This window comes from Microcella sp., from assembly GCF_046296455.1.
In the GTDB taxonomy this organism is placed as follows: Bacteria; Actinomycetota; Actinomycetes; order Actinomycetales; family Microbacteriaceae; genus Microcella.
The window spans coordinates 1-53,802 of record NZ_JBKBLF010000007.1; the positions used below are offsets into that span (position 1 = coordinate 1).

The window sequence follows — 53,802 nt, forward strand, 5'->3', positions numbered from 1 at the left end:
GTTGGACGAACCTCTGGTGTGTCAGTTGTTCCGCCAGGAGCACCGCTGATTAGCTACGTTCGGGATGGATAACCGCTGAAAGCATCTAAGCGGGAAGCCGGCCTCAAGATGAGACTTCCATGCCTTCGGGCGAGAGGCTCCCAGCCAGATTACTGGGTTGATAGGCAGGATGTGGAAGAGGGGACTAAAGACCCTTGCAGCTGACCTGTACTAATAAGCCGATAACTTGACAACACCTCTTCTGAGGAATGAGATTTGTGTTGCTCGCGTCCACTTTGTGGTTCTCGATTTACGGTCGAGAACTACGCACAGACTCAACACTGTGAGAACAGTGCTTGGCTTGTCTGTCCGTAAACGATTGATAAATCAATAGTGTTTCGGCGGCCATAGCGAAGGGGAAACGCCCGGTTACATTCCGAACCCGGAAGCTAAGACCTTCTGCGCCGATGGTACTGCGAGGGCGACCTCGTGGGAGAGTAGGACACCGCCGGACTTCTTTGTGAGATGGCCACCCAGCAATGGGTGGCCATTTCGCGTTAACGCAGTACATTCTTGAGCTCAAGGAGTCACCATGGCCGAACGGCCCGATCGCCCCTCGCGCGACGACCGCGCCCCTCGCAGCGGGGGCCCGAAGCGCGACGCCTCGCCGCGTCGAGATGGTGCTGCGAAGCGCGATGGTGCTGCGAAGCGGGATAGTGCGCCGAAGCGAGATGGTGCGCCCACGCGTGATGGTGCGCCGCGTCGGGATGGCGCGGCGAAGCGCGATGGCGCGCCGCGCGGCGACGGTGCACCGAAGCGGGAGGGCGGCGCGAAGCGCGAGGGTACGGGGTACCGCGGTCCCCGCCCCGCCGGCGCGGGTCGCCCCGAGCGACCGAACCGGCCCGAGGGCGACAACGATCGTCCGCGGCACGATGACCCGGTCATCCGCGAGGGTGTGACGGGCGCCGAGCTCGACCGCATCGCGCGCAACGAGCTCAAGACCTTAGCCAAAGAGAACGCCGATCGCGTTGCGCAGCACCTCGTGATGGCGGGCCTGCTGATCGACGAGGATGCGCCGCTCGCGCACCGGCACGCTCAGGCGGCCGCGCGCCGTGCAGGCCGGATCGCGCTCACGCGCGAAACCCTCGCGATCACGGCCTACGCCACGGGCGACTTCGCGCTCGCCTTGCGCGAACTGCGCACCTACCGTCGCATCTCGGGTTCGAACGAGCAGCTGCCGCTCATGGTCGACTGCGAGCGAGGCCTCGGCCGCGCCGAGAAGGCGCTCGAGCTCGGTCGCTCGGTCGACCGCCGCACGCTCAGCGTGCCGACGCGGGTCGAGCTCGCGATCGCGATGTCGGGCGCTCGCCTCGACCTCGGGCAGACCGAGGCGGCCTTGACCGAGCTCGAGATCCCGCAGCTCGACCCCTCCACGGCGTTCAGCTATAGCCCGGCGTTGTTCGACGCGTATGCGATCGTGCTCGACGAGCTCGGTCGCACCGATGAGGCAGAGACCTGGGCGCGCCGCGCTGACGTCGCGGCCACCGCGCTCGCTTCGGCAGGGGCCGACGACGGCGACGAGACGATCGAGATCATCGAGCTCGACGACGACGAAGGCGATGAGGCGAGCAACGCGGAGCCCGCGTCGGGGCGGTCGGAGTCCGACGGTGACCGGTAGCGAGCATCCCACCCCCCTCGCGGGACGCGATGCGCTGCTGCTCGACCTGGACGGTGTCGTCTACACCGGGCCGGGGGCGATCCCGCATGCCGTCGAGAGCATCGTGCGCGCCGCGGGCACCGTGCGCGTCGGGTACATCACCAACAACGCCTCGCGCACCGACGAGTCGGTCGCCGCGCATCTGCGGGAGTTCGGGCTCGCGGTCGAGGCGGCCGATGTCGTCACGAGCCCGCAAGCGGCGGTGCGCATCCTGGCGACGCTCGTCGACCCGGGCGCTCGTGTGCTCGTCGTGGGGGGAGACGGCCTCGTGAGCGAGGTCGAGGCCGCCGGCTTTCGAGTGACGCGCTCGGCCGACGACGGGCCCGCGGCCGTCATCCAGGGATTCGCGCCGCACGTGGGCTGGGAGCACCTGGCCGAGGCGTCGTTCGCGCTGCACACGGGCATCCCCTGGGTCGCGACGAACACCGACTGGACGATCCCCGTTGCGCGCGGGATCGCCCCGGGCAACGGAACGCTCGTCTCGGCCGTGCACCTCGCGGTCGGGCGCCTGCCGGTCTTCGCCGGAAAGCCGGAGACCGCGATCTTCGAGGTCGCGCGCGAGCGCTTCGGTGCGAGCAACCCCCTCGTCGTGGGCGACCGCCTCGACACCGACATCATGGGCGGCAAGCGGGCCGGGCTCGCGACGGCGCTCGTACTGACGGGCATCGACCGCGCCAAGCAGGTGCTCGCGGCCCCGCCGACGATGCAGCCCGATTACATCCTGGGCGACCTGCGCGAGCTCTTCGAGCCCTACCCGGCGATCGCGATCGAGGTGGATGCCGACGGCGTGCGCACGGCGGAGGTCGGGCAGGCGGTCGTGCGCATGAAGCAGCACGTCGTGCGGGTCGCACGCGCGGGCGATGATGCCCTCGACCTGCTTCGCGCGGCTGCCGCGGTGATCTATGCCTCGGGATTGCAGATCTACGGTCTCGATGTCGATGAGCAGCTCATGCAGCTCGCGGTATCGTCGTGACCATGACCGACGGCGAGTTCGCGCCCGAGCCCGACGAGGCCCTGCTCTCGCGGCTGGCGCTCATCGACGAGCGCCCCATCGAGAGCCGTGCTGCCGCGTACCGCCAGTTGCACGACGAGCTGCGGCAGCAGCTCGAGGCGAGCGACGGCGACTCCGCCCGATCGGCGTGATGACCGACGTGCCCGAGCCGGCCGACGACGTCGAGCCCGGGCCCGCCGAGCGGCAGGCGCCCCCGAGCGCGCGGCGGCTCGACCTCGAGCTCGTGTATCGCCGACTCGCGCGGTCGCGAACCGCGGCGCGTGCGGCCATCGAGGCCGGGCGCGTGACGGTCGACGGGCGCGCGATCGTGAAGCCTGCGCATCCCGTGCCCGAAGCGGCGGTGATCGCCGTCGATGGCGACGACCGGTACGTGAGCCGTGCTGCCCTCAAGCTCGTCGCCGCCCTCGATGCGAGCGGCATCGATGTGCGCGGGATGCTCGCTCTCGATCTGGGTGCCTCGACGGGCGGCTTCACCCAGGTGCTGCTCGAGCGCGGCGCCCGCCAGGTGATCGCGCTCGATGTCGGGCACGGACAACTGGCGCCCGAGCTGCGCGCCGACCCCCGCGTGGTGGTCGTCGAGGGTGAGAACGCGCGCGCACTCACCGCCGAGCGCCTCGCCGCGGTGAGCGGCGTCGCCGAGCGACCCGACATCGTCGTGGGCGACCTGAGCTTCATCTCGCTCACGCTCGTGCTGCCGGCGGTGGTCGCGACCGTCGGAACCGGGGTGCCCGTCGTGCTGCTCATCAAGCCGCAGTTCGAGGCGGGCCGGCTGGGTATTCGCGAGGGCATTGTGCGCGACGCCGCGGTGCGCGACGACGCCATCATGGCGGTGCTCTGGGCGGCGAGCGATGCGGGGCTGAACGCGAGCCATCTGCTCTCCTCCCCGATCGTCGGCACGGGAGGCAACCACGAGTATCTCGTCGTCTTCGGGGCGGGTGTCGGGGTGCATCCGACAGAATGGAGGGCGCGAGCCGCCGAGCTGGCGCTGGCGCACGTTCCCGACCGCACCGTTCCCGACCGTACCGTTGTTGATCACCCGCAGAAGGGGTCATCGTGACCGACCGCCGCATCCTCGTCGTCGCCCACACCGGGCGGCCCGAGTCGCTGGGCGCCGCCGTCGATGTCGTGCGACTGCTGCGGGCAGCGGGCGTGCATCCCGTCGTCGACGCGGAATCGCGCGACGACCTCGCCGCCGCCACGGGCGAGGGCGAGCTGCTCGTGCTGGGCGACACGGCCGAGGTCGGCGAGCTCGAGCTCGTGATCGTGCTCGGTGGCGACGGCACCATCTTGCGCGCGGCCGAGCTCGCCCGCGGCGGGTCGGCGCCCCTGCTGGGCATCAACCTCGGGCACGTGGGGTTCCTCGCCGAGAGCGAGCGCGACGACCTCGCCTCGGCGGTGGGCCGGGCGCTCGAGCGGGACTACCTCGTGGAAGAGCGCATGACGCTCGCCGTACGGGTCAAGCTCGGCGCCGAGGTCATCTACGAGACCTGGGCGCTCAACGAGGCCACGGTCGAGAAGGCGAGTCGCGAGCGCATGCTCGAGGTCGTCATCGAGGTCGACGGTCGGCCGCTGTCGAGCTTCGGCTGTGACGGCGTCGTCATGTCGACGCCGACCGGGTCGACGGCCTACGCGTTCTCGGCGGGCGGCCCTATCGTCTGGCCGAGCCTCGATGCCCTGCTGCTCGTGCCCCTCAGCGCGCACGCCCTCTTCTCTCGGCCGCTCGTGGTCGGCCCCAACAGCTCGCTCGCGGTTGAAGTGCTCGATCGCACGCAGGGGGTCGGGGTGCTGTGGTGCGACGGGCGCCGTGCCGTCGACCTGCCGCGCGGCGCCCGTGTCGTCGCACGACGATCGTCGACGCCCGTGCGCCTCGCCCGCCTGCACCCCGGCCCGTTCACCGACCGGCTGGTCAACAAGTTCGCCCTCCCGGTGCACGGCTGGCGGGGTCCCATCGACGAGGAGGGCCGCGGCGCGTGATCGAAGAGATCTCCATCCGCCATCTCGGGGTCATCGGCGAGGCGCGCCTGCCGCTCGGGCCGGGCTTCACCGCGCTCACGGGCGAGACGGGCGCGGGCAAGACCATGGTCGTCACGGCGCTCGGACTGCTTCTGGGAGACCGTGCCGACACCGGGGCGATCCGCTCGGGCTCGGGCCAGGCGCTCGTCGAGGGCCACTGGCACGTCGACGAGCACGGGCCCGTGGCCGAGCGCGTGCGCGACGCCGGGGGAGACCTCGACGGCGGCGCGCTCATCCTCAGCCGCTCCATCTCGCAAGAGGGCCGCTCGCGCGCGGTCGTCGGCGGGCGCTCGACGCCCGTCGGCGTGCTCAACGAGATCGGCCAGCAGCTCGTCGTCGTGCACGGGCAGAGCGACCAGATCCGGCTCAAGTCGGCGACGGCGCAGCGCGAGGCGCTCGACCGCTTCGCCGGGCCCGAGCTCTCGACCGTGCTCGGGGACTACCAGGAGGTCTTCCGGCGCTGGAACGACGCCCAGGCCGAGCTCGACGCGCTGGTCGCGGAGCGCGACCGCCGCGCACGCGAGGCGGAGGACCTTCGTCTGGCGATGACCGAGATCGAGGCGGCCGCCCCGCGTCGAGCAGAAGACGTGGAGCTCGCCGAGCGTGCCGACCGGCTTACTAACATCGAAGACCTGCGGCTCGCCGCCGCGCAGGCGCACGAACTGATCTCGAGCGAGAGCCTCGATGAGGCGCGGGATGCGCTCTCGCTGCTCGACAGCGCCCGACGCACGATCGACCGCGTGTCGGGGCACGACCCCGAGCTCGTGCCGATCGCCGAGGCCATCGCCAATGCCGGCTTCGTCGTGGGCGAGCTCGCCACGCAGCTCTCGTCGTACCTCGCCTCGCTCGACAGCGACGGCGGGCGTGAGCTCGAGACCGTGCAAGAGCGTCGCGCCGAGCTCGCCGTGCTCATGCGCAAGTACGGCCCCTCGCTCGACGAGGTCATCGACTACCTCGACTCGGGTAGCGGTCGGCTCATGGAGCTCGACCACGACACCGACCGCATCGAGTCGTTGCGCGCCGAGGTCGACGCCGATCGAGCCCGCGTCATGATGCTCGCCGACCGACTGAGCGACCTGCGGCGGGTGGCGGGCATCCGGCTGTCGGAGCGCGTGACGGGCGAGCTCGCCGCGCTCGCCATGGGCTCGGCGCGCATCACGGTCGAGGTCACCCATCGCGAGGAGTACACGGCGAGCGGCCGTGATGTCGTCGCCATCCTGCTGCAGCCGCACCCGGGCGCCGAGCCGCGCCCGCTCGGCCGCGGTGCGTCGGGCGGCGAGCTCTCGCGCGTCATGCTCGCGCTCGAGGTCGTCATCGCGGCGACCGACCCCGTGCCGACCTTCATCTTCGACGAGGTGGATGCCGGCGTCGGCGGCGCGAGCGCCATCGAGATCGGGCGGCGTCTCGCGCGCCTCGCGCAGACCGCGCAGGTCATCGTCGTCACGCACCTCGCGCAGGTGGCCGCGTTCGCGACGAACCACTTGCGGGTCGTGAAAGACAGCGACGGGCACGTAACCGCGTCGAGCGTGCAGCAGCTGCAGGGCGATGAGCGCATCGCCGAGATGGCGCGCCTGCTGAGCGGCCTGCCCGACAGCGAGTCGGGGCTCACGCATGCGCGCGAGCTCATCGAGACAGCGCGCGAGCTCGTCGGCTGAGCGGGAACGCGCGCCCCGATCGGCTGAGGCGACCGCGGACGAGCGCCGCGTCGGCGACGCGCGCCTGAGGATCGTCGCCGGGGCGCTCAGTCGCCGATCGGGATGCTGGTCTGCTGCGCGGAGCCGTCGCGCTCCTCGAACCGCACCGCCAGGGTCACCGCCCCCGAGCCGACGCCGTCGGGCACGCCAAGCACGTGCGTCGTGGGTCCGAAGTCGGCGGTGCACACCCGCCCGGCCGGCAGCGGCCCGAAGACGAGCGACAGCTGGGCCTCATCGACGAGGGTGAGGGAGGTCGCCGGCGGCGGGCAGCTCGAGCTTCCCCACGTGATGACCCGCAACGATTGCCGCTCGGGCCCCCAGAACGCGAGCGGCTCGCCGCTCTCGAGCGCGTCGGGCGGCAGCGTGATGTCATCCGGCGCACCGCGCAGCGTCTGCACGGCGATCGTCGCCGGTTCAGTCCAGGGCCAGAGCTCTGCCGTGCTCAGGGTGGGGTCGGCGGCGCCGAAGGCGTCGAGAAAACGCGTGATCTCAGCGGTGTACGGGCCATCACCCTGCCCCCACCCCTCGGGGGTGGGGAGCACGTGGGTACGCGGCGCGAGGTCGTCGGTGCAGGCATACGCGGCTCCTTGCCGCAGCTCGATACCGACGGTTGCGTCGTCGAGCACCGTGACCGCGGTGGCGATGAAGGGGCAGGCCGAGCTGCCGTAGCTCACGATCGTGATCGTCGCGCGATCGTCGGCGAGCCAGCCGATCGGCTCGCCGCGCCATCCCTCGTCCCAGAGCGGCTCGGCGATCGGCGCATCGGCGGGGAACCCATGCTGCTCGGTGAGCGCAACCGAGACGGGCGCGCCGCTGAGGCCCGCGCATCCACCCAGCACGACGGCCACGATCGCGACCGCGGCGATGCCGGATGCCCGGCGCAGCATCCTCAGACCCGATCGGGGCGCGCGCACGCTCATGGCCGCCACTGTACGCTCACGGCGTTGCGCGCGTCGAGACCGAGCGGGCCTCGCGTCGGATACGATAGAACCCCGTGGCGGACACTTCAGATTCTGGTTCAACCGGTCGCATCACCAAGCACATCTTCGTGACCGGAGGTGTCGTCTCGTCTCTGGGCAAGGGCCTCACCGCCGCGAGCCTCGGCAACCTGCTGACCGCGCGCGGCTTGCGCGTCGTCATGCAGAAGCTCGACCCGTACCTCAACGTCGACCCGGGCACGATGAACCCGTTCCAGCACGGCGAGGTCTTCGTGACCGACGACGGCGCCGAGACCGACCTCGACATCGGGCACTACGAGCGCTTTCTCGACATCAACCTCGACCAGGCCGCCAACGTCACGACCGGCCAGATCTACTCGCAGGTGATCGCGCGCGAACGCCGCGGCGAGTACCTCGGCGACACCGTGCAGGTGATTCCGCACATCACCGACGAGATCAAGCGCCGCATGCGGCTGCAGGCGCAAGACGAGCAGCAGCCCGACGTGATCATCACCGAGATCGGCGGCACGGTCGGCGACATCGAGTCGCAGCCGTTCATCGAGGCCGCGCGCCAGGTGCGCCACGAGCTCAGCCGCCGCAACGTCTTCTTCGTGCACGTGAGCCTCGTGCCGTTCATGGGCGCGAGCGGCGAGCAGAAGACCAAGCCGACGCAGCACTCGGTCGCGGCGCTGCGGTCGATCGGTATTCAGCCCGACGCCCTCGTGCTGCGCAGCGACCGGCCCGTATCGAGCGCCAACCGCCGCAAGATCGCGCTCATGTGCGACGTCGACGAGGCCGCCGTCGTCAACGCGGTGGATGTTCCCTCGATCTACGACATCCCCTCGATGCTGCACAGCCAGGGCCTCGACAGCTACATCATGGACCAGCTCGACCTGCACGCCGGCGAGGTGCAGTGGGATCGTTGGAAAGACCTGCTCACGGCCGTGCACGAGCCCAAGCGCGAGGTCACGATCGGCCTCGTGGGCAAGTACATCGACCTGCCCGACGCCTACCTGAGCGTGACCGAGGCGCTGCGCGCCGGCGGCTTCGCCCACCAGGCGAAGGTGCTCATCCGCTGGATCGCGAGCGACGAGTGCGAGACGCCCGAGGGCGCCGCCAAGAACCTGGCCGACCTCGACGGCATCTGCGTGCCCGGCGGCTTCGGCGTGCGCGGTATCGAGGGCAAGCTCGGCGCTCTGCGCTTCGCGCGCGAGAACCGCATCCCCGTGCTCGGCCTGTGCCTCGGGCTGCAGTGCATGGTCATCGAGTACGCGCGCGACGTCGCGGGCCTGCCCACAGCATCCAGCACCGAGTTCGACCCGGAGACCGAGTTCCCCGTCATCGCGACGATGGCAGAGCAGGTCGAGATCATCGCCGGGGGAGACCTGGGTGGCACGATGCGCCTCGGGCTGTACGAAGCCGCGCTCGCGCCGGGCTCGATCGTCGAAGAGCTCTACGGCGCGCCCGTCTCGCACGAGCGCCACCGCCACCGCTACGAGGTCAACAACGCCTACCGCGAGCAGATCGCGGCGGCGGGCCTCGTCTTCTCGGGCACGAGCCCCGACGGCACGCTCGTCGAGTACGTCGAGCTGCCGCGCGACGTGCACCCGTTCTACGTTGCCACGCAGGCGCACCCCGAGCTGCGGTCGCGGCCGACGAACGCGCACCCGCTGTTCCGCGGGCTCGTGGATGCGGCGATCGAGCGCCAGCGCGCCTCGAAGCTGTTCGACGACGAGACGGGCGAGGTCGGGCTGGTCGCCGCTGCGTCCGCCGGCACCGAGGCGGGCGCGCCCGAGTGACCGAGGCGGCGGCGGGGCCCGACGGCACGGACCGCCCGGCCGAGTCTGTCACGGCGCCGTCGCTGCGCGACGAGGCCTTCGGCGTCGAGGTGCTGCAGAGCGACGTGGCCTTCGCGGGCGTGGTGTGGGATATCCGCCGCGAGCGCTTCGCCTACGGCGAGGGCGCCCTCACGCGCGAGTTCATGGAGCACCCCGGCGCGGTGGCCGTGCTGGCCGTCGACGCCGCCGATCGGGTGCTGAGCATCCAGCAGTACCGCCACCCCATTCAGATGCGCAACTGGGAGCTGCCCGCGGGGCTGCTCGACGTCGAGGGTGAGCCGCCGCTCGAGGCCGCGCAGCGCGAGCTGGCCGAAGAGGCCGATCTCGTCGCTGCCGACTGGCAGCCACTCATCACGATGCACACCTCGCCGGGCGGGTCGGACGAAGTGATCCACGTCTTTCGCGCGACGGGCCTCTCGGCGGCGCCCGAGGTCTTCGATCGAGGGGCGGAGGAGGCCGACATCGTGCTGCGCTGGGTCGCGCTCGACGAGGCAGTGGATGCTGTGCTCGCCGGTCGCGTGCACAACGGCATCTTCCAGGCCGCCGTGCTGGCCGAGCACGCCCGGCGTTCGCGGGGCTGAGCAGTGTCGGCACTCGAGCGCGCAGCGCCCACGGCGCTCGAGCGGGAGGTCGAGCGCTATCTGCGGCACATCGCGCTCGAGCGCGGGCGCTCGGTCAACACTGTCGCCGCCTACCGCCGTGACCTCGCGCGCTACCGCGAGCACCTCGCCGCGCGCGGCGTCGACGAGGTGCGGGCGATCGGCGAGGCCGACGTCGCGGCGTTCGTCGCCGCCGTGCGCGACCCCGGGCAGCCCGTCGAGGGGGAACGCCCCGCGGGCGTGAGCGCCTCGAGCGCCGCGCGCATGCTCTCGAGTGTGCGCGGGTGGCACCGGTTCCTCGCCGAGGAGGGGCTCGTCGACCGCGATGTCGCGGCCGAGCAGCGTCCGCCGAAGCAACCCAAGCGCCTGCCGAAGGCGATCACGATCGACGAGGTCGAGCGCCTGCTCGAGGCCTGCGGCGGCGACGACCCTCTCGCGCTGCGTGATCGGGCCCTGCTCGAGCTGCTGTACGCGACGGGTGCGCGCGTGAGTGAGGCTGTCGACCTTGACGTGGACGACGTCATGGGCGACGGTTCGGCCGCGGCCGGTGGCATCGCGGTCGGCGATGCCGTGCGGCTGTTCGGCAAGGGCCGCAAGCAGCGCATCGTGCCGCTGGGCCGCTACGCGCGCGAGGCGCTCGAGGCCTACCTCGTGCGGGCGCGGCCGCTACTCGCGCCGCGGGGGGCGGCGACGCCCGCGCTGTTCCTCGGGGCCCGCGGCGCCCGCGTATCGCGGCAGAGCGCCTGGCTGATCATTCGGGATGCCGCGGCGCGCGCATCCCTCACCGCCGAGCTCTCGCCGCACACCCTGCGGCACTCGTTCGCAACCCACCTGCTCGAGGGCGGTGCCGACGTGCGCGTCGTGCAAGAGCTGCTGGGGCACGCGAGCGTCGCGACGACCCAGCTCTACACGCTCGTGACGGCGGATGCGGTGCGCGAGGCCTGGGCGACCGCCCACCCGCGCGCGCTCTAGCCGGTTCGGGTCAGGCCCGCAGCGCCGATCACTCGGTCGAGGCGGTCTGCGCCGAGATCTCGCCCGTCGTCGACCACGAGACGAGGTTCGTGCGCCCCTCGCGCTCGAACTCGAGCAGCATGCCGCGACTGCCGAGGTCGGCGAACGCGACGCATCGGCTCTCGCGCTGCACGCCGTCGGCCACGATCGCCAGGCAGGCCACGCGATCGGGAGCATCGGCAGCCCCGCTGCTCTCGCCCTGCTCGATGGGGCGCACGGGCACCGCGGTGTAGGCGGCGACCCACTCGGTCTGCGGCGTGACGGTGGGCCCGCCGACCTCGGCCGTGTCGCGGATCAACGCCGGCACGGGGAAGATGCGGCGCAACTGCTCGACGGCCAGGCCCGTCTGCTCGATGAGCGGCTGCTCGGTGAGGTAGCGCAGGTCGTCAGCGGTCTCGGTGATGTCGAGGAACACGCCCTCGATGCCGGGATCCATGGCGCGCCGCTGCGCGTCGGTCATGAGCACGTCGAGTTGCGCGCGACCGTGCGGGCCCCAGTCGACGTCGTACTGGCCGCCGATCCCGAAGAGCGTCATCGAGGCCCCGGCGGCCTCGAACTCGCCGCGATCGAGGCACTGCCGGTCGGCGATGACCGGCGTCTGGGCGGCGCGGTCGAACTCGGCGATCGCGAGGCAGACCAGGTCGCTCGCGGGCTCGTCGCGGATGACGCGGTACGCGATGACGGTGCCGTACTCGATCGTGCCGAGCACGCGCGGACCGAGAGACACGGTCTGGCCCTGCCGCAGCAGCAGCGTCAGGTACTCGCGCTCTTCGGCCGAGTCGTCGCGATCGAAGACCGCGAGCGAGCTCGCCGTCGCGGGCTGTGTGTCGAGCAAGGGCGGCAGGGCCACGCCGGCGATCACGGCGAGCAGGGCTCCGGCGCCGACGATCGCGGCGACGCGCCGGCCGCGAGGGCGCGGCTCATGGTCGGCCGGCCCCGTGGGGTCGGTCGAGGACTGCGCATCGACGATCGGTGCCGTCGAGGTGATCGCGCCGTGCCCCAACGGGGAGGCCCGTGCCGCAGGTGTCAGCACGGCCCCGGCGCCCGCGACCGCTCGGGCCGCCGCGTCGCGCTCGATCGCACGCCGCTCGAGCTCTTCGGCGGCGCTCTGGGCGCGCGCCGCCTCGGCGTCGGTGCCTGGTCGCCCGTAGGCCCACCGGGCCAGTCGCGCATCGTCGGCCGTCGAGAGATCCTCGCTCATGACCCTCAGTCAAGCACCCCGAAGCCGCCGCCGGCAGCCGACTCCTGCAGCGCGACCGTGTCGTCGGGTCGCCACTCGAGGCCGAGGCTCGAGGCGGGGGTGCGCGACTGCGCTACGAGACCCGCGCGTTCGAAGGCCTCGCGGCCTGCGCACGTGACGCTCGCGCCGAGCTGGCTGGCGGCATCGGCCTCGCGCGCGAACAGGTGCCCGCAGTACGACCAGAGCCCGGTGATGGGAGAGGCGACGAGCGCACCCACGGCATCCCAGCTCGGCGTGGTCGACAGCACGCGCACGAGCAGCCGGTCGTCGGGATATAGGGTGCGCAGCAGTGCGGCGAAGGCGAGATCGTCGTCGCGCAGGGCATCCGTGAAGAAGGCATCGGCGGCGATCGAGCGCGGAGCAGCCGTCGCAGCGGAGTCGGCCGCGACGACCGAGACCGTCGGGGCACCGGTCGGCCCCCACCGCACGATGTAGCGGCCCGAGCGCCCCGTGAGGCTCGCCTGCAAGCCCGACCGCTCGACGCTCTCGCGCTCGCGGCAGAACGGCGCTCCGAGGGCGCGGTCGGCGACGGCGATGAGGCACACCTCGTTGCGGGGGCGTTCGTTCGGCGCCGTTCTGACCACCCGGTACGCGACGATGCGGGCGCCGTCGCGTTCGGCGATGACGCGCGGTGCCACGCTCAGGCGCAACCCCTCTCGCTGCAGCTGCTCGCCGAGGGCGACCTCGCCCGCGGTCGCCGCGGGGGCGAACACGTCGAGCGACGAGGGGGCCGGCGCGACGGGCGCGGTCGGCAGACCCGTCGTCACGACCGTGAGAGCCAGGATGCCCGCCGCGCCGATCGCGATCCCGCGACCCCATCGCGGCCCGGTCGCCCGGTCGAGGCGGGGCCGATCATCGGCACCGCGCGCGCGATCGCGGGCCGCGAGCTGCGGGGCGGTCGCCGCCGGCTCTCCGCTGCGGGCCGGCAGCTCGGCCGCACGCCGCGCGAGCTCGCGAACGGCGGCGGCCGCGCGTGCCCGATCGGCGGGCGTGTCGGTGCGGCCGAACGCGAGCCGCTCGAGCTCGCTGTCGAACAGGTGCGTCACGACGTGCTCGAGCGCCGCATCCTGGCGGGATGGCGGGCGGTGCTCGTCGGGCGACATCGACACGAGTACCAGTAAACCCCGTGGGGCTCGTCAGTCGGCGGGCCGCAGCGTGTCGGACCGCTGCGGTCCGTCGGCACCGATGCTGACCTGCCAGGCCCGCCCCTCGGCCGTGACGGTGTACTGCAGTCCGTCGCGGCGAACCGTGTCGAGCGGGGCGCACACCTGGGTCGGCCCCTCATCGGGCAGGGTCGAGGTGACGCAGAACACCGGCCCGGCATCCTCGGTGCCGCCCTGTACGACGAACGCCACCGTCGTGACGTTCGGGGCGTCGTCGGCCGGGGTGAAGATCGGCACAATGGCGGGGCCGAGCAGCAGCTGCTCGGGGTCGTCGATCAGCGGCGCGGCATCGGCCTGCGAGGTCGGCGACACCATCCAGTCGAGCACGCTCTCGGCTGCGCCGACACCGTCGGGCGACGCGACCTGCTCGATGCGGGGCCCGCCCTGCGGCCCCCACGTGACCACCTCGAAGCCCTCACCGCCCTCGATCGGGCCCAGGGGCAGCGTGAGCCCCTGGCTCGTCATGCGCTCGGGCAGGGCGCAGCCCGCGTTGATGATGCCGCGGCTCAGATCGACCGACTCGCCGCTCACGACGATGCAGTAGGGGTCGTAGGCCGTGCTGCGACCGTCGGCCACGGCCGCCGAGCGAAAGACGATCGCCACGAGGCCGTCGCCCAGCTCGACCACGCGCGGGCTCTCGGTGATGACCGAACGCAGACCGCTCTCGAGTCGCTCTTGCCACTCGAGCTCGTCGCTCGTCGGCGCGCGATCGAACATCGCGAACGGGCCGGGCTCGGGCAGGGTGAGCGCGACGGCGCCGGCTCCCACGGCGAGCAGGGCGGCGATGAGGCCCGCCTGGCCCGTGCGCAGCATCCGGTGCCGGTGCCTCGCGGCGAGATCCGGATCTTCCACGCTCGATTCCGCATCGGCATCGCCGGGGCGTGCACCGGGGCCGTCACCCGCGCCGTCACCGGGGTCGGCGCCGGGATGGGCGGCGGCCTCGTTCGCGGCGCGGGCGAGCTCGGCGCGACGGGCCAACTCGCGCAAGGCGGAGTCGGCCCGCTCGCGATCGGTGGCGTCGCTCTGCCGGCCGAAAGCCCAGATCTCGAGCTGCCGGTCGTCGGCGTCAGCGAGCCCGGCGTCAGCGAGCCCGGCGTCAGCGAGCCCGGCGTTCGTGACCTCGGCCTTCGCGACCGCGGCATTCGTGACCGTGGCGCGCGATCGCTCTGGCGTCGGCGGGTCGTCGGTCATGAGCGTCAGTCAAGCACGCACCCCAGCGCCTCAGCGGTAGGACGCGAGTGTCATCGCGATGGCCTCGTCGATGGGGGTGGCGTGAACGTCGAGTTCTGCGGCGATCGCGGTGCTGTCGACGATGAAGTCGGTCTCGAACTCGTAGGCCATCTCGACGACCTCGCGGATGGTGCGGTCGCGCAGGCCAAGAAGGCGGAAGATCCAGGTCGGCGTTCCCGCGATCTTTCCCGTCGTACCGGCGAGGCGGAACGCCGTCTGCGCCATCTGCCGCGAGGTCTGCGGGTGCGGGTCGTTCGGCAGGTGCCAGACGCGTCCAACCGCGCGCGGGTCGGTGCCCAGCACCGCCAGCCCCTCGCCGATGTCAGGAATGAAGGTGTACGAGTGAACGAAGTCAGGCGAACCATAGAGGCGCGCGGTGCCCCCGGCGAGCACCGCGTCGAAGACGAGATCGCCGAAGGGTGACGCTATGCCGCCGCCGGGGCCGAAGTAGTCAGATGCCCGGCCGGTGGTCACGCGCACGCGACCGCTCTCGTGCGCCTCGCGCAGCTGCTCGGCCATACCGTTGCGCAATCGACCTTTGCGCGTGTGGGCGTTGAGCGGCGACTGCTCGGTGAGCGGCGAACCATCGGGGCGGCCGTAGCCGTAGACGTTCTCCATGCTCACGAGCAGCGCCCCGGTCGACTCGGCCGCCGCGAGCACGCCGTTCTGCAGCGCGGGGAACAGCTCGGTCCACTCGTGGTACTCGGGGTTCAAGCACTGGTAGACGACGGATGCGCCCGCTGCGGCCCGCCGCGCGAACTCCTCGTCGCGCGCATCCCCCGCGAGCACCTCGACACCGGCCGGGGCGTCGCCTGCGGGGTACCGGCCCGAGCGGTTGACCATGCGCACCGGCAGGTCTCGGCGCCGCAGCGAGTGCATCGTGGCGCGGGCCACGGGGCCCGTGCCGAAGATCACATGGAGGTCGCTCATGAGGTCGCCGATTCGGTCGAGCCGGCGGTCACCGGCGTGCGGTCGAGGGTCACGGCGCCGAGAATAGCGACACCGAGCGTCGCGATGAGGGCTCCCGAGGCACCGAAGACGGCGTACTGCCGCTCGACGTCGATGCCGGCGAGGGTCGTGACGACCCAGCCGAGGCCCCACAGCAGGGTGACCCCGCCGGCCCAGAGCGCACGGCGAGCGTCGCGCGGCAGGGCGAGGGCCTGCGCGGAGCCGAGCAGGGCGCCTGTGAGCAAGCCCTGCACGGCGAGGGCGGGCAACGTCGTGCCGTGGCCGACGAGGGTCGAGCCGGCCAGCAGCCCGAGCGCGCCGCCGACGCCGCTCGCCAGCAGCCAGGGCAGGGTGCGTGCCCGGCCGCGCAGACCGAGCAGCTGGGCCGCGCCGACGGCGAGGCCGACGACGAATCCGCCCCCGAGCGCCGGCAGGGGAGCGTCGATCGGTCCGATGACGGCCGTGACGAGCAGACCCGAGAGCGGGAAGGCGGGGAGGACGAGCAGCCAGCGGAGGGCATCCCGAGCAGGATGCGAGCGCGGCGAGACCGGCGAGATCGCGGGCGATGAGGGGGAGGACATGGGTTCCGATCGATTAGTGCACGCTGTGCAGAGTTGTGAGTGGTCGATACTGTACAGTGTGAAGTGATCGCGAGCAAGAGCGATCGTGACGAGGGGGCAGTCATGGCAGCACCGGGACCGGTTCGACGGCTCAACGAGCGCATGATCATCGACGCCGCCTTCGGTGTCGTGAGCGACCACGGCTTCGAGAAGCTGTCGATCCGCCGGGTGGCCGCCGTGCTCGGCGTCAGCCCCAACGCGCTCTACACCTACGTGCCCGACCGCGCTGGGCTGCTGCGCAGCATGGTCGAGCGGGTCATGGGCTCGGTCGATCTGGGCGTGCTCGAGATCGCGACGCTCTCACCGGCCGAACGGCTCGTGGAGTTCGCGGTCGCCATGCGGCGCACGCTACTCGGGCATCCGGGCGGTGCCGCGCTCATCATGACCGGCCCGATCGACGGCCCGCAGGCTCTGCGCCTCAACGAAGGGCTGCTGCGAACGCTCACCGAGACGGGGCTCACGCTCGACGACGCCGCGCGGGGCGCCTACGCGCTGCAGGTGCACGTGCTCGGCACGGTCATGCTCGAAGCCGCCGACGGCGGAGACGGCGAGCCCGAGCGCGAAGAGTCGCTCGCCCTCGAGCGCCGCGCCGCGCTCGATGCCGTCGACGCGAGCGGCGTTCCGCTCACCGCCCAGACGGCCGACATCGTCGCGCGCTACAACACGACGGGCCAGTTTCGCTGGGGCGTGCGCCGGCTCGTCGACGGGATGCTCGTCGCGGGATGAGCCGCACCCGGGTCGCACCACCACCGCTCGGAGCGCCGCCCGGCGCTCGCTCGCCCGGTCACTAGACTGGGGCGCTATGAGCGGCGACAACGACAGCGGAGCGGAGCTCGCGGGCTTCGACGAGCTCATGCCCGGCCCGACGGGCCGTCCGCTGCGCGACTTTGCCGAGCCGAAGAAGCTCAGCAGCCACGGCCCGGCGCGCATCATCGCCCTGTGCAACCAGAAGGGCGGCGTCGGCAAGACGACGACGACCATCAGCCTGGGAGCGGCGCTCGCCGACTACGGCCGCAAGGTGCTCGTGATCGACTTCGACCCGCAGGGCGCGCTCTCGGCGGGACTCGGCATGCAGAGCCACGACGTGCCGACCGTCTACGACCTGCTGCTGGGCCGCGAGAAAGACGCGCGCAAGGCCGTGCAGGCGACCGCGACCAAGAACCTGCACCTCATCCCCGCCAACATCGATCTGAGCGCGGCCGAGGTGCACCTCGTCAACGAGGTGGCGCGCGAGCAGATCCTCGCGCGCGTGCTCGCGCCCATTCGCGACGACTACGACGTCATCCTCATCGACTGCCAGCCGAGCCTCGGCCTGCTGACGGTCAACGCGCTCACAGCCGCGCACGGCGTGCTCATCCCGCTCGAGTGCGAGTACTTCGCGCTGCGCGGCGTGGCGCTGCTCGTCGAGACGATCGACAAGGTGCGCGACCGCCTCAACCCCGCCGTGCAGCTCGACGGCATCCTCGCCACGATGTACGACGCCCGCACGCTGCACAGCCGCGAGGTGCTCGAGCGCGTGGTCGAGGTGTTCGGTGAGAAGGTGCTCGAGACGGTCATCGGCCGCACCGTGAAGTTTCCCGACGCCTCGGTCGCCGGTGCCCCCATCACGAGCTTCGCGCCCGAGCACCCCGCCGCGGCCGCCTACCGCCAGCTGGCCCGAGAGCTGATCGCGCGTGGCCAGGTCGCCTGAGTCGGCGGCCGGATCGGCGGGGGCGGCGGGCACTGCGGGGGCGGCGACGATCGATCCGGATGCCCCTGCCGCCGGTTTTCGCGTCACGCTCGACGACTTCGACGGCCCCTTCGACCTGCTGCTGAGCCTCATCACCAAGCGCGAGCTCGACATCACCGAGGTGAGCCTCTCGGTCGTGACCGACGAGTTTCTCGCCTACCTGCGCGCGATGGACAACGACGGCAGCGTCGACCAGCTCGACCAGGCGAGCGAGTTTCTCGTCGTGGCCGTGACGCTGCTCGACCTCAAGATCGCGAGCCTGCTGCCGCAGGGCGAGCTCGTCGATGCCGAAGACGTCGCGCTGCTCGAGGCGCGCGACCTGCTGTTCGCGCGCCTGCTGCAGTACCGCGCGTTCAAAGAGGTCTCGGCGTGGTTCGCCCGCAGCATGGCCGAGGAGGGCGAGCGCCACGTGCGCTCGGTGCGGCTCGAAGACCAGTACCGCGAGACGACCCCCGAGCTGAAGTGGACTCTGAGCCTCGACGACTTCGCGGCCCTCGCCCTGCTGGCGCTCACGCCGAAAGAGATCCCGGTCGTCGGGCTCGACCACCTGCACGCGCCGCTCGTGTCGATCCGCGAGCAGGCGGCGCACGTCGTCGCCCTGCTGCGCCAGGGCGAGCCCGTGACCTTCCGCCAGCTCATCGCCGGCGCCGACGCCAAGGGCGTCATCGTGGCGCGCTTTCTGGCCTTGCTCGAGCTGTACCGCCACGCGGCCGTGGGCTTCGAGCAGCTCGAGCCCCTCGGCGAGCTGACGGTGCGCTGGACAGCCGAGAACTGGACGGACGAGAACCTCGTGAACCTGGGGAACGATTATGGCCAGTGACCGCATGACGACCGATGAGCCGATCATGGATGCGGCGCCCGGCACGATCGAGGCTGGCAGCGACGAGGCGCCCGCGCGCGGCATCCCGCACGGCGTCGACGTGGCCCGCGCGCTCGAGGCGATCTTCATGGTCGTCGATGAGCCGCAGAGCGTCGTCGGTCTCGCGAGCGCCGTCGGGCGACCGGTGAAAGAGGTGCGGGCGGCGATCGCCGAGCTCGTGGCCGACTATGACGGTCTCGCCGTCGATGGCCGGCCCGCGGGGCCGCGGCGCGGCTTCGAGTTGCGCGAGGTCGGCGGCGGGTGGCGCATCTACGTGCGCAGCGAGCTCGACGAGGTCGTGCGCGACTTTGTGCACACGCAGAACCCCTCGAAGCTCTCGCAGGCTGCGCTCGAGACGCTCGCCGTCATCGCCTACAAGCAGCCCATCAGCCGCGGGGCGATCGCGTCGATCCGCGCCGTCAAGGTCGACTCGGTCGTGCGCACGCTGCTCGGGCGCGGGCTCATCACCGAGGCCTTCACCGACAGCGAGACCGGTGCGATCCACTACGAGACCACCGATCTGCTGCTCGTGCAGCTGGGCATCAACTCGCTCGACGAGCTGCCCAAGATCTCGCCGTTGCTCGACGACGGCAGCGAAGGGTTCGACGATGTCCGATAGGCACAGTGCTGACAATCGCGCCGATCGTGACCTCGTGCCTGATGTCGTCATCGACTGGTCCAGCAACCAGCGCGCGGGCGACAGTGCCACGAGCGAGCGCCTGCAGAAGGTGCTCGCCGCCGCGGGCGTCGCGAGCCGACGGGTGTGCGAGAACCTCATCGTCGCGGGGCGCGTGACCGTCAACGGCGAGGTCGTGACCGAGCTCGGATCGCGCGTCGAGCCCGCGACCGACCTCGTCGCGGTCGACGGCGTCGCCATCCAGCTCGACACGACGAAGCGCTACATCATGCTCAACAAGCCGACGGGCGTCGTGAGCTCGATGGCCGACGAGAACGGCCGCCGCGACCTGCGCGAGTTCGCGCGCGAATACGACGAGCGGCTGTTCAACGTGGGCCGCCTCGATGGCGAGACGAGCGGGCTGCTGCTTCTCACCAACGACGGCCCGCTCGCCAACGTGCTCGCGCACCCGCGCTACGGCGTCGAGAAGACCTACATCGCGAAGGTCACCGGCTCGGTGCAGGCCTCGACGCTGCGCACGCTCAAAGAGGGCATCGAGCTCGACGACGGCCCCATCGCGGTCGACGCCGCCCGCGTGCTCGGTGCGCCGAGCCAGGGCCACTCGATGGTCGAGCTCACCCTGCACTCGGGCCGCAACCGCATCGTGCGGCGCATGATGGCCGCCGTCGGGCACCCCGTCGTCGAGCTCGTGCGCCGCCAGTTCGGCCCGCTGCACCTCGGCACGCTCGCCTCGGGCCAGATGCGCGAGCTCACGGATGCCGAACGCGGCGCCCTGCTCACGATCGCCCGGCAGCACGAGCAGGCCGGCCCTGCCGCCGCCGAAGACCCCGACGCCGACACCGCCGCGCCCACGCGCGCCCCGCGCGCCCCGCGGAGCACCTCGTGAGCGACCGCCGCCTGCACGAGCACGTGCACATCATCGGCGCGGGCCTGCTCGGCACGAGCATCGGCCTCGCCCTGAGCGAGAAGGGCGTCGACGTGACGCTCGCCGACCAGTCGCCGACGGCCGTGCGGCTCGCGGTCGACTACGGGGCGGGCCGCGCTCCGCGCGCCGACGACCGACCCGGCCTCGTCGTGGTCGCGGTGCCGCCGGATGTCACGGCCGCGACGGTCGCGCAGGCGCTGGCCGAGCATCCCGATGCCATCGTCACCGATGTCGCGAGCGTGAAGGGCAGCGTGCTCGCCGAGCTGCACGCGCTCGGCGCCGACGTCAGCCGCTACCTCGGCACCCACCCGATGGCGGGGCGCGAGCGCGGCGGGCCCATCTCGGCACGCGCCGACCTCTTCCTCGGCCGGCCGTGGGTGCTCGCGGGCCACGAGGGCATCAGCTACCGCCGCGCGGGCGCGATCGAAGACCTCATTCTCGACGTCGGCGCCGTGCCGATCGAGATGAGCGTCGACGAGCACGACCGCTCGGTCGCGATGGTCAGCCACGTGCCGCAGCTCGTCGCGAGCGCCATGGCGGCACGGCTGCGAACGGCCTCGAACGGCGCCGTCGGCCTCGCCGGCCAGGGCGTGCGCGACGTCACGCGCATCGCGTCGAGCGACCCCGGACTGTGGGTGCAGATCCTCTCCGCGAACGCGGCACCGGTCGCCGAGATATTGCGCGGAGTGCGCGACGACGTGGATGCCCTGCTCACGGCCCTCGACGACCCCGAGGCGCCCGGCTCGCGCCGTGCCCTCGCCGAGCTCATCGCGGCGGGCAACGCCGGGGTCGCCCGCATCCCCGGCAAGCACGGCGACGACCGCCGCTTCGCGCAGCTCGTCGTCATGATCGACGACACCCCCGGCCAGCTCGCGCGCCTGCTGACCGAGATCGGCGAGCTCGGCATCAACATGGAAGATCTGCGGCTCGAGCACTCGCCGGGCGCCCCCATCGGCTTCGCCGAGGTCTCGGTGCTGCCCGAGGTCGAGCAGCGCCTCATCGACGAGCTCTCGGCGCGCGGCTGGCGCATCGCGGGCGCGAGCTGAGCATCCACCCCTCACACCCCCGAAAGGACCTTCTGTGAGCGACATCATCGTGGCCGTCGACGGCCCCGCCGGCAGCGGCAAGTCGAGCGTGAGCCGCGAGGCGGCCCGTCGGCTCGGCTTCGCCTACCTCGACACGGGGGCCGCATACCGCGCGCTCGCCTGGCACTGCCTCGACGAGGGCCTCGATGTCGAGGATGCCGCGGCGGTGGCCGAGCGGGTTGCTGCGTTCGACTACGCGATCGGGATGCAGCCCGACCACTACTTCGTGCGCGTCGGGGGAGAGGACATCACTCCCGACATCCGCGAGCCGCGCGTGACGGCCGTGGTGAGCGCGGTCGCGCGGGTTCCGGAGGTGCGCGCGGGGCTCACGGCGCTGTTCCGCCGGCTCATCGCCGAGTCGTCAGAACCCGGCGTGATCGTCGAGGGCCGCGACATCACGACGGTCGTCGCGCCGGACGCCGCCGTGCGGGTACTGCTCACGGCCTCACCAGAGGCTAGACTGGCCAGAAGGTCGGCGGAGCTGAGCGCCGTGTCGACCGAGGCGACCGCGCAGCAGCTGGCCTCGCGGGACGCCCAGGATTCCCGTGTGGTCGACTTCATGAACGCCGCCGAGGGAGTCACGACTCTCGATTCCACCGACCTCGACTTCGAGCAGACGGTGCAGGCGCTCATCGACACAGTGCGTGCGGGGGCCTGAACTCAGGGTCTCGCGCGAAACACACGCCGCCCGCGGGCGGCGGAACAAGTGGGAGGATCCCATGACCGAGAACCCTGTCAACCCTGAGCTGTCTGGCGACGACGCTGCCGAGCGCGACGCGATTCGCGATGCCACGCGCAGCACTGCGCGCGACGCATCCGGCGCGTCCGACGACGCCGAGTTCGCGAACGCCGAGGCGGCCGAAGCCGTCGCCGCGCGGCTCGCCGAGCTCGACGACGACCTCGCCGCCAAGCGCGCCGACGCCCTCATCGCGGGCCTCGCCGCCTATGAGCTCGACGACGACGACCTCGAGCTGCTCGAGGGCGCCGAGCTGGGCGAAGACGGCATCATCACGATGCCCGCTCTGCCCGTGCTCGCGATCGTCGGCCGACCGAACGTCGGCAAGAGCGCGCTCGTCAACCGCATCATCGGCCGCCGCGAGGCCGTCGTGGAAGACACGCCCGGCGTGACCCGTGACCGCGTCACGTACAAGGCCGAGTGGAACGATCGCAAGTTCACCCTCGTCGACACCGGCGGCTGGGAGCCCGACGCCTCGGGCATCAACGCCTCCGTCGCCGCGCAGGCCGAGGTCGCCGTCGACCTGGCGGATGCTGTGCTCTTCGTCGTCGACGCCATGACCGGCCCGACCGCGACCGATGAGTTCGTCGTCAAGATGCTGCGCCGCTCGAAGAAGCCCGTCATCCTCGCCGGCAACAAGGTCGACGATGCGCGCCAGGAGCCCGAGGCCGCCGCGCTGTGGGGCCTGGGCCTCGGCAACCCCTGGCCCGTCTCGGCCCTGCACGGCCGCGGCGTCGCCGACTTGCTCGATCACGTGCTCACGGTGCTGCCCGAGGTCTCGGCCGTGGCGAAGCAGGAGTTCGGCGGCCCCCGCCGCGTCGCCCTGCTCGGCCGCCCGAACGTCGGCAAGTCGAGCCTGCTCAACAAGGCGGCGCGCGAAGAGCGTGTCGTCGTCAACGAGCTCGCCGGCACGACGCGCGACCCGATCGACGAGCAGATCGAGCTCGGCGGCAAGGTGTGGCGCTTCGTCGACACCGCGGGCATCCGTCGTCGCGTGCACCTGCAGCAGGGCGCCGACTTCTACGCCTCGTTGCGTACGGCCGCGGCGCTCGAGAAGGCGGAGGTCGCGGTCGTGCTCATCGACGTGACCGAGCCGCTCAGCGAGCAGGACGTGCGCATCATCGACCTCGTGCTCGAGTCGGGCCGTGCGCTCGTGCTCGCGTTCAACAAGTGGGACCTGCTCGACGACGAGCGGCGGCGCTACCTCGAGCGCGAGATCGAGCAGGACCTGCACCACGTGGCGTGGGCGCCGCGCGTCAACATCTCGGCGCGCACGGGTCGTCACCTCGAGAAGCTCGTACCGGCTCTCGAGGTCGCGCTCGAGTCGTGGGATACCCGCATTGCGACCGGCAAGCTCAACGCCTTCGTGGCCGAGCTGACGGCCGCGCATCCGCACCCCGTTCGGGGCGGCAAGCAGCCGCGCATCCTCTTCGCGACGCAGGCCTCGACGCGCCCGCCGACGTTCGTGCTTTTCACCACTGGATTCCTCGACCCGCAGTACCGCCGCTTCATCACGCGGCGCCTGCGTGAGGTCTGGGGCTTCGAGGGCACCCCCATCCAGGTCAATATGCGAGTTCGCGAAAAGAGGCAGCGCTAGGCGCTGCCTGCCGAGGCCATTTCTGGCCTCGGCCGCGAACTCGCCGCGATCCGTCCCGCGCGTCAGGGTAGGAGGCAGCGCTCAGCGCTGCCCGCGAGGGCCATTTCTGGCCGTCGCGCCTGACTCGCCGCGATCCGTCCCGGATCGCGGGCGGGAGAAAAGGCAGCGCTCCCCGCGGCCAGCTCTAGGCTGACCCCATGCCCTCGATCTCCGCCGTCTGCATGGTGCGCGAGCTGCGCGCCGACAAGCCCGGAACCCGCTCCGTGACCGCGATCGACAAGCGCGCTGTCGAGGGTGCGGTGCGCGTCGACGACTTCGGGCTCGTCGGCGATGTGCAGGTCGACCGCAAGCACCATGGCGGGCACGACAAGGCGCTCTACCTCTACAGCCAGTCCGATGCCGACTTCTGGGCCGAGGCGCTCGGGCGCGAGCTGCACCCCGGCTGGTTCGGAGAGAACCTGCGGGTCGACGGTCTCGACGTGAACGCCGCCCGCATCGGGGAGCGCTGGCGCATCGGCGAGGGCGCCAACGCGATTGAGCTCGAGTTCACGATGCCGCGCACCCCGTGCCAGACGTTCGCGCGCTGGGTCGGCGGCGATGACGCGCAGGGCTGGGTCAAGCGCTTCGCCGACTCCCGACGGCTCGGGGCCTACGCACGCGTCGTGCGCCGCGGAGCCGTGCGGGCGGGCGACCCGATCGCGGTGCTCGCGGTTCCCGACGTCGCGCCGACGATCGCGGGAGCCTTCCGCCCCGAGTAGGGCGGTGCTATCGCAGCCCGCGGGGCCGCGCGAACTCCGTCACGACGCCGGGATGCCCGAGCGGCATCGCGAGCACCGAGTCGGGCGCGCGCGCGGCGAGGTCGGCGAACCCGGCGGCCGCGAGCAGCTCATCGTCGAGGTGCAGCAGCTCGGCCTCGACGAGCGGCCACGGCGCGTGCGTGTTGCGGGCGTGGATGGTGCGGCCGAGGTGGTGCTCGTGAAAGCCCCAGCGCGCGGTGAGGAAGCGGCTGAGCGCGGTATCTACGGGCGCGGTGCCGGGACGGGCGTGGATGCGCGTGCTCGGGCGCGAGCCCGTGTGACGGCGCCCGCGGTACTCGATCGTGGTGTCGTCGACGCGGCGTTCGGCGCGCAGCCACTGGTACGGCAGCCCGAAGAGCGCGCGGGCCGCGAGCACCGAGGGCAGCTGCTCGGCATCGAGCGACCGGAACACCACCCCGCGATTGCCCGCCGCGTCGACGGAATACGTGCGCACGTTGATCTCGATGAACGTGCCGAGCCCCGGCACGGGCGGCAACGGCAGGAAGGCGTGCTCGCTCAGCACGAAGGGGATGAGCCCGACCCAGGCGTCGCCGTGCTCGTCGACGTCGGGGCGGGTGCCGGCGGGCAGCATCGGGGCGACCACCGCGGGGTCGACGCGCCAGTGCACGAACACGATGTCGCTCCAGCGCTGGCGGATGACCGCGCGGCCCGGCAGCGGCGGCGCGATCGCGGTCATCATCACGCTCCCATCATCCTCGCTTAGCCTGAACCCACCATGACGCACGATCCGCTCTCGAGCACGCCGCCGCCCCTGCCCACGGGTGCCGCGCGCGATCCCGGCGATGCTTGGGTCGAGGGCGACAACGGTCAACGCTACTGGGGCCGCTTCGGTGCGGCGGGTCTGCTGGCGTGGCACCCCGAGGCGGGCATCCTGCTGCAGCACCGGGCCGTGTGGTCGCACCACGGCGGCACGTGGGGGCTGCCGGGGGGTGCCCGCAAGCAGGGCGAGTCGGCGGTGGACGCGGCGGTGCGCGAGGCGGGCGAGGAGGCCGGCGTGCCGGCCGACGCCGTCGAGCCGCTCTTCGAGAGCCTCTTCGACCTCGGCTTCTGGTCGTACACGACCGTCGCCGTGCGGGTCGTGCGGCTCTTCGCCCCGATCGTCGCCGACGCCGAGAGCGTCGCCCTGCGCTGGGTCGCCCTCGACGACGTGGATGCTCTGCCCCTGCACCCCGGATTCGCCGCGAGCTGGCCGGCCCTGCGCGCGCAGCTGCCCGAGCGCTAGCCCGCTGAGCCCTTAGTCGCCGCCGCCGCCTCCGCCGCCACCCCCGCCGTCGCCACCGGCACCGGCACCGGCACCGATATCGCCGTAGTCGTGATGCACGATGATCGCCGGGTTGTCGACCCCGGGGTGGGCATCGAGAGGGCGGTGACGCTCGGGCGGGCGCCGCCGGCGCAGCACGAGGCCGATGACGACCGCCGCGACTCCGGCCGAGATGAGCACTCCCGACCCGATGACGAGGTCGGCCTCAGGCAGCAGTGCAATGCCGACGACGATCGCGATCGCGCCGATGATGATCAGAAGGCGGTCAGTGTTCGCACCGACCGTTGCTCGCGCGGTGTGTCGAGTCCCCTGGTTCATGGCGCCATCGAACCACATGTCGACCGATCCTCGCATCAGGCCGCGGTTCAGGGGGTGTCGTGCTCGGCCGTCTCGAGCCGCTTGAGCGCTTCGAGCGCGTCGTCGGCCGCATCGCGGAACGGGTGCAGCACGGTCGAGACGGTGCCATTGATGAGGGCCTGGCGGTAGAGGTGCGCCTGGCCGTCGGTGTGCACGGTGACGGCGATCGGGCACGTCGCGCCCGCGCGACGCAGAGCTGCGGCGAGCACGAGGTTGGTGTCGACGTCGGGCACCGTCGAGATGATGAAGCGCACGCCCTGCAGGGGCAGGGTTTCGGGGAACTCCGGGCTGCGGGCATCGCCGAACACGACGTCGACGCGATCGGCGAGCTGAGCATCCTGCAGCCGCACCTCGGCAAAGGGATCCCACTCGACGAGCAGTACCCGGCATCCCTCGCCGACGAGCTCGCGGATGAGCTGGCTGCCGAAGCGGCCGTGCCCGAAGACGATCGCGTCGTAGTGCTCGCCGCTCGCGGGCGCCTCAGCGCGCGTCACGCGCCGCTGCACGCGGTCGAGGAGGGGTTCGAGCCGCGTGGCGATCGCCTCGGAGTGGGGGATGAGGTAGCTCGAGCCGGCGATCGTGATGAGGGCGACGAGGGTGATGAGCCCGACGATCTCGTCGTCGACGAGCCCGATATCGCGCGTGAGGGCGATGAGGATGAGGCTGAACTCGCTGATCTGCGCGATCGCGAGGCCGGCGAGGAAACCGACGCGGGCCGGGTACCCCATGAGGCTCATGATGCCGATCATGATGATCGGGCTGCCGACGAGCACGAAGATCGAGAGCGCGATGGCAAGGGGTACCTGCGCCCCGATCGCACCGAAGTCGAGCTCGGCGCCGAGCACGATGAAGAAGAACAACAACAAGAAGTCGCGTAGGCCGCTGAGCGAGGCGTGCACCTGTTCGCGGTAGCGGGTGGAGGCGAGGGCGAAGCCGGCGAGGAACGCGCCGACCTCGATCGAGAAGCCGAGTACGTCGGTGAGGGCGGCGACACCGATCGCCCAGGCGACGCTCCACACGATGAGCAGCTCTTGGCTCGTCGCGACGCGGTCGAGCAGCCACGGTAGCACCCAGCGCATCGCGACGCCGATGCCGACGAGCAGGCCGCCGCCCCCGAGCAGGATGCGCAGCGCTTCGGCGCCGATGTCGAGGCTCGCGCCGTCGGCCGCGCCCGAGCCGAGGCTTGTGAGCACGATCATGACGACGATCACGACGATGTCTTGCACGATGAGCAGTCCGAGGGCGACGCGGCCGTGCAGCTCGTCGAGTTGCCGCTGATCGCTCAGCAGCTTGACGACGATGATCGTCGACGAGAACGTGATCGCGACGCCCACGACGGCGGCGGCGACGAGGTCGAGCCCGAACAGCAGGGCGATGCCGAAGCCGACGACGGCGGTGACGGCGATCTGCCCGAGCCCGGTCGCGAGGGCGACGGTGCCGACCGAGCGCACGAGGGTCACGTCGAGCTTGAGCCCGACCAGGAACAGCAGGATGGCGATGCCAATCTCAGCGAACAGCTCGAGGGCTTCTGCCTCGTGCACCCAGTCGAGCGCGCTCGGGCCGACGATGATGCCGACGACGATGAACGCGATGATGAGCGGCTGCCGGGCGCGGTGCGCGAGGAACGCGACGGTCGCGGCGAGCACGAGGATGAGCCCCGTGATGCCGAAGGTGTCGAGCTCGAGCGCCATAGCCCCACGCTACCGGCCGGGGGTCGCGGGGTCAGCGCTGTTCCGGCTGGGCTGCTCGGGTTAGCGCTCTGCGGGCCGGGCGAGCAGGGGCATCATGCGCTCGGTGACGAGCGGCGCGATCGGCAGGTCGGCGAAGTGGTCGGGATGCACCCACCGCAGCTCGGCGATCTCGGCACCCGCGCCGATCGCCTCGGCGGCGGCGGGCTCGAGCGCCGCCACCCGGAACACTTCGGCCTCGACGAGCATGCCTGCCTCGTTGGCGGCGGGGGCGCGGAAGGTGCCGAGCGGGTGCAGGGCATCCGGTGCGATGACGAGCCCAAGCTCTTCGTGCAGTTCGCGCGCGAGGGTCTGCGCGCCGGTCTCGCCGGGCTCGTACTTGCCGCCGGGCTGCATGAACACCGTCGTGCCGGCCTTGCGCACGAGCAGCAGCCGGCCCCCGCTGTCGACGATGAGTGCCGCCGCCACCCGGATGATGTCGGTCACTGCGTCGTGCCCCCGGCGACGTCGAGGTCGCCGTCGTGGCCCATCCGGTCGATGACCGTCGTGATGGCGATGCGGATGCCGCGCTCGAGTTCATCGAGCGTGAACTGCGGCCCGCCGCCGAGCTGGGGCGTCGCGGGAACGTGGATGAATCCGGCCCGCAGGCCCGGTCGGGCTGCCGCGATGCCCATGAGCTCGTAGAACACATGGTTGCAGACGTAGCTGCCCGCGGTGAGCGACACGTCGCTGGGGATGCCGGCGGCATCCAGGGCATGGGCGATCGCCTTGACGGGCAGGCCGGTGGTGCGGGCGGTCGGGCCGCCGTGCTCGATCTCGGCGTCGCGCGGTTGGGCGCCGTCGTTGTCGGGGATGCGCGCGTCGGCGAGGTTGATCGCGATGCGCTCGGGCGTGATCGCCTGGCGGCTCTCGGCGAGCCCGAGAGCGATGACGATGTCGGGGTCGTGGGCCTCGATCGCGGCGGCGAGCAGGGGAGCGGCGCGCGCGAACGACACCGGCAGCACTTCGCCGACGAGCCGGCAGTCGGGATGCCCGAGCTCAGCCAGCCGCCGTACGACCTCGCCGCTCGGGTTGACGGGTGCGTCGGCGAAGGGTTCGAACCCCGTGACGAGCACGGTAGGCAGGGTCGACGGCGTCATGCGCCCAGCCTGTCACGCCCCGTCATTCAGTGCGTCGAGCAGCGCCCGACTGCGTGTCGGCATCTCTCGCACGGTCCGCCCTGAACCGTCGCCCGAACCCCCGCCGTCATCGTCGGGCGGTACGAGCAGGTAGCGCGGGCCATCGCGGCGGATCTCCCAGCCGTTGTTGTGCGCGAGCAGGTGGTGATGTCGGCAGAGCAGGATTCCGTCGGCGACGTCGGTGCGGCCGCCGTCGCGCTGCCAGTGCTCGATGTGGTGGGCCTCGCACCAGGAGGGTGGGCGTTCGCAGCCGGGCCAGCGGCATCCGCCGTCGCGTGCGGCGAGGGCGATGCGCTGGGCGCGAGAGAAGAGGCGCCGCTCGCGCCCGAGGTTCAGGGGCTGGCCGGCGGCGTCGGCCGCGCCGTCGACCGTCAGCGTCACGGTTCCGGCGCTGCAGGCGATGCGCTCGACCGTCGCAATTGAGACGGCGTCGGGCTGGCCCTCGAGGAAGCCACGTCCGCTCCGCTCGTCGAGCGCCCGCCCAGCGACGATCACCCGGACGCCGACGGGCGCATCCCCCAGCAGCTGCGAGGTGTCGGCCGCGACGCCCTGTCGCAGCAGCTCGGCGATCGTGTCGCTCGCCCGCTGCTCGGGCGTGCGGTCGTCGGCGGGGTCGGGGGCGTCGGGGCCAGGGCGGCCGACCGCACCGTCGCGCGCGCCGTCGACCGCACCGTCGACAGCACCGTCGACCGCACCGCCGGGCGAGGCCTCAGCCTCGAAGCTCGGCACCGCCCGCTTCGGCGACGTGACGCGGTCGAACACATCGCTCACGATCGCGTAGGTCTCCGGATCGAGCACCCAGTGCGCGTAGCCCATGCCGTCGGCGCGGCGCCCGAGCCGGAACGACCGCTGCGCCCGCCGCGCCGCCTCCCGCTCGGGAAGGCCCAGCAGGTCGAGGTCGTCGCGCATCGCGCGTGCCTCGCGCGCCGCGCGGTCGGCATCGAGTTCGGCGACGCGGGGCAGCAGCTGCTCGGCCGCGGCGTCGAGCATCTCGGCCGTGAGCGCGGGGGAGGGCGACCCCAGGCCGAGCCGCACGGCATCGGCGACGGCCACGCTCACGCGCCCCTCGAGCACGGCGGCACCGAGCGCTGATCCAGCCCCATCGACTCCGTCGCCGGCAGCGAGGTCGCCACCCGGCCCTTCGGCGGAGGCTCCCGCTGCGGCCATCGCCGACCCGACCCGCACCGCCGTGCGGGCATCCGCCACACGCGTGCCCGTCGTGACGCGCACGAGCTCGTCGGGCGTGCGGTGGCCCGTACGCTGCGCGAGGCCCTGCGACCCCAGCTCCGGAGCCGACCGCCGCGCGATCTCGCCCGCCAGGAGCGAAACGTGCAGTTGCGCGAGCCGAACCTCGTCGGCCGCGACGCGCGTGAGCTCGAGCAGGGCGTCATCTCCCAGGGAGCGGTAGAGGTCGAGCTCGCGGGGGACGCGCGCGAGAGCATCCACCGCCGCGGAGAGCGCGCCGCCGACCGCGTGCCCAGCCGACGCGTGCCCAGCAGAGCTGTGCCCCTCAGCAGCCTGCCCATCAGGATCGTGCGGCGCGTCCGCGACGCCGGGTGGCGCGACGAGCATCGTCATCATGACCCCACCCCTCTCGCCGTCAGACTCGATCTCGATGATTCGAACATACATTCGACTACCGATATCGGGGGCGGAGTATCCACAGGCCAGGAAACAGGCCGAGAAATCAGCCCCGCGGCGACTCTGGAGCAGGAGGAGCAGGAGGCGAAGGACGATCAGGCGCATCAGGAGGCGCAGCCCCATCACCCGGCGCCCGCCCCGACCCCGCGAGCGAGAAGAACACGACCCCGAGCCCGAGAAACGTGATGCCGAGCGCGATGTTGTCGGGCATCGTCACCGTGAACACGACGCCGACGCTGAAGAAGGTGATGCCGCTGGCCATCCAGGCTCCGCGCGCGCCCGCCGACCCGCTGCGGTCGGGCCCAGATTCTGACGGCGGATGCTCGCTCACGCTCCCCACGATAACCGCCGAGCATCCCGGGCGGGCGTAGCATCACGCCCATGACCCCCGCGCGCCGCAACCGCCTCGTTCTGCTGGTCGTGAGCATCTCGCTCATGACGGTCGTGTCCGCGGTGAGCGGCCTCAACGTCGCGCTGCCGAGCCTCGCCCGCGCGACGGGCGCGAGCCAGACCGAGCTCACGTGGATCGTTGACGCCTACACCGTCATCTTCGCCGGCCTGCTGCTCGCCTCGGGGGCGATCGGCGACCGCCTGGGCCGCAAGGGAATCCTGCTCGTCGGCCTCGCGATCTTCGGCACCGCCGCCGCGGCCGCGGCCTTCGTCGAGACCCCGAGCGCCCTCATCGCCCTGCGCGCCGTCATGGGCATCGGAGCCGCCGCCATCATGCCGACGACCCTCTCGGTCATCACGACCACCTTCCCCGTCGAAGAACGAGGCAAGGCCGTCGGCGTCTGGGTGGGCGTCGCCGGCGGGGGAGCCGCGATCGGCGTCTTCGTCGCGGCCGTGCTGCTGCAGTGGTTCGAGTGGCCGTCGTTCTTCTGGCTCAACGTCGGCCTCGCGGCTGCCGGCTTCGTGGGCACGGCCCTGGTGGTTCCCAGGGGGCGAGACGAGCATCCACCCCGTTTCGACGGCCTGGGCGCGGTGCTGAGCCTGCTCGCGGTCGGCGGCATCGTCTTCGGCATCATCGAACTGCCCGAACGCGGCGTGGATGATCCGCTCGCGCTCGGTGCGCTCGCCGTCGGGCTGGCCGCCCTGGGGGCGTTCGTGCTGTGGGAGTGGCACGCGCCCGCCCCGCTGCTCGACCCGCGCCTGTTCGCCGTGCGCGGCTTCGGCATGGGCAGCCTCTCGCTCTCGGTGCAGTTCTTCGCCGCCTTCGGCTTCTTCTTCGCGGCCCTGCAGTACCTGCAGTTCGTGGCCGGTCTGAGCCCGCTGTGGGCGGCGGCGTGCCTGCTGCCGATGCCGTTCATCCTCATCCCGCTCGCGCGCGTCTCGCCGCGCCTGGCCGAGCGCTTCGGATACCGTCGCGTCGCCCCCGTCGGCCTCCTCCTCATCGCCGCCGCCTTCGTCGTATTCGCCCAGCTCGAGGTCGAGCTCAACTACGCCGTCTTCGGCACCGGCATCGTGCTCTTCGCCCTCGGCATGGCCCTCTCGGGTGCTCCGTCGACCACGGCGATCACCCAATCCCTGCCGCCCGGCAAGCAGGGTGTCGCTTCTGCGGTCAACGACACTGCTCGCGAGTTCGGCAGCGCTCTCGGCATCGCCGTGCTCGGCAGCATCCTCACGGCCACCTACAAATCGGGCATCCAGGATGCGATCGCGGGCCTCCCGCCCACGATCGCCTCCGCCATCGAATCCTCGATCGCCTTCACCCAATCCCCCCGAGTCGCCGACTTCGGAGCGGCGGCAGCCCCCATCATCGCCGCGGCCAAAGACGCCTTTCTCTCCGGGGTGACCACGGCCCTCCTGACGGCGGCGTGCGTGCTCGCGGTCACAGCGATCATCACGGCGACCTTCGGACCCCGACGAGGAGCGGAGCGCTCGCAACTTTCATAAAACGTTTGCTAACATTCATTTTATGAAAGTAAAGCCGTCCGCGCTGTTCCCGCTCCTGCGCTCTGACACGCAGGGGCAGCTTCTCGCTGCACTCGAGCTGAGCGATCGCGGCGAGACGGCGACCGACCTTGCGCGCCTCGTTGGCACAAGCTTGCCCACGGCCACACGCGAACTCGGCCGCCTGGCCGACGCCGAACTGATCGCTGTCGAGTCGGTGGGTCGCCGAGCGGTCTATCGGCCCAATCGTCACCACCCGCTGAGCGATGCGGTGCGCCAGATCGCACTGTTCACCTACGGCCCGCATCCGGTCGTCGCCCGCGAGCTCGCGACCGTGCCAGGAATCGCCGAGGCTGCGATCTTCGGCTCGTGGGCAGCGCGTCGCGCGGGCGAGGCAGGCCCCCCTCCGGGCGACATCGATGTGCTCGTCGTCGGCGATCCTGATCGTGATGCCCTGTACGACGCCCTCAGCCGCGCCGAGGCGGCGTTGCGTCGTGAAGTGAACGCCACCGTGCTTGCTCCCGACGCGTGGGCGGCTGTGGATGACCCCTTCGTGTCGACCCTGCGTGCGCGACCATCGGTCGACCTGGCAGTCGACACGAGGGGCACCGGATGACGTGGGAGCAAGGCCGAGCGGTCATCGAGCAGTTGCTCGAGCGTGGTGAGCTCGAGCGCGTCGTCGCCAACGCTGCGTTTGCCGCCGCGTCGCTCGAGCTGTGCGAGAAGCACATCACCACGGCTCAACTGGCGCTCGCGAACGATCCCGTGGCAGCGCTGTCGATCGCCTACGACGCGGCGCGCAAAGCGCTCGCCGCTGTGCTGCTGGCGCAGGGCCTGCGACCGACGCGTCGCGGTGGTCACATCGCCGTGACGGATGCTCTCACCGCGCAACTCGACCCACCCAGCCGCATCGGCCGCCAGGTCGACCGCATCCGCCGCCTGCGCAACGACAACGAATACCCCGACGTCACTACGTCTGTCGCCACAGCCGCCGATGCCGCCGACGCCATCACCGTAGCCACGGACGCGCTGAAAGCAGCCCGGCTCGTCCTGCCCCACCTGACACCCTTCTGACTCCTCCCCGATCCTTCCGCCGCTCCCCGCACGTGTCACGCCCCCGCCCCCAACGCGCTAGACTCTCTCTTCGTGCCCACGGGCACAGCCACGGGCTGTGGCGCAGCTTGGTAGCGCACTTGACTGGGGGTCAAGGGGTCGCAGGTTCAAATCCTGTCAGCCCGACTGAACGAAAAGCGGGGGCGGCGGAGTAGGGCCCCCGTTTAGGTGACCCGGGGTGGGGGCGGCCGGGGGGGCAAAACCACCCCGCGCCCGCCCCCCCGGGCGCCGCCCCGCGCCGGCCGCCGCGCGCAGAACACCCAGACGCCGCCCTGTGTGATTCACCAGCCCCCGGCCGAGCAACCTCTCTACCCTCGCGCTCATGCGAGTCGGCGTCTACATCGATGGGTTCAACCTCTACTACGGGGGTCGCGGCATGTGCGGCCGCTCAACGGCAGGCTGGAGGTGGCTCGATCTCCGTTCGATGCTGACAGCCGTCATTGCAAAGCACGCTCCATGGCAGTCCCCGACCGAACTGTCGATCACCTACTGCACGGCGCGTGTCAGCGGCGCGAGCAATCCTGTGGGGCAGCGGGAGCAAGACGTCTACCTTCGTGCCCTTCAACACTCAGGATCAGTCGACCGGTTGAGCTTCGGCAATTACGTCGTACGCATCGCGACAGCACCACTCGCAACTGCTGGCCGCACCGGGAGGCCGGTGATCGCCTGACCGGTGTGGCCTCTGATGGTCCAGGATGGAGAGGGATCCGACGTGCCCGACGCACGCTTCATGGCGTCAGTGGCGCGGCGCGAGGAGAATGGTTCGGACGTGAACGTGGCCTCGCACCTGTTGATCGATGTTCTCGGGGGAGCGGTAGACGCAGTTGTGGTGGTTTCGAACGACAGCGATCTCGCTTTCCCGGTCTCTCACGTGCGTACTGAGGTGTCGGTCGGCCTGATCAACCCGACGAAGGGCTATCTCGCTGGCAAGCTTGCTGGCGATGCAACTTCAGGCGCAGGCCGCCACTGGTGGTATCAGTTGACGGCCGACGACTGGCGTCGCCACCAGCTACCCAACACGATCGGTAGTCGCATCGAGAAGCCCCACCAATGGTGACCGCGATGCCGCTCTGCTAATCTCTACCCACACCACCCGGCCCCTCTGGGGCCGGGTTTTCTCATTCCCCGAAGCTGTCCGACTTCTGGCGCAGCGTGTCAGAATTCCGGGCTGAAGGTGTCAACCCTGTCCTCCCACTACCCCCGCCTCCGTCGCCCTGATGTAATCACCCTCACCACAGAGCGGAGCAACCCATGCGCTACATGATCCTCATCCACTCGAACGAGGCTGCCGAGGCGGCCTGGGCCGACGGACTCCAGCAGTCTCTCTACGCCACCCACGACGCGATCATCGCCGACCTGGTCGCGAGCAAAGAGTTCATCGACACCAACGAGCTCGACACCGAGAACGTCACGGTGATTGGCCACCACCACGGCCAGCCCATCACGACGCGCGGCCCCTTCACCGAGGGCACCGAGTTCGTCGGCGGCTACTACATCGTCGATGTCGCGAGCCACGAGCGCGCGGTCGAGATCGCCGGCCGTTTCGCCGAGGCGAAGCATTCGCCGATCGAGGTCCGACGCCTGATGCACTCGGAAGAGGCCAGCTGATGCGATACCTCCTGCTCATCGTGAGTGACCCTGCCGCCCCCGCCTACGTCCCCGAAGAAGACAACATCGAGCAGTGGGTGGCCGACCTCGAGCGCCGCGGAGCCGCCATCGTCGGCGACCGCCTGCGCCCGCCCTCCGACGCCACGACGGTGACGGTGCGCGACGGCAAGACGATCCTCACCGACGGCCCCTTCACCGAGTCGAAAGAGTGGATCGCCGGCTTCGACCTCATCGAGGTCGACAACCTCGACGAGGCGCTCGAGCTCGCGGCCGCGCACCCGATAGCCCGCTTCGGCCGCGTCGAGGTGCGCCCGCTCTGGCCGCTCGAACTGGGCGCCTAGGCAGAGCAGCACCGAAACGATCAGGCGATGGATGCCCGCACCCGGCCCTGAGAAGGCCCCGAGCGCGACGACCGAGGTGAGCGCGACGCTCGCCGAGGTCGTCGCCTCGGAGCGCCTGCGCATCGTCGCAACCCTGATCCGCCTCACCCACGACTGGGATCTCGCGGAGGACTCCTTCCACGACGCCGTCACCCGCGCGCTCACGACGTGGCCCGAGCGCGGAATCCCCGACAACCCCGGCGCCTGGCTCACAACCGTCGCGAAGAACGCGGCGATCGACGCCATCCGCAAAGCGAGCACCGAGCGGAAAGCCACTGAGCGCCACGCCCACGAACTCACCGACACCCCAGAGGAGGAGACGACGATGCTCGACGACACGATTGACGACGACCGCCTCCGCCTCATCTTCACCTGCTGCCACCCCGCCCTCGCGATGGAATCCCGCGTCGCCCTCACCCTCCGCACCGTGCTCGGCTTGAGCGTCGCCGAGACCGCGCACGTCTTCCTGGTGAGCGAGCAGACCATGCAGAAGCGTCTGGTGCGCACGCGCGCGAAGATCCGCAGCGCGAACATCCCCTACCGCGTGCCGCCGCCGCACCTGCTGCCCGAGCGCACCGCGGGGGTGCTCGCCGTGCTCTACCTGCTTTTCACCGAGGGCTATTCCTCCGGTAGCGGATCAGACCTCATCCGCCCTGCCCTCGCCGACGAGGCGATCCGCCTTACGCGCCTCGTGGCGCAGCTCATGCCGCAGCAGCCCGAGGTGCTGGCCCTGCTCGCCCTCGAGCTCTTCCAGCATTCGCGCGCGGCCACGCGCCTCGACGCTGCCTCAGACCTCGTGCTGCTCGAAGACCAAGACCGCTCCCGCTGGAACGCCGCCGCGATCGCCGAAGGCTCCCGGATGCTCGCCGCAGCCGAGCAGACCCTCCAGCACCTCGGCACCCTGCCCGGCCCCTACCTGCTCCAGGCCCAGATCGCCGCCGAGCACGCGACCGCTCCGACGGCCGCGGCGACGAACTTCGCCCGCATCGCCACCCTCTACGCCCACCTCAGCCAGGTGGCTCCGTCGCCCATCGTCGACCTCAACCGAGCGATCGCCGTGGCGTTTTCCGAGGGCCCGGATGTTGGCCTCGCCCTCCTCGACACCCTTAACCTCGACGCGCAACTGGGGGAGTACCACCTCCTGCACGCCACCCGCGCCGACCTGCTCCGCCGCCTCGGCCGGCCGACGGATGCTCTGCCGCACTACCGCCGAGCCCTCGAGCTCGCCCCCTCCAACCCCGAGCGCCGCTTCCTCCAGCGCCGACTCGCAGAGTTCGGTTTGGCTTGGCCCTCGACTGCGACAGCCGATCACCAGCTGGAGATAACCCCGTCGGCCTCACTATTTCAAAGCACAGTTCCCTCATGCTCGGGGAGATAGCAGGTCAATCGAAGATTCACTCGTGAAGCCTTGCGAGCTGGTCTACGGACCAGAATGGCGTCGGTCAGCGGATCTGGGTAGACCTGACATACGAGATGAGGCGTTCGTTCGGTCTTGGCAGCCCGCGCATCACTGCTTCCTGGGGGCGGCCAATGTCTTGCCCCACTTGGTCTCGATCCCACGGCGGTAGCCGAGTACGGTGAACGGTGCCAGACTTGAGTTCCAGTCGACTGGGCCACTCGAGCTTCAATCTCAAACGGTATCCAAAGTGAGGACGCGCCTTGACACCCAAAGTCTTCTTCGGCTACCCCGAGAAGCCGCGTGGGCAGGCGGAAGTTATGCGGAACTTCGCTAAATCGCTATCAGCGGACCTCGGCGTGGAGGCCCAGACTTGGGAGGATCTGCAGGTAGACGGCCGCCTAGTTGTGTCGGAAGTCCTGCGTCAGATTGACGAGTCGACCATGACCGTCTTTGACTTGACGTTCCCCAATCCGAATGTGCTCTTCGAGGTGGGTTATGCCATAGCCCGCGGCAAGTCCGTTTGGCTGACTCTCGACTCCACGAGTGCGTTCGCAGATAAGGCCTGGCGCGACCTAGCTATCCTCAGCGAGATCGGTTACACGCCCTATAGAAACAGTTCCGAACTGATCGATCGCTTCAAGCTGCAGACCCCTCTCCTGAAGCTCGTACCTCTCTACGACTCGCTGATCGAGGGCTGGTTGCCTGACCAAGACGTTGCGAAGGACGGTTTGTTGTACTGCACCACCTTCGAGCCCTTCGAAGCCGCCAATCGACTTGATGCTTTCGTGGACGGGCGCCAGAAGCTAGGCGTCAAAGTGGCAGTCGCAGATCCATCCGAGTCAGGCTCGACGCCCCTCCGGTGGTTTGTCGAGGAGATGGCCCAATCCGCCGGTGTCATGATCCACTTTGCGGGTGCTGAACGCAACAGGTCCCTCATTCACAACAATCGTCACGCACTAGTAGCCGGGTTCGCACTGGGCATGGAGTTGCCAGTGCTGATGTTGGCCGAGTCCGGATTTCGTTCGCCTTTCGACTTTGAGTCTGCGGTGACGATCTACGAGACGTCAGAAGAGTGCATTGAAACGGCGAGGGAGTGGCTTGATAACCTAACGTTCCGAGGTGCAAGAGTCGCAGCTCGTCGTCCACAAAGAAGTAGGCTCTCTGAACTTCGGTTTGGGGAACACGTCGCTGAGAACGAGCGCTCCGAGCTACCAGATTACTTCGTTCAAACATCGGCGTTTGGGGACGTAGTAGCTTCACGGGACAGCATTTTCGTAGGCCATAGAGGGACTGGAAAGACGGCGAACGCGCTCCAAGCGTTCGACATGGTTGCTTCGAACAAGACCAATCTTGCGGTTCTGATTAAGCCGCCCGGTTTCGAGTTCCCCGCGATGATGGCACTCGTACGTGGCATGCCTGAATATCAACATGACTACTTTTTTGATGCGCTATGGCGTTTCGTGATTCAAACGGAAATCGCCGCGACCCTACTTCGGCGACTACTGGATCGTCCATCGGGCGTGCCATTGAGTGCCGATGAGAAGTCATTCGTGGAGTACTCGTCGGAAGCCCCGTTTGACCTGAAGTCCGATATCTCGGTCCGCTTGCAGCAAGCGCTCACGTCTCTCAGCGCAACGATTCTCGAAGTCGAAGACGGGGACATGTCGCGGAATTTCATCAATGAAGCTCTGCACACTCAAGCCTTGGCTGTCTTGCGTAGCCAGCTTGGAAAGGTGTTGAAGGGCAAAAAGCGCGTTGCTGTATTCGTTGACAATCTAGACAAGGGTTGGGAGCGAGGCACTGACTTTAAGGTGATGGCGCGTTTCATTCTGGGACTGCTGTCCGCACGTGGCCAAGTAGTCACAGACTTTCAGAAGCAGGACTACTGGCGCGACGCGATTAAGCTGACCGTCGCGGTGTTCTTGCGCAGTGACATCTACACGTACCTGAGAAGCGAGGCGCGCGAGCCGGACAAGCTTCCAATATCGACAGTTGCTTGGAACGACTGGTTGTCTTTGAGGAATGTTATAGAGAGTCGCTACTCGTTCAGCTCTGCATACCAAGGCACGACGGAAGATCTCTGGACTGATGTCTTCTGCCCAGCAGTTGGCGAGCAGACGACTCAGAAGTTTCTAGAACAGCTATCGTTACCGCGACCACGAGATTTGGTCTTTTTGTGCAACTCAGCGGTCGGACGCGCAGTCGACCGCGGTCACGATCGAGTCGAGCCCGAAGATTTCCTCTCCGCCAGCGAGACGTACTCACAGTATGCATACGAAGCGCTACTGGTCGAGAACGGCGTAACCATTCCCGAACTCGAGACCGCGCTTCTAGCGTTCATCGACCGTCCGGCGATCGACACTATCGAAGCGCGCCGTACCGATATGGAAGCTGCGGGTTTACCTCGCGATGATCACGAGAGGCTTTTGGAGAAGCTCGTGTCAGTTAACTTCTTCGGTATCGAAACTGCGCAAGATGTTTTCGCCTTCCCCGAGGTGGGGTCAGAATCCGCTGTTGCGATGAAGCGGGCTCAATCGTATGAGGTTGACCATGGAAGAGCGAGGCTGAGAATCCACAACGCATTTCACCCGTTCCTCGGTATTCGAGAAAACTAGTCGAGTTGTAGAGCCAGCGGAGCTTAGTTGTCAGCGACCGAGTTCGTCGGGGGTGCGTCGCCCAAGGGCATCTTTCTGCATGCCTCGCATCGCTTCAGATAGACGCGCGTTGAGCGTGTAAACGTACGTCCCCCGAATCCCACGCGTCATCAGCACCGCATACACATTGCAGACGTACCGCAGCAGATCTTCATCGCTGTAGGTCTTGCCGAGCGTCGGGTTGTTCTCCTTGCCCTTCTTGTCGAAGTAGCTGTCGCGGTCGACGACCAGGCGCTGAGCATCCTCGTCCCACTGCAGGTCGTTGCCGATGATGACGCCGGCGTAGTTGAGGTCGTAGCCCTGCACCGTGTGGATCGAACCGACCTCGTCGAGCGAGGTCTTCGAGGCGATCCAGTCGGTGGCGGTGGTGTTCCAGCGCAGCTGGCGGCCGTCGAGCTCGATGTCGTAGGCGGTCGGGTCGTTGCGGCTCTTCCACTCCCACGCGTAGCCAGCGACGAGGCGCGCGAGCCCGTGCTCGGCGTCCCGCTCGCGGATGGCGTCGTGCATCTCGCCGAGGTCGTCGAAGAACCGCAGGTCGTAGCCTTCGAAGGTGCGGGGTGCGGGAGGCGGAGCATCCGGATCGGGAGGGCCCGGGCGCAGGATACTGCGCACCCACCCGATGTAGTCTTCGCCGGCTTTGACCCGCATTTGCGAGGTGAGCGGGTAGTGCCGCCTATCGCCTTTCGCCTCGTCGACGAGCGAGCGCAGCAGCTCGGGCGGCAGGTCGGCGGGGCGCACGCTCTGCTCGGGGTCGACCATGAGGATCTGGTGGCGGCTGCGCGCGCGAATCCAGTCGAGCTGGGTCTTGGTGATGTCGTCGGTGCCGAAGAGCTTCGTGGTGATGTCAATGAACTTGCGGTTCTGCACGCCCGACGGCTGGTTGGCGCGCTGGTTCAGCCGGTGGGCTTCGTCGACGATGAGCAGATCCCACGGCTGGTCGTCGGCCCCGACGTCGAACGGCGTGAGCACCTGACTCGGGCTGAGGCCGGGGGTGCGTTTGAAGACTCGCTGGATGCTCTTGCGCAACGACTGCTGCGGCACGACGAGCCCGACCCGGAAGTCGGTGAGCAGCTCGCGGTGCCCTTCGGTGAAGAAGTCGGAGAAGATCGAGTCGGCGTCGGGCTCGTCGTCGGGTTTTGACGCGGCGATGTCGGCGAGCAGCTTCATCAGGTAGATCGCGACGACGGTCTTGCCGGTTCCGGGTTCGCCCTGCACGATGAGCAGCTCGCCGGTCTCGGCTCTGAGGTCGTCGAGGAGCCCTTCGACGATGTCTTCGACGGCAATCGCCTGGTCGGTGGTGAGCGCCTTGTAGGGGGAGAGCTTGAAGAGGTCGCTGTTTTCGATCTCGGGGATGCTCCGCGTGAACACACCCTCGGCGCGCAGCTGCTCGAACACCTGTTGGAACGACTCGCGGTACAACTCGCGGTCGTAGTACGCCGAGTCGGTGACGCCGTCGTTGCGGTTGAGCACCCGGTAGGCGCCGTCGCCGGCGAGCAGTCGGATCAGGTGCGACTCGAGGTCGAGGCACACGGACTTGTTGTAGCGATCGTCGAGCACGACGCGAATCTCGGAGAGCGCCTGCCGCTTCTCGGCGTTGTCGAGGTGCTGCAGCATGCGCGCTTCGGCGTTGAGGGTCTCGCCGACGTAGACGTCGTCGAGCCCGCCGCTCGGCCGACCTCCACGGCCGCCATCGAGCAGGTAAACGACAGGCCAGTTGCGGTGGCGGGGGTCGCCCTTCGCCCATGTGCGCACGGCGTTCTTGTCGAACGGCACGCGCTGAATCTCAAAGCTGGTCATACTTCTCGCTGCGTCCGCGGGCCTTCTCGGCGGGGTACTTCGCTCCGGTTTGCTCGAGCTTCTCGAGTACGAGCTGCTGAGGGTCGGCGCCGATCTTGTCGGCGAGCAGAATGCAATAGGTGAGCACGTCGGCGAGTTCGTCGCGCAGCCGCTGCGGGTCGGCGTCCGCGTTCCACTGGAAGAGTTCGAGCAGTTCGGCTGCTTCGATCGAGATGCTCTTGGCCAGATTCTCGGGGGAGTGGAACTGCGCCCAGTCGCGCTCGGCCACGAACGCGCGGAGGGCGTCGCGGGCGGCGTCGGTCATGAAGCTCAGCGTAGTCGGCGAGAGGTGACACCGGCTCGTGTGAAGCGGCTCGGCCGACGGCAAGCGTCGGAAACCTGCCTAGCGGCTCCAGCTCTTCTTCGACGTCAAGTGCCATGCGCCACAGTTGGGGCACCGGTACACGCGCGCTTCGATCTTCGCGCGACGCGAGCCGTCTTGGCGCTGTGTCGATGCCAGCGCCATGAGCGCGGCAATGCGGTCACGGTAGCGAGTCTTTCGGCAGGTCGACACACCGCCATCGTGACGGTGACCTCCGACAAGAACCGCCTGACGCGTGCATCCGGGGTGACTCAATGTCCGTTGATGGAGTTACCGTTTTGCCATGACGAACCGGCCGATTCAACCCCGCCCACCGGGCGGGTGTTGTCTCGGAAGGAATCACCATGGAGCACGATCTGACGTGGCCGCTGTACCGCCCGCTGCCGAAGGAGTTCGTCTTCTTCGACGTGGCGGAGGTGATCGAGTTCTTGCAGGACTGTCCGCCTGACGCACCGATCTGGCTCGTCAACTACCGGCAGCTGAGGAACATCACGCAGCGGCCGATGGATGGCATGGGCGGCGGGCTCGGGCCTGACGGCGTGCGTTTCTGGTAGCGGCCTGGCGGTGCGGGGCGGCGCGTTGCGGCGACCCCGCACCGCCGGTCCTCACGCGTTGTAGAGATCGCGTCGCCGACCGCGCCGAACCTTGCGGGTCGTGTGCCACGCAGAATGCTCGGCGCACCAGTGGATGCTGGCGAGAGCCGGGAAGCGCGACTTCTTGAGAGCACTCAAAGCTCTGCGCGCGAATCCGTAGCTTGAGTACGGCTTCTTGGTACATGAATGCATGCGAGTGCATCCCTTCTTTCTCAGGGAGTGGGATGCACTGCAAGGCCAGAATCTCGATACGTCGTTGGGTCGAGTTCGTCACGAACTTATCAGGCTGATCGGGGGGTTCCTTAGGGTCTGGACAACCCGGCCAAGTGCCTCGGACGGGGACTGCGGAGGAACCCTCGTTTCTGGTTCGATGAACTTATGGCAGTCGACGACCACAACGCCCCCGGAACCTCAGCCCAGCGCGAGTACGAGCGCCGCAAAGCCAACGACGAGGCTCGTACCCGCGCCAAGTGGGGCAAGCTCGGCGGCTTGGCCGTCGCGCTCTCGGACGAGAAGCAGAGCACGAAGGCCTGGAGCAGTGGAGCTGCCGGCGAGGCGGCCGTGGGGGCTCGGCTTGACGGGTTGGCGTCGGAGAGCATCCGGGTCATGCATGATCGCCGCATTCCGCGCTCGAAGGCCAACATCGATCACATCGTGGTGACGCCCGGCGGGGTGTGGGTGATCGACACGAAGCGGTATGTCGGCCGGGCACCCGAGAAGCGGGTGGAGGGCGGCATCATCCGGCCGCGGGTCGAGCTGCTGATTCACCGCGGCAGCAACAAGACAAAGCTCGTCGACGGGGTGCTGAAGCAGGTGGCGCACTTGCGCGAGGCGGTCGGCGAGGTGCCGGTGTTCGGCGTGCTGTGCTTCGTCGATGCCGACTGGGGGTTCTTTCCTGTCGAGTTCGCAGTGAACGGGGTGCAGGTGGTGTGGCCGAAGAAGCTGGCGGGGATGGTGTCGAAGAGTGTGGAACCGGTGATTGACGTGGCGGTCGTGGCGGAGCAGATCGCGCGGCGGTTTCCTCGGGCGTGACGGACTCGTCGCGCGTCGCGACTCGCGGCCGTTAGGGTCACGACATGCCCGCCGACCCGACCGACGACTGGACGCCGGTCGGCGTCGTGTTCGAGAACCACCCCATCGAGATCGACGGCGTGAACCCGTGGCAGCAGTCGTGGCAGTCGACCGGCGCGATCGCGTACGTGCGGCATCCGGCGCACCCGACGCAGGTGCACGACGTGTCGGTCTACGACATGCAGGTTGAGGGCCGCACCATCCGTTTCGCGGCGGGGGAGCTGTCGAACGGGGTGTGGGGCTTCTACCGCCCCTGGCGCTGAGGCTCTTCGACGAGTCGACGCCAGGCTGCGGCCATACGGTCAGCGCGGGAAGGGCATCCATTCGCCTTCGCTGACGACCGTCACCACGCCGTCGACGACGCTGATCGCGGTCTGGTCGTCGATCGCGTAGGCGGGGGTGTCGAGCTTGGCCGCCCAGCCTTCGGCCGCGGCGCGCGAGTTGCCGGGCTCGCCGTCGGGGGCGAGGTGGGGGCAGATCGAGAAGTCGACGAGCCCGAGCGCGGAGTCGTCAGTCTCGTTGTCACCTGACGGTCGCCACCCGACGAACTCGCGGCCGATGCGCGGCGTCATGACCATGCTGCCCGCGCTCATGCCCACCCACACGGTGCTCGCCAGCTGCGGGAAGAGCGTGTCGAGCCCCGACGCGCACACCCAGTGGGCGAGGTAGAGGGCGTCGCCACCGGCGACGAGCAGCACGTCGGTCTCGAGCACGAGGGGCTTCCAGCGCTCGTCGTCGATGCTGGGCAGGGCGGTGAGTTCGAGCACGCCGACCGACTTCCAGCCCAGGTCGACCATGGGATTCTCGGCGCGGCCGCTGATGAACTCCCAGGCCTTCACCCCGGGCCCCACCCAGGGGTGCCCGTACATCGCCGTCGGAATGCACAGCGCGGTGCTCTCGCCGATGGGCTTGCCGAGCAGCTCGACGAGCGCGTCGGCGATGGTGGGGTTGGTGACTCCGCCGGATGTGAGCAGCAGTTTCATGGCGCCTCCTCGGTGACCGCGGCCAGCCTACGGGGCGCGTGGATGCTCAGCGCGAGCTGTTCGCCGTGCGCCCCCGCACGATGCCGATGAACTCGTCGACCATCGGATGCGCGCTCACCGTCGGCCACACGAGCGCGATGCTCGTCTCGACCCCGTCGGTGACGGGGCGTGCCACGACGTCTTTGCGCGAGTGCGCGCGCGCGACCGACTGCGGCATGACGGCGACGCCGACGTTGGCGGCGACGAGCTCGACGGCGTCGGATCCGCTGCCGCCGTGCAGGTCGACGGTCAACACGACGACGTCGTCGAGCCCGCCGAGATCGACGAGGGTGACGCTGTCGAGGCCGGCGACGAGCGATCCCTTGGGCGCGACGACGACGGGCGCCTCGCGGTAGAGCGGGATGGCGTGCCAGGTCTCGTCGGCGGCCACGTCACGCAGCAGCGCCATGTGGGCGGTGCCCTGTGTGAGCGCGGCGAGCGCAGCATCCTGATTCATGGGGATCAGGTCGAGGCGGCCGCGGGGCCGGCGGTCGCGCCAGACGCGCTCCCATTTGCCCGGGGTGACTCCGGGCACGAAGGCGACGCGCAGCGGGTCGGGGTACGGGGCGGCCATGCGCTCAGGCTACCGGCGCGGCCCGGCGGGCCGCCCGGCAGTACGCTCGACACCATGACCGAGACCCCGCGCGAAGACCGCCGCCAGCAGCCGAAGCCGAAGAAGGAGCAGCTGCTGAGCCCCGCGACCGCCGCGAAGAAGCTCGGGCTGTATCTGCCGGCGACGCCGGAGGAGTTTCAGGCGACGCCCATCACGCGCACGCAGCTGCAGGCGATGAACGACAACCCGCCCGCGTGGCTGACGACCCTGCGCAAGGAGGGCCCGCACCCGCGCGACGAGGTGTCGCGCCGGCTGGGCGTGTCGAACTCGGCGCTCGCCCGCGCGGGCGTGAGCGACCACATGACGACGGCCGAGATTCGCGCGCTGCTCGACGACCGGCCCGAGTGGCTGGTGGCGGAGCGCGAGAAGCACGCGCCCGGCACGGGCATCGTTCCGGGTACGGCGGTCGGCGAGCGGCCGGCCCGGGCCGAGAGCCCGCGCGACCTCGACGACGACGACGAGTTCACCGACGAGCTCGTCTAGATTTCAGCGCTCGGGCGCGTGCTCGCGCAGCAGGGCGAAACCCGCTCGGTCGACCGAGCGGTCGCGGGCTGAGAGCACGACGACGCCGACGCCGGCCGTGCGGTCGACGCCGATGAAGCTGCGAAACCCGCCTGTGCCGCCGTTGTGCCACGTGACCTCGCGGCCGGGTCGGCCGAGGGTGATCCAGCCCGCGCCGATGCGCACGCCAGGGGAGTAGGGAGTGTGCGCGTCGAGCGCCGAGAGCCCGGGAGCCGTGCCGTCGAGGATGCGGTGCAGCAGCTCGCGCATCGTGCCGATCGTGGCGCGGATGCCGCCGGTGGGCGCGATGGCCTCGCCGACCCAGGCGGCGCGCGGTCGGCGGCGCCGCGTCGCGCCGAGCAGGCTCGTGGGGCGCAGCTCGTCGGCGTGGTGGGGCGTGGCGAACCCGGGTCCGAACGTGGCGGTCAACAGGTCGCGGTAGCTCATCGACTCGGCAGCGGCGACGGCGTGCCCGAGCAGCTGAAAGCCGAGGTTCGAGTAGCGGGCGCGTGGCGGGCCGAGTGTGATGCCGCGGGTCTGCTCGAGCAACTGGGCGAGTGTCTCGCCGTAGGGGTTCTCGCCGCGCGTCCACAGCCGCCAGGTGCGGCGCCAGGGCTGCATGCCGGGCGCGAGGCGCGGCAGGCCCGAGTGGTGGGTCGCGAGCGATTCGAGCGTGATCGTCTCGACGGCGCCGTGGTCGGCGAGCGGCAGCAGTTCACCGAGCGTGGTGGTGGGCTCGACCCGGCCGTGCTCGATCGACGCGCGGTAGAGCATCCCGGTGATGGTTTTCGAGATCGACCCGATCTCGAAGTCGTTCTCGGGTGCTGCGCCGCGCAGCGCTTCGGCACCACCGTGCGGGGTCACGAGGGCGATCGCGGCGACGGGATGCCCCGCCCCCAGCGCGCGTTCTGCGCTCGCGATGAGCTCGGGGTCTCCGATCCAGGAGGTCATGGCACCGAGGCTATCGGGCGGCGATCAGACGGTGAGGCGCTCGACCGTCTGCCCGGTGACGTCGGCGATCAGGTCGAAGTCTTTGTCGACGGCGAGCACCGTGCACCCGGTGAGTTCGGCGGTCGCGGCGATGAGCAGGTCAGGGATCGAGGGGGCACGGTGCTGCCCGCGATCGCCGAGCAGCTGCTGCACCTCGAGCGCGCGGCGTTCGATGCCGGGCGTGAGGTGCTCGACGGGCATGAGCGCGAGCGGGGGCGACGCGAACTCGAGGCGCGACTGTTCGGCCGAGCGCATCGAGTACCCGATCTCGAGGTGCGTGATGCCGGTGATGCGCACGAGCCCGCGGGCGATGCGGGTGAGCCAGAGCTCGGCGTCGGGACTGTCGGCGAGCCGCACGTAGGCCGACTTGTCGATCAGCCAGGGCGTCACCGCCACGCGGCGGCCATCACGTCGGGGTCGTCGAGGTCGCGGGCGGCGTGGGATGCGCGACGCAAGTCATCGAGGGAGATCTCGGCGGGGGCCTCGCGCTGCACGTCGGCCAGCGCATCGAGCTGCCGCCGCAGGTATTCGTTGCGCGAGAGCCCGAGTCTCGACGCCTGCTCTTCGATGCGCGCGACCGACTCGTCGCTCATGCCGCGGATGAGGATGTCGGTCATCGGCTGCTCCCTCGTCGATCCTGAGCCCGATGATATCGCGATATCGCCTACGGGGTCGAGCGATCCGCACCGCCGCGCGGCCGCGCCCACACCCCGAGCAGCCCCGGCAGTACGGCGACGAGCCCGACCAACCCGAACACGACGCTCGCGGCGAGGCTTACGCTCGCGGACGCCCCCGCGAGCGGCAGCAGCGCGGCCGCGGCCCCTTCGCGCAAGCCCCAGCCGCTGATCGTGATCGGCACGAGCATCGTGAGCAGGATGAGCGGCACGAGCGTGACGATCGCCCCGAACGGCAGGCTCAGCCCGACGGCGATCGTGCAGAACCAGAAGGCGAGCAGGATGCACGCGGTCGTACCCGCGCTGAGTGCGAGCTGCGGCGGCAGGGAGCGGCGGCCGACAAGGGCGATCGCCGCCGTGCGCGAGAGCTCGGCGACGCGCGGGCCGACGCGGCCCGGCAACCACCGGGCGGCGAGCAGCACCCCGACGAGGGCGAGCGAGGCGAGGGTGATGGTGGCGGCGAGGCCGAGCATCCACAGGGGCCATTCGAGGCCGCCGGGTGCGAGTGTTGTGACGGTGACCGCGATCGCCATGGTGGCGAGCAGCGCGACCTGGCCGGCGAATCGCTCGACGACGACGGCCTGCGCGGCCACGGCGAGGCCCGCCTGCTCGCGGCTGCGCACGGCGCGGCCCGCGTCACCGACGACGCCGCCGGGCACGGTCGAGTTGACGAGCTGGGCCAAGTAGTACTCGCGCAGGGCGTGCCCGCGACCGAGCGGCAGGCCGAGCGCGCCCGCGGTGAGGCGCCAGCGCTCGGCGGCGAGCACGGTGTGCAGGGTGAGCGCGGCGAGGGCCACGAGCATCCACGCGGGGTTGGCCGAGGCGAGCGCCTCGAGGGCGTCGGATCCGTCAGCGACCTGCCACAGCAGGGCGAGCAGGCCGATCGTGACGAGCGCCTGCGCGGCGACGACGAGCGCGCGGCGGCCTAGGCGCGGCGTCGCCACAGCCACACGATGTCGCGGCCGAACGACCAGCCGAGCGCGGCGAGCGTGCCGATGATGAGCACGACGGCGAGGGGTGCGGGCACCCACGGCGACTGCAGCACGATGAGCACGATGAGCTGGATGACGCACACGACCTTGCCGCTGTAGCGCGGCGGCAGGGGGTCGTAGAGCCACGGCCAGATCGCCCCGGCGACCCAGAACAGGTAGCGGGGGAGTCCGAGCAGGATCACGAACCAGGGCGCGCCGCCGAGCGCGGCGAGCAGGGCGAGCACGAGGGCGAAGACGGAGTCGACCTCCATGTCGAAGCTACCGCCGAAGTCGGACGACAGCCCCTGACGGCGGGCGAGCCAGCCGTCGACGCCGTCGAGGCTGAGCGACACCGTGGCGATCGCCATGATGGCCACGGGCTCGTGCGCGCCGCCGAGCAGCGGAATGATGAGCGCCGACACGAGCGCGAGCCGCAGCAGCGTGACGGCATTGGCGAGCCCGAGCCGCGCGTGCGGGTGCCGGCGCCGCAGCTGCCACGCCGCGACGCCGGCGCTCACGGCGAAGACCGCCAGGCCCAGGATGATCGCGAGCGCCCCCGCCGAGCCGAAGACGCCCGCCCCGAGCGCGGCGACCACCCCGAGCCCGACCGGCGCCAGCACCGCGAAGCGGCGCACGGGCGTGTCGGTCGGGCGCAGGGGGAAGAAGCGCCCGGCGCGGGCGTCGAGGGCGGTCACGTTGCTAGCCGGCAGCGCCCTGATCGCGCTTCGGCAGCACCCAGTCTTTGCGCGGGTAGTGGCAGGTGTACCCGTTCGGGTACTTCAGCAGGTAGTCCTGGTGCTCATCCTCGGCCTGCCAGAACGGGCCCGCGGGCTCGATCGTGGTGACGGCCTTGGCGGGCCACAGGTGCGAGGCGTCGACGTCGGCGATCGTGTCGCGCGCGACCTGCTCCTGCTCGGGGCTGAGCGGGAAGATCGCCGAGCGGTAGCTCGTGCCCACGTCGTTGCCCTGCCGGTTGAGCGTCGACGGGTCGTGGATCTGGAAGAAGAACGCCAGGATGTCGCGGTATGTCGTCGCACTGGGGTCGAAGACGATCTCGACCGCCTCGGCGTGACCCGGGTGGTTGCGGTAGGTCGCGTTCGCGTTCGCGCCGCCGGTGTAGCCGACGCGCGTGCTGATGACGCCCGGCTGGCGGCGGATCAGGTCTTCCATGCCCCAGAAGCAGCCGCCCGCGAGCACGGCGGTCTCGGTTCCGGGGGTGCGGGTGATGGCACCCGTGCTGATGTCGACGATGTCGGTCATGATGCGTCCTTCGTGAAGAGAGCGGTGAACTGGCCGTAGCCCTCGGCCTCGAGCTGGTCGACCGGGATGAATCGCATCGCGGCCGAGTTCATGCAGTATCGCAAGCCTCCCGCATCGCGGGGCCCGTCGTCGAACACGTGGCCGAGGTGGCTGTCGGCGGCGGATGACCGCACCTCGGTGCGCGTCATGAAGAAGCCGCGATCGGTCTTGGTCGTGACGGCGCTCGCATCGATGGGCTTCGTGAAGCTGGGCCATCCGGTGCCGCTGTCGTACTTGTCGAGCGACGAGAACAGCGGCTGGCCCGAGACGATGTCGACGTAGATGCCGGCGGCCTTGTTGTCGTGGTACTCGTTGCGGAATGCGGGCTCGGTGCCGTCGTTCTGCGTCACTTTGCGCTGCATCGGGGTCAGGCGGGCGAGCGCTTCGGGCGTCGCGCGGTACTCGGTGGTCATGGAGCCTCCTCTGCTCAATTCACTATTGAGAAGAACGCTCGAGGGGCCGTTCTGGTTCCGATTGCGGCGAACTCACAGGAAGGGACGCCGCGCGGGCGTCGGGGAGGGTCACGAGCCAGCAGCCGACGAGGATGAGCGCGAAGCCGAGCCCCGTGTAGACCGTCACCGTCTCGCCGAGCACGAGCGCCCCCGCGACGACGGCGACGGCCGGGTTGACGTAGGTGATCGCCGTCATGCGAACCGGCCCGATCTCGGCGATGAGCGCGAACATCAGCAGGAAGGCGACGGCGCTGCAGAGCACGGCGAGCACGAAGACCGACGTGATGACCGGCGCCGAGGGCACTTCGGTCGGCCACCCGCCGGTGATCGCGACGATCGGAAGGTAGATGAGCCCCGCGATCGTGAGCGCCGAGGCCATGACGCCGAGGCCCGGCAGGTCGTGCATCCACTTGGCGAGGATGGCGGGGCCGAGCGCGTAGCCCACCACGGCGACCCCGATGAGGGCGACCGCCCCGAGATCGCCACCGCCCATGTCGAGGCCGACGACGGCGACGACGCCGGCCGTGCCGGTGATGAGCCCGAGCACCGTGAGCGCGGTCACGCGGTGGCGGCGCCCCATGAGAAAGGCGACGCCGATGGCGACGAGGGGGATGCTCGCGAGCAGCAGCCCCGTCGTCGAGCTCGGCAGGCTCACTTCGGCGGCGTTGAGCGCGTACCAGGGCAGCACGATCTCGACGACCGCGAACGCGAGCAGAGGCTTCCAGCGCCGAAGCACGGGCGCGAGCGCTCGCTGGCGAGCGGCGATCGGCAGCAGCAGCGCGGCGGCGATGACGCAGCGCGCGAGCACGAGGAACTCGGGGGTGAGCTCGGCGACCGCGATCTTGATGAACAAGTACGGAATGCCCCAGATGAGGCCGAGAGCGGCGAAGAGGATGAGGCCGCGGCGGGTCATGGCTCCATCATCGCGCAGCCGCGGCGCGCTGGATGCCGCGCACGTGAGCACGGGCGTACCCTGGCGCCGTGGTGCACCCGAACTCGCGTCAGGCGAAGGCCGCGCGGCGGCGGCGCAAGCGCGTGGCGGCCGCCGACAACGACCTGACGCCGACCCAGTGGGCCGAGGTGCAGCGGCTGTGGGGCGGATGCGCCTACTGCGGTGAGACCGGCCGGCCCCTGCAGCGCGACTGCGTGCAGCCGATCGCCCGCGGCGGTCGCTACACGCTCGACAACGTCGTTCCGGCGTGCGGCTCGTGCAATGCCAGCAAGAGCAACGACGAGGTCACGAGCTGGATGCGCCGCACCCGCCGCGACGAGCGCGCCTTTCTCGAGCGGCTCGTGCAGGTGCGGGCGGCGCTCGCCGCAGTGTCAGCGAACAGGGACGACTCCGTCGAGGTCGAACCAGGCGCGATCGGCGCTCAGCACCTCGAGCTGCAGCCGGCCGGCGAGCGCGAGGCAGAGGCGGTCGGCGAGCGAGAGTGATGAGCCGGGCATCCACATCGCCGCGGCGGCCTCGGCATCGTCGATCTCGACGGATGCCACCTGCAGCGGATAGCTGAGAAGCAGCGCGCGCGCGATCTCCCACGAGTCGGCGCGGCGCACCTTCTGCGCGACCTCCGACCAGTTGACCGCGCTGATGACGGCCCCCTGAGCGAGGTGATCACGGACGACGTCGGCACCGGGCTCGCCCTGCAGGTAGGCGAGCACGGCAGAGGCGTCGACCACGATCATCGAGTGCCGGGCTGGGTCGCGGTGTCGCGGGCGGCCTCGCGCCGCCGGTCGTCGAGCAGGTCGGCGAGCAGGTCGTGCCCCGCGAGCCGTGCGCGCACGAGGCGTTCGACCGCGCCCTGGTCGGCGAGCAGCACCCCGAGCTCGGTGTCGAGGGCGACGAGGGTCGACCCCTCCACCCAGGCGTGGCGGGCTCGGATGCTCGCCGGAACGACGACACGACCCTTGTTTCCCACCTGAACAGCAAGAGTGTCACTCATAGAGCAACGGTACCACCGACCGTCACGGCGGCGGAATCGCGGGGTGTTAGCGTGAGCGCGTGCGCCGTTTATTGCCTCCGCTGCTCATCACGCTCGCCCTCGTCGGGCTCTTCTGGGCCGTCGGCGCCGCCGTGCTCGGAGGCGGCCTGGTTGACGAGGTCGACGCCTACAACGACCGCGTCACCGATGCGACGCTCGAGTACGTCGAAGAGGACGAGGACTTCGGCGAGGTCGTCGTGCACGATGTGCTCGCCGACGCCTCGCTCGACCCCGAGCCCGACGCCGCAACCGCGGCGGTGTGGGATCTGTGGGTGCGGTTGGTCGGCGCCGAAGTCGCCGCCGAGTCGATCAGCCAGTTTCGCGTGGGCGACTCTGACGAGAGCGACACGCTCGCCTACGTCTACCAGGGCGACAACCCGCAGGTCTTCACCCTCGCGGTAAACCTCGCGACCGCCGACGACGAGCAGCTCATGGTCGCGACGCTCGTGCACGAGTACGCGCATGTGTTCTCGTTCGGGCCGGGCGAGTTCGACGCGAAGGCCGTGTCGTGCGACACCTTCGAGGTCGTCGAGGGCTGCGCCGAGCCCGACTCGTACCTGTGGGCGTTCTACGACGCGTTCTGGTCGGGCTACGACGAGCACCCCGACCTCGAGAACGTCGATGCCGACATCGGCTACGAGTTCTACCTCGCGAACGAGGAGGACTTCGTGAGCGACTACGCGGCCACCAACATCGGCGAGGACTTCGCCGAGAGCTTCATGACCTTCGTGCTCGAAGACGACTGGTCGACCGACACCGACACCGTCACCGGCGCGAAGCTCGAGTTCTTCACGCAGTACCCCGAGCTCGTGGCGCTGCGCGAGCAGATGCGAGCAGGAGCGGCCGAGGAGCTCGGTCTTTAGAGCTCGCGTCGCATCACCAGCCGGCGCGTGCTCGGGTGGGTGACCTCGGCGAACCCGGCCGCCACGAACGGCCCGACCGGCCCGACGCTCAGCTCGTCCCACGTGATCTCGGCGCCGCCCGTCAGCATCGGGTAGCCCTCGATCGCCCGCGCGCCGCGCTCGCGCGCGTGGTCGACCGCAGCGGCGACGAGCGCGTAGCTGAGCCCTCGGCCGCGGAATCCTCGGCGCACGACGAGGCAGGCGATGGCCCAGACCGTGGGGTCGTCTTTCGACTCGAGCCGGCCGGCCCACGGCACGGGTGAGCCGCGCAGGCGGCGGAACGCGGTGCGGGCATCCACTGCTGCCCAGGCGGCCGGTTCGTCGTCGACGTAGGCGACCAGCCCGGCGGTGCGGGAGGGGTCGCGATCGACCGGCTCGTCGCAGCCGACGGCCTCGCGCAGCACCGCCGCGCGCTGCTCGACCGGCAGGGCGTACCACTCGCGATCGCCCAGGCGCTGGCGCGTGCACTGGCACCGGCCCGCGGTGCCCGTGAGGATCGCCTGCAGGTCGTCCCAGCTCGCCTCGTTGGCGGCCACGATGCGGATGCTCGGCTCGGCCATGCGCGCCACGCTAGCGCGCGGGGCCCGCGGTGCGACCGCCGATAGGCTGGAGGGGTGTCTAAAGTCTTGACCTCCCTGCCCGTCGGCGAGCGCGTCGGCATCGCCTTCTCTGGAGGTCTCGACACCTCCGTGGCCGTCGCGTGGATGCGCGACAAGGGTGCGATCCCGTGCACGTACACGGGCGACCTCGGCCAGCCCGACGAGCCCGACGTCGACGCCGTGCCGGCGCGCGCGAAGGAGTACGGAGCTGAGATCAGCCGCCTCGTCGACGCGAAAGCGGCCCTCGTCGAAGAGGGCCTCGTCGCCCTCGCGTGCGGCGCCTTCCACATTCGCTCGGCGGGCAAGACGTACTTCAACACCACGCCCCTTGGCCGCGCCGTCACGGGCACGATGCTCGTGCGCGCCATGAAAGACGACGGCGTCGAGATCTGGGGCGACGGCAGCACCTACAAGGGCA

The 53,802-nt window shown here is 70.1% G+C and carries 62 protein-coding genes, 1 tRNA gene and 2 rRNA genes (1 of these 65 only partly in view); 37 read left to right on the plus strand and 28 right to left on the minus strand.

Annotation, left to right across the window (positions count from 1 at the left end; all coding sequences use genetic code 11):
- The 8 genes from ACK4HH_RS05025 to recN all read left to right on the plus strand — a co-directional run.
- Window positions 1-234: ribosomal RNA gene (locus ACK4HH_RS05025) — 23S ribosomal RNA — on the plus strand; the annotation flags it as partial.
- Window positions 235-376: 142 nt separating this feature from the next.
- Window positions 377-493: ribosomal RNA gene (gene rrf, locus ACK4HH_RS05030) — 5S ribosomal RNA — on the plus strand.
- A gap of 441 nt (window positions 494-934) precedes the next feature.
- Window positions 935-1,657, plus strand: a complete 723-nt coding sequence (locus ACK4HH_RS05035; protein ID WP_409648940.1) for a hypothetical protein — start codon at window positions 935-937, stop codon at window positions 1,655-1,657.
- A complete protein-coding gene (locus tag ACK4HH_RS05040) occupies window positions 1,599-2,669 on the plus strand; it encodes an HAD-IIA family hydrolase (RefSeq protein WP_409648943.1) in 1,071 nt (356 codons plus the stop codon). Before ACK4HH_RS05035 ends, ACK4HH_RS05040 begins: the two co-directional genes overlap by 59 nt.
- Window positions 2,670-2,671: 2 nt before the next feature.
- Entirely contained in the window at window positions 2,672-2,839 is a 168-nt protein-coding gene (locus ACK4HH_RS05045) for a hypothetical protein (protein ID WP_409648946.1), read from the plus strand.
- On the plus strand, window positions 2,839-3,765 hold the full coding sequence (locus tag ACK4HH_RS05050; protein ID WP_409648948.1) for a TlyA family RNA methyltransferase: 927 nt from the start codon (window positions 2,839-2,841) through the stop codon (window positions 3,763-3,765). The genes ACK4HH_RS05045 and ACK4HH_RS05050 overlap by 1 nt, the downstream gene beginning before the upstream one ends.
- On the plus strand, window positions 3,762-4,682 hold the full coding sequence (locus tag ACK4HH_RS05055; RefSeq protein WP_409648951.1) for an NAD kinase: 921 nt from the start codon (window positions 3,762-3,764) through the stop codon (window positions 4,680-4,682). The genes ACK4HH_RS05050 and ACK4HH_RS05055 overlap by 4 nt, the downstream gene beginning before the upstream one ends.
- Complete coding sequence (gene recN / locus ACK4HH_RS05060) at window positions 4,679-6,376, plus strand: DNA repair protein RecN (protein ID WP_409648954.1); 1,698 nt, start codon at window positions 4,679-4,681, stop codon at window positions 6,374-6,376. The genes ACK4HH_RS05055 and recN overlap by 4 nt, the downstream gene beginning before the upstream one ends.
- A gap of 86 nt (window positions 6,377-6,462) precedes the next feature.
- On the opposite strand, the gene ACK4HH_RS05065 is transcribed toward recN, so the two are convergent.
- Entirely contained in the window at window positions 6,463-7,335 is an 873-nt protein-coding gene (locus ACK4HH_RS05065; RefSeq protein WP_409648956.1) for a hypothetical protein, read from the minus strand.
- A gap of 74 nt (window positions 7,336-7,409) precedes the next feature.
- On the opposite strand from ACK4HH_RS05065, the gene ACK4HH_RS05070 reads away from it, so the two are divergent.
- Genes ACK4HH_RS05070 through ACK4HH_RS05080 form a run of 3 tightly spaced genes read left to right on the plus strand, consistent with a single transcriptional unit; the run spans window position 7,410 to window position 10,762 of the window.
- Window positions 7,410-9,152, plus strand: coding sequence for a CTP synthase (locus ACK4HH_RS05070; protein ID WP_409648958.1), 1,743 nt, complete (start codon window positions 7,410-7,412; stop codon window positions 9,150-9,152).
- On the plus strand, window positions 9,149-9,772 hold the full coding sequence (locus ACK4HH_RS05075) for an NUDIX domain-containing protein (RefSeq protein ID WP_409648961.1): 624 nt from the start codon (window positions 9,149-9,151) through the stop codon (window positions 9,770-9,772). Before ACK4HH_RS05070 ends, ACK4HH_RS05075 begins: the two co-directional genes overlap by 4 nt.
- A gap of 3 nt (window positions 9,773-9,775) precedes the next feature.
- Window positions 9,776-10,762, plus strand: a complete 987-nt coding sequence (locus ACK4HH_RS05080) for a site-specific tyrosine recombinase XerD (protein ID WP_409648964.1) — start codon at window positions 9,776-9,778, stop codon at window positions 10,760-10,762.
- Window positions 10,763-10,790: 28 nt separating this feature from the next.
- Here the strand turns inward: ACK4HH_RS05080 and ACK4HH_RS05085 are convergent, their stop codons facing one another.
- The 5 genes from ACK4HH_RS05085 to ACK4HH_RS05105 are packed head-to-tail and all read right to left on the minus strand — an operon-like array spanning window position 10,791 to window position 15,963.
- Window positions 10,791-12,002, minus strand: coding sequence for a hypothetical protein (locus tag ACK4HH_RS05085; RefSeq protein ID WP_409648967.1), 1,212 nt, complete (start codon window positions 12,000-12,002; stop codon window positions 10,791-10,793).
- Between the two features lie 5 nt (window positions 12,003-12,007).
- Window positions 12,008-13,150 carry a hypothetical protein gene (locus tag ACK4HH_RS05090; RefSeq protein ID WP_409648970.1) on the minus strand — a complete coding sequence of 381 codons (1,143 nt, stop codon included), beginning with the start codon at window positions 13,148-13,150 and terminating at the stop codon, window positions 12,008-12,010.
- A 27-nt stretch (window positions 13,151-13,177) separates the two neighbouring features.
- Window positions 13,178-14,395, minus strand: coding sequence for a hypothetical protein (locus tag ACK4HH_RS05095; protein ID WP_409648973.1), 1,218 nt, complete (start codon window positions 14,393-14,395; stop codon window positions 13,178-13,180).
- A 30-nt stretch (window positions 14,396-14,425) separates the two neighbouring features.
- Window positions 14,426-15,364, minus strand: a complete 939-nt coding sequence (locus ACK4HH_RS05100; RefSeq protein WP_409648976.1) for an NAD-dependent epimerase/dehydratase family protein — start codon at window positions 15,362-15,364, stop codon at window positions 14,426-14,428.
- On the minus strand, window positions 15,361-15,963 hold the full coding sequence (locus ACK4HH_RS05105; protein WP_409648979.1) for a hypothetical protein: 603 nt from the start codon (window positions 15,961-15,963) through the stop codon (window positions 15,361-15,363). Before ACK4HH_RS05105 ends, ACK4HH_RS05100 begins: the two co-directional genes overlap by 4 nt.
- A gap of 102 nt (window positions 15,964-16,065) precedes the next feature.
- On the opposite strand from ACK4HH_RS05105, the gene ACK4HH_RS05110 reads away from it, so the two are divergent.
- From ACK4HH_RS05110 to ACK4HH_RS05150, 9 genes are all read left to right on the plus strand, one after another.
- A complete protein-coding gene (locus ACK4HH_RS05110) occupies window positions 16,066-16,728 on the plus strand; it encodes a TetR/AcrR family transcriptional regulator (RefSeq protein WP_409648982.1) in 663 nt (220 codons plus the stop codon).
- Window positions 16,729-16,804: 76 nt separating this feature from the next.
- Window positions 16,805-17,692 carry a ParA family protein gene (locus ACK4HH_RS05115; protein ID WP_409648986.1) on the plus strand — a complete coding sequence of 296 codons (888 nt, stop codon included), beginning with the start codon at window positions 16,805-16,807 and terminating at the stop codon, window positions 17,690-17,692.
- Window positions 17,676-18,551: a segregation and condensation protein A gene (locus tag ACK4HH_RS05120; RefSeq protein ID WP_409648989.1), complete on the plus strand. Its 876-nt coding sequence runs from the start codon at window positions 17,676-17,678 to the stop codon at window positions 18,549-18,551. Before ACK4HH_RS05115 ends, ACK4HH_RS05120 begins: the two co-directional genes overlap by 17 nt.
- 4 nt (window positions 18,552-18,555) lie before the next feature.
- On the plus strand, window positions 18,556-19,209 hold the full coding sequence (scpB, locus tag ACK4HH_RS05125) for an SMC-Scp complex subunit ScpB (RefSeq protein ID WP_409648991.1): 654 nt from the start codon (window positions 18,556-18,558) through the stop codon (window positions 19,207-19,209).
- Complete coding sequence (locus ACK4HH_RS05130; RefSeq protein WP_409648994.1) at window positions 19,199-20,113, plus strand: pseudouridine synthase; 915 nt, start codon at window positions 19,199-19,201, stop codon at window positions 20,111-20,113. The genes scpB and ACK4HH_RS05130 overlap by 11 nt, the downstream gene beginning before the upstream one ends.
- Window positions 20,110-21,198, plus strand: coding sequence for a prephenate dehydrogenase (locus ACK4HH_RS05135; RefSeq protein WP_409648997.1), 1,089 nt, complete (start codon window positions 20,110-20,112; stop codon window positions 21,196-21,198). Before ACK4HH_RS05130 ends, ACK4HH_RS05135 begins: the two co-directional genes overlap by 4 nt.
- A 34-nt stretch (window positions 21,199-21,232) precedes the next feature.
- Window positions 21,233-21,895, plus strand: coding sequence for a (d)CMP kinase (cmk, locus tag ACK4HH_RS05140; RefSeq protein ID WP_409649001.1), 663 nt, complete (start codon window positions 21,233-21,235; stop codon window positions 21,893-21,895).
- 61 nt (window positions 21,896-21,956) lie between these two features.
- Complete coding sequence (gene der / locus ACK4HH_RS05145) at window positions 21,957-23,570, plus strand: ribosome biogenesis GTPase Der (protein WP_409649003.1); 1,614 nt, start codon at window positions 21,957-21,959, stop codon at window positions 23,568-23,570.
- A 197-nt stretch (window positions 23,571-23,767) separates the two neighbouring features.
- Complete coding sequence (locus tag ACK4HH_RS05150) at window positions 23,768-24,328, plus strand: MOSC domain-containing protein (protein WP_409649006.1); 561 nt, start codon at window positions 23,768-23,770, stop codon at window positions 24,326-24,328.
- Between the two features lie 7 nt (window positions 24,329-24,335).
- On the opposite strand, the gene ACK4HH_RS05155 is transcribed toward ACK4HH_RS05150, so the two are convergent.
- Entirely contained in the window at window positions 24,336-25,067 is a 732-nt protein-coding gene (locus ACK4HH_RS05155) for a YqjF family protein (RefSeq protein WP_409649270.1), read from the minus strand.
- A gap of 36 nt (window positions 25,068-25,103) precedes the next feature.
- On the opposite strand from ACK4HH_RS05155, the gene ACK4HH_RS05160 reads away from it, so the two are divergent.
- Window positions 25,104-25,610: an NUDIX domain-containing protein gene (locus ACK4HH_RS05160; RefSeq protein WP_409649009.1), complete on the plus strand. Its 507-nt coding sequence runs from the start codon at window positions 25,104-25,106 to the stop codon at window positions 25,608-25,610.
- Between the two features lie 12 nt (window positions 25,611-25,622).
- Here ACK4HH_RS05160 and ACK4HH_RS05165 read toward each other — a convergent pair whose 3' ends face one another.
- From ACK4HH_RS05165 to ACK4HH_RS05190, 6 genes are all read right to left on the minus strand, one after another.
- Window positions 25,623-25,967 carry a hypothetical protein gene (locus tag ACK4HH_RS05165; protein WP_409649012.1) on the minus strand — a complete coding sequence of 115 codons (345 nt, stop codon included), beginning with the start codon at window positions 25,965-25,967 and terminating at the stop codon, window positions 25,623-25,625.
- A 47-nt stretch (window positions 25,968-26,014) separates the two neighbouring features.
- Window positions 26,015-27,697, minus strand: coding sequence for a cation:proton antiporter (locus ACK4HH_RS05170; protein ID WP_409649015.1), 1,683 nt, complete (start codon window positions 27,695-27,697; stop codon window positions 26,015-26,017).
- A gap of 60 nt (window positions 27,698-27,757) precedes the next feature.
- The gene (locus ACK4HH_RS05175; RefSeq protein ID WP_409649018.1) at window positions 27,758-28,180 is read right to left on the minus strand and encodes an NUDIX hydrolase; all 423 of its coding nucleotides are present in this window, start codon (window positions 28,178-28,180) and stop codon (window positions 27,758-27,760) included.
- Window positions 28,177-28,833, minus strand: coding sequence for a pyroglutamyl-peptidase I (pcp, locus tag ACK4HH_RS05180; protein ID WP_409649020.1), 657 nt, complete (start codon window positions 28,831-28,833; stop codon window positions 28,177-28,179). The genes ACK4HH_RS05175 and pcp overlap by 4 nt, the downstream gene beginning before the upstream one ends.
- A gap of 12 nt (window positions 28,834-28,845) precedes the next feature.
- The gene (locus ACK4HH_RS05185; protein ID WP_409649023.1) at window positions 28,846-30,453 is read right to left on the minus strand and encodes a DUF222 domain-containing protein; all 1,608 of its coding nucleotides are present in this window, start codon (window positions 30,451-30,453) and stop codon (window positions 28,846-28,848) included.
- Window positions 30,454-30,559: 106 nt separating this feature from the next.
- On the minus strand, window positions 30,560-30,844 hold the full coding sequence (locus ACK4HH_RS05190) for a hypothetical protein (protein WP_409649026.1): 285 nt from the start codon (window positions 30,842-30,844) through the stop codon (window positions 30,560-30,562).
- 50 nt (window positions 30,845-30,894) lie between these two features.
- Here ACK4HH_RS05190 and ACK4HH_RS05195 point away from each other — a divergent pair, with 50 nt between their 5' ends.
- From ACK4HH_RS05195 to ACK4HH_RS05235, 9 genes are all read left to right on the plus strand, one after another.
- Window positions 30,895-32,406, plus strand: a complete 1,512-nt coding sequence (locus tag ACK4HH_RS05195; RefSeq protein ID WP_409649029.1) for an MFS transporter — start codon at window positions 30,895-30,897, stop codon at window positions 32,404-32,406.
- Window positions 32,407-32,428: 22 nt separating this feature from the next.
- Window positions 32,429-33,019 carry a hypothetical protein gene (locus tag ACK4HH_RS05200; RefSeq protein WP_409649032.1) on the plus strand — a complete coding sequence of 197 codons (591 nt, stop codon included), beginning with the start codon at window positions 32,429-32,431 and terminating at the stop codon, window positions 33,017-33,019.
- The gene (locus tag ACK4HH_RS05205) at window positions 33,016-33,477 is read left to right on the plus strand and encodes a HEPN domain-containing protein (RefSeq protein WP_409649035.1); all 462 of its coding nucleotides are present in this window, start codon (window positions 33,016-33,018) and stop codon (window positions 33,475-33,477) included. Before ACK4HH_RS05200 ends, ACK4HH_RS05205 begins: the two co-directional genes overlap by 4 nt.
- Before the next feature lie 91 nt (window positions 33,478-33,568).
- A tRNA-Pro gene (locus tag ACK4HH_RS05210) sits at window positions 33,569-33,642 on the plus strand.
- Window positions 33,643-34,228: 586 nt separating this feature from the next.
- On the plus strand, window positions 34,229-34,573 hold the full coding sequence (locus ACK4HH_RS05215; protein ID WP_409649037.1) for a hypothetical protein: 345 nt from the start codon (window positions 34,229-34,231) through the stop codon (window positions 34,571-34,573).
- A gap of 194 nt (window positions 34,574-34,767) precedes the next feature.
- Window positions 34,768-35,124 (plus strand): YciI family protein, encoded by a 357-nt coding sequence (locus ACK4HH_RS05220; RefSeq protein WP_409649040.1) that lies wholly within the window; start codon window positions 34,768-34,770, stop codon window positions 35,122-35,124.
- Window positions 35,124-35,465, plus strand: coding sequence for a YciI family protein (locus ACK4HH_RS05225; protein WP_409649042.1), 342 nt, complete (start codon window positions 35,124-35,126; stop codon window positions 35,463-35,465). Before ACK4HH_RS05220 ends, ACK4HH_RS05225 begins: the two co-directional genes overlap by 1 nt.
- A 31-nt stretch (window positions 35,466-35,496) precedes the next feature.
- Entirely contained in the window at window positions 35,497-36,882 is a 1,386-nt protein-coding gene (locus tag ACK4HH_RS05230; protein ID WP_409649046.1) for an RNA polymerase sigma factor, read from the plus strand.
- A 281-nt stretch (window positions 36,883-37,163) separates the two neighbouring features.
- A complete protein-coding gene (locus ACK4HH_RS05235) occupies window positions 37,164-39,518 on the plus strand; it encodes a P-loop ATPase, Sll1717 family (protein WP_409649049.1) in 2,355 nt (784 codons plus the stop codon).
- 30 nt (window positions 39,519-39,548) lie between these two features.
- Here the strand turns inward: ACK4HH_RS05235 and ACK4HH_RS05240 are convergent, their stop codons facing one another.
- Both ACK4HH_RS05240 and ACK4HH_RS05245 read right to left on the minus strand, forming a co-directional pair.
- Window positions 39,549-41,354, minus strand: coding sequence for a DNA/RNA helicase domain-containing protein (locus ACK4HH_RS05240; protein ID WP_409649052.1), 1,806 nt, complete (start codon window positions 41,352-41,354; stop codon window positions 39,549-39,551).
- On the minus strand, window positions 41,341-41,658 hold the full coding sequence (locus ACK4HH_RS05245; RefSeq protein ID WP_409649055.1) for a nucleotide pyrophosphohydrolase: 318 nt from the start codon (window positions 41,656-41,658) through the stop codon (window positions 41,341-41,343). Before ACK4HH_RS05245 ends, ACK4HH_RS05240 begins: the two co-directional genes overlap by 14 nt.
- 401 nt (window positions 41,659-42,059) lie before the next feature.
- On the opposite strand from ACK4HH_RS05245, the gene ACK4HH_RS05250 reads away from it, so the two are divergent.
- The 3 genes from ACK4HH_RS05250 (at window position 42,060) to ACK4HH_RS05260 (ending at window position 43,642) form a co-directional block, all read left to right on the plus strand.
- On the plus strand, window positions 42,060-42,269 hold the full coding sequence (locus tag ACK4HH_RS05250; RefSeq protein ID WP_409649057.1) for a hypothetical protein: 210 nt from the start codon (window positions 42,060-42,062) through the stop codon (window positions 42,267-42,269).
- A 417-nt stretch (window positions 42,270-42,686) separates the two neighbouring features.
- The gene (locus ACK4HH_RS05255) at window positions 42,687-43,340 is read left to right on the plus strand and encodes a nuclease-related domain-containing protein (protein ID WP_409649059.1); all 654 of its coding nucleotides are present in this window, start codon (window positions 42,687-42,689) and stop codon (window positions 43,338-43,340) included.
- Window positions 43,341-43,384: 44 nt separating this feature from the next.
- Entirely contained in the window at window positions 43,385-43,642 is a 258-nt protein-coding gene (locus tag ACK4HH_RS05260) for a hypothetical protein (protein ID WP_409649062.1), read from the plus strand.
- Between the two features lie 39 nt (window positions 43,643-43,681).
- Here ACK4HH_RS05260 and ACK4HH_RS05265 read toward each other — a convergent pair whose 3' ends face one another.
- Window positions 43,682-44,362, minus strand: a complete 681-nt coding sequence (locus tag ACK4HH_RS05265; protein WP_409649065.1) for a Type 1 glutamine amidotransferase-like domain-containing protein — start codon at window positions 44,360-44,362, stop codon at window positions 43,682-43,684.
- Window positions 44,363-44,408: 46 nt separating this feature from the next.
- Entirely contained in the window at window positions 44,409-44,975 is a 567-nt protein-coding gene (locus ACK4HH_RS05270) for a LysR substrate-binding domain-containing protein (protein WP_409649067.1), read from the minus strand.
- 54 nt (window positions 44,976-45,029) lie between these two features.
- Between ACK4HH_RS05270 and ACK4HH_RS05275 the strand changes: the two genes are divergently transcribed.
- A complete protein-coding gene (locus ACK4HH_RS05275; RefSeq protein ID WP_409649070.1) occupies window positions 45,030-45,497 on the plus strand; it encodes a DUF5997 family protein in 468 nt (155 codons plus the stop codon).
- 3 nt (window positions 45,498-45,500) lie between these two features.
- Here the strand turns inward: ACK4HH_RS05275 and ACK4HH_RS05280 are convergent, their stop codons facing one another.
- Genes ACK4HH_RS05280 through ACK4HH_RS05315 form a run of 8 tightly spaced genes read right to left on the minus strand, consistent with a single transcriptional unit; the run spans window position 45,501 to window position 50,814 of the window.
- Complete coding sequence (locus ACK4HH_RS05280; protein WP_409649073.1) at window positions 45,501-46,466, minus strand: serine hydrolase domain-containing protein; 966 nt, start codon at window positions 46,464-46,466, stop codon at window positions 45,501-45,503.
- 24 nt (window positions 46,467-46,490) lie between these two features.
- Window positions 46,491-46,901, minus strand: a complete 411-nt coding sequence (locus tag ACK4HH_RS05285) for a PIN domain nuclease (RefSeq protein ID WP_409649076.1) — start codon at window positions 46,899-46,901, stop codon at window positions 46,491-46,493.
- Window positions 46,892-47,122, minus strand: a complete 231-nt coding sequence (locus ACK4HH_RS05290; protein WP_255159281.1) for a hypothetical protein — start codon at window positions 47,120-47,122, stop codon at window positions 46,892-46,894. Before ACK4HH_RS05290 ends, ACK4HH_RS05285 begins: the two co-directional genes overlap by 10 nt.
- Before the next feature lie 47 nt (window positions 47,123-47,169).
- Window positions 47,170-48,123 (minus strand): lysylphosphatidylglycerol synthase transmembrane domain-containing protein, encoded by a 954-nt coding sequence (locus tag ACK4HH_RS05295; RefSeq protein ID WP_409649079.1) that lies wholly within the window; start codon window positions 48,121-48,123, stop codon window positions 47,170-47,172.
- Window positions 48,105-48,845 (minus strand): CDP-alcohol phosphatidyltransferase family protein, encoded by a 741-nt coding sequence (locus tag ACK4HH_RS05300; protein ID WP_409649082.1) that lies wholly within the window; start codon window positions 48,843-48,845, stop codon window positions 48,105-48,107. Before ACK4HH_RS05300 ends, ACK4HH_RS05295 begins: the two co-directional genes overlap by 19 nt.
- A 4-nt stretch (window positions 48,846-48,849) precedes the next feature.
- The gene (gene msrA / locus ACK4HH_RS05305) at window positions 48,850-49,410 is read right to left on the minus strand and encodes a peptide-methionine (S)-S-oxide reductase MsrA (RefSeq protein WP_409649085.1); all 561 of its coding nucleotides are present in this window, start codon (window positions 49,408-49,410) and stop codon (window positions 48,850-48,852) included.
- Window positions 49,407-49,862, minus strand: a complete 456-nt coding sequence (gene msrB / locus ACK4HH_RS05310) for a peptide-methionine (R)-S-oxide reductase MsrB (RefSeq protein WP_409649088.1) — start codon at window positions 49,860-49,862, stop codon at window positions 49,407-49,409. Before msrB ends, msrA begins: the two co-directional genes overlap by 4 nt.
- A 22-nt stretch (window positions 49,863-49,884) precedes the next feature.
- The gene (locus tag ACK4HH_RS05315) at window positions 49,885-50,814 is read right to left on the minus strand and encodes a DMT family transporter (protein WP_409649091.1); all 930 of its coding nucleotides are present in this window, start codon (window positions 50,812-50,814) and stop codon (window positions 49,885-49,887) included.
- A 68-nt stretch (window positions 50,815-50,882) separates the two neighbouring features.
- Between ACK4HH_RS05315 and ACK4HH_RS05320 the strand changes: the two genes are divergently transcribed.
- Window positions 50,883-51,338 (plus strand): HNH endonuclease, encoded by a 456-nt coding sequence (locus tag ACK4HH_RS05320; protein ID WP_409649094.1) that lies wholly within the window; start codon window positions 50,883-50,885, stop codon window positions 51,336-51,338.
- Here the strand turns inward: ACK4HH_RS05320 and ACK4HH_RS05325 are convergent.
- Both ACK4HH_RS05325 and ACK4HH_RS05330 read right to left on the minus strand, forming a co-directional pair.
- On the minus strand, window positions 51,225-51,581 hold the full coding sequence (locus ACK4HH_RS05325) for a PIN domain-containing protein (RefSeq protein WP_409649097.1): 357 nt from the start codon (window positions 51,579-51,581) through the stop codon (window positions 51,225-51,227). The genes ACK4HH_RS05320 and ACK4HH_RS05325 overlap by 114 nt on opposite strands.
- 2 nt (window positions 51,582-51,583) lie before the next feature.
- The gene (locus ACK4HH_RS05330) at window positions 51,584-51,844 is read right to left on the minus strand and encodes an AbrB/MazE/SpoVT family DNA-binding domain-containing protein (RefSeq protein WP_409649100.1); all 261 of its coding nucleotides are present in this window, start codon (window positions 51,842-51,844) and stop codon (window positions 51,584-51,586) included.
- A gap of 59 nt (window positions 51,845-51,903) precedes the next feature.
- Between ACK4HH_RS05330 and ACK4HH_RS05335 the strand changes: the two genes are divergently transcribed.
- On the plus strand, window positions 51,904-52,746 hold the full coding sequence (locus tag ACK4HH_RS05335) for an NADH:ubiquinone oxidoreductase subunit 4 (chain M) (protein ID WP_409649102.1): 843 nt from the start codon (window positions 51,904-51,906) through the stop codon (window positions 52,744-52,746).
- On the opposite strand, the gene ACK4HH_RS05340 is transcribed toward ACK4HH_RS05335, so the two are convergent.
- Window positions 52,743-53,345: a GNAT family N-acetyltransferase gene (locus ACK4HH_RS05340; RefSeq protein ID WP_409649105.1), complete on the minus strand. Its 603-nt coding sequence runs from the start codon at window positions 53,343-53,345 to the stop codon at window positions 52,743-52,745. The genes ACK4HH_RS05335 and ACK4HH_RS05340 overlap by 4 nt on opposite strands.
- A 54-nt stretch (window positions 53,346-53,399) precedes the next feature.
- Here ACK4HH_RS05340 and argG point away from each other — a divergent pair, with 54 nt between their 5' ends.
- Window positions 53,400-53,802: the start of an argininosuccinate synthase gene (gene argG / locus ACK4HH_RS05345; RefSeq protein WP_409649108.1), read on the plus strand. It continues 1,040 nt past the right edge of the window; the window shows 403 of its 1,443 coding nt (coding positions 1-403); it begins with the start codon at window positions 53,400-53,402; the stop codon falls past the right edge of the window.

What these genes read in the sequence shown, in the direction of transcription:
- ACK4HH_RS05330 (WP_409649100.1), bottom strand. Translation starts at nt 51,844, where the DNA reads ATGAGTGACACTCTTGCTGTTCAGGTGGGAAACAAGGGTCGTGTCGTC.
- ACK4HH_RS05045 (WP_409648946.1), top strand. Translation starts at nt 2,672, where the DNA reads ATGACCGACGGCGAGTTCGCGCCCGAGCCCGACGAGGCCCTGCTCTCG.
- ACK4HH_RS05115 (WP_409648986.1), top strand. Translation starts at nt 16,805, where the DNA reads ATGAGCGGCGACAACGACAGCGGAGCGGAGCTCGCGGGCTTCGACGAG.
- pcp (WP_409649020.1), bottom strand. Translation starts at nt 28,833, where the DNA reads ATGACGCCGTCGACCCTGCCTACCGTGCTCGTCACGGGGTTCGAACCC.
- ACK4HH_RS05205 (WP_409649035.1), top strand. Translation starts at nt 33,016, where the DNA reads ATGACGTGGGAGCAAGGCCGAGCGGTCATCGAGCAGTTGCTCGAGCGT.
- ACK4HH_RS05290 (WP_255159281.1), bottom strand. Translation starts at nt 47,122, where the DNA reads ATGACCGACATCCTCATCCGCGGCATGAGCGACGAGTCGGTCGCGCGC.
- ACK4HH_RS05245 (WP_409649055.1), bottom strand. Translation starts at nt 41,658, where the DNA reads ATGACCGACGCCGCCCGCGACGCCCTCCGCGCGTTCGTGGCCGAGCGC.
- ACK4HH_RS05085 (WP_409648967.1), bottom strand. Translation starts at nt 12,002, where the DNA reads ATGAGCGAGGATCTCTCGACGGCCGACGATGCGCGACTGGCCCGGTGG.
- ACK4HH_RS05275 (WP_409649070.1), top strand. Translation starts at nt 45,030, where the DNA reads ATGACCGAGACCCCGCGCGAAGACCGCCGCCAGCAGCCGAAGCCGAAG.
- ACK4HH_RS05230 (WP_409649046.1), top strand. Translation starts at nt 35,497, where the DNA reads ATGCCCGCACCCGGCCCTGAGAAGGCCCCGAGCGCGACGACCGAGGTG.
- ACK4HH_RS05195 (WP_409649029.1), top strand. Translation starts at nt 30,895, where the DNA reads ATGACCCCCGCGCGCCGCAACCGCCTCGTTCTGCTGGTCGTGAGCATC.
- ACK4HH_RS05255 (WP_409649059.1), top strand. Translation starts at nt 42,687, where the DNA reads ATGGCAGTCGACGACCACAACGCCCCCGGAACCTCAGCCCAGCGCGAG.
- ACK4HH_RS05050 (WP_409648948.1), top strand. Translation starts at nt 2,839, where the DNA reads ATGACCGACGTGCCCGAGCCGGCCGACGACGTCGAGCCCGGGCCCGCC.
- msrA (WP_409649085.1), bottom strand. Translation starts at nt 49,410, where the DNA reads ATGACCGACATCGTCGACATCAGCACGGGTGCCATCACCCGCACCCCC.
- ACK4HH_RS05265 (WP_409649065.1), bottom strand. Translation starts at nt 44,362, where the DNA reads ATGAAACTGCTGCTCACATCCGGCGGAGTCACCAACCCCACCATCGCC.
- ACK4HH_RS05340 (WP_409649105.1), bottom strand. Translation starts at nt 53,345, where the DNA reads ATGGCCGAGCCGAGCATCCGCATCGTGGCCGCCAACGAGGCGAGCTGG.
- ACK4HH_RS05170 (WP_409649015.1), bottom strand. Translation starts at nt 27,697, where the DNA reads ATGGCGCTCGAGCTCGACACCTTCGGCATCACGGGGCTCATCCTCGTG.
- ACK4HH_RS05130 (WP_409648994.1), top strand. Translation starts at nt 19,199, where the DNA reads ATGTCCGATAGGCACAGTGCTGACAATCGCGCCGATCGTGACCTCGTG.
- ACK4HH_RS05165 (WP_409649012.1), bottom strand. Translation starts at nt 25,967, where the DNA reads ATGAACCAGGGGACTCGACACACCGCGCGAGCAACGGTCGGTGCGAAC.
- ACK4HH_RS05095 (WP_409648973.1), bottom strand. Translation starts at nt 14,395, where the DNA reads ATGACCGACGACCCGCCGACGCCAGAGCGATCGCGCGCCACGGTCACG.
- ACK4HH_RS05280 (WP_409649073.1), bottom strand. Translation starts at nt 46,466, where the DNA reads ATGACCTCCTGGATCGGAGACCCCGAGCTCATCGCGAGCGCAGAACGC.
- ACK4HH_RS05150 (WP_409649006.1), top strand. Translation starts at nt 23,768, where the DNA reads ATGCCCTCGATCTCCGCCGTCTGCATGGTGCGCGAGCTGCGCGCCGAC.
- ACK4HH_RS05225 (WP_409649042.1), top strand. Translation starts at nt 35,124, where the DNA reads ATGCGATACCTCCTGCTCATCGTGAGTGACCCTGCCGCCCCCGCCTAC.
- ACK4HH_RS05160 (WP_409649009.1), top strand. Translation starts at nt 25,104, where the DNA reads ATGACGCACGATCCGCTCTCGAGCACGCCGCCGCCCCTGCCCACGGGT.
- ACK4HH_RS05040 (WP_409648943.1), top strand. Translation starts at nt 1,599, where the DNA reads ATGAGGCGAGCAACGCGGAGCCCGCGTCGGGGCGGTCGGAGTCCGACG.
- ACK4HH_RS05200 (WP_409649032.1), top strand. Translation starts at nt 32,429, where the DNA reads ATGAAAGTAAAGCCGTCCGCGCTGTTCCCGCTCCTGCGCTCTGACACG.
- ACK4HH_RS05270 (WP_409649067.1), bottom strand. Translation starts at nt 44,975, where the DNA reads ATGGCCGCCCCGTACCCCGACCCGCTGCGCGTCGCCTTCGTGCCCGGA.
- der (WP_409649003.1), top strand. Translation starts at nt 21,957, where the DNA reads ATGACCGAGAACCCTGTCAACCCTGAGCTGTCTGGCGACGACGCTGCC.
- ACK4HH_RS05065 (WP_409648956.1), bottom strand. Translation starts at nt 7,335, where the DNA reads ATGAGCGTGCGCGCGCCCCGATCGGGTCTGAGGATGCTGCGCCGGGCA.
- ACK4HH_RS05315 (WP_409649091.1), bottom strand. Translation starts at nt 50,814, where the DNA reads ATGACCCGCCGCGGCCTCATCCTCTTCGCCGCTCTCGGCCTCATCTGG.
- ACK4HH_RS05105 (WP_409648979.1), bottom strand. Translation starts at nt 15,963, where the DNA reads ATGTCCTCCCCCTCATCGCCCGCGATCTCGCCGGTCTCGCCGCGCTCG.
- ACK4HH_RS05110 (WP_409648982.1), top strand. Translation starts at nt 16,066, where the DNA reads ATGGCAGCACCGGGACCGGTTCGACGGCTCAACGAGCGCATGATCATC.
- ACK4HH_RS05260 (WP_409649062.1), top strand. Translation starts at nt 43,385, where the DNA reads ATGCCCGCCGACCCGACCGACGACTGGACGCCGGTCGGCGTCGTGTTC.
- ACK4HH_RS05100 (WP_409648976.1), bottom strand. Translation starts at nt 15,364, where the DNA reads ATGAGCGACCTCCATGTGATCTTCGGCACGGGCCCCGTGGCCCGCGCC.
- ACK4HH_RS05155 (WP_409649270.1), bottom strand. Translation starts at nt 25,067, where the DNA reads ATGATGACCGCGATCGCGCCGCCGCTGCCGGGCCGCGCGGTCATCCGC.
- ACK4HH_RS05220 (WP_409649040.1), top strand. Translation starts at nt 34,768, where the DNA reads ATGCGCTACATGATCCTCATCCACTCGAACGAGGCTGCCGAGGCGGCC.
- ACK4HH_RS05250 (WP_409649057.1), top strand. Translation starts at nt 42,060, where the DNA reads ATGGAGCACGATCTGACGTGGCCGCTGTACCGCCCGCTGCCGAAGGAG.
- ACK4HH_RS05240 (WP_409649052.1), bottom strand. Translation starts at nt 41,354, where the DNA reads ATGACCAGCTTTGAGATTCAGCGCGTGCCGTTCGACAAGAACGCCGTG.
- scpB (WP_409648991.1), top strand. Translation starts at nt 18,556, where the DNA reads ATGACGACCGATGAGCCGATCATGGATGCGGCGCCCGGCACGATCGAG.
- msrB (WP_409649088.1), bottom strand. Translation starts at nt 49,862, where the DNA reads ATGACCACCGAGTACCGCGCGACGCCCGAAGCGCTCGCCCGCCTGACC.
- ACK4HH_RS05185 (WP_409649023.1), bottom strand. Translation starts at nt 30,453, where the DNA reads ATGATGACGATGCTCGTCGCGCCACCCGGCGTCGCGGACGCGCCGCAC.